A 55,675-nucleotide genomic window follows, 5' to 3' on the forward strand; every position below is an offset into this window, starting at 1 on the left:
TTTCTTTTTTCCAACCAAACAACTGCTTACGAGTCCTGGCTTAGTCTGTTGTGGGCGGAGATGTTGATAACGGTAGGTCGTAGTGCCGAGCCATGCTCGGCAGAGGCTTGCCCGGTAATGCCCCAGCCGAGCATGGCTCGGCTCTACAGGTCAGGAACCCGCATCAAGCCGCGAAGAGCGAACCCCTCCCCAGCCCTCCCCTTGGCTGCACCAAAGGGAGGGGGCAGTGGCTGCTGCGACTTTTTGACGCACTGCGACATCCGGTCACATCCGTTCTTAACCAATACAGGACCAGAATCGCCCCAATTAATGAGAGCGGAGAAGCGGCCGTGGAAGCGCTGCTGTTGTCGCGGATCCAGTTCGGATTCGTCGTGAGTTTTCATGTGCTGTTCCCGGCCTTCACCATCGGCACGGCCAGCTGGTTGGCCTTCGTCGAATGGCGTTGGCTGCGCACCCGTGATCCGGTCTGGCGTGAGCTGTTCTTCTTCTGGCAGAAGATCTTCGCGGTGTCCTTCGGCATGGGCGTGGTCAGCGGCATCGTGATGGCCTTCCAGTTCGGTACCAACTGGCCGCGCCTGAGCGAAGTGGCCGGGACGGTGATCGGGCCCTTGCTGACCTACGAGGTGTTGACCGCGTTCTTCCTGGAAGCCAGCTTCCTCGGCGTGATGTTGTTTGGCTGGGAAAAGGTTTCGCCGCGCCTGCACTTCTTTTCCACCTGCATGGTGGCGCTGGGCACCTTGTTTTCCACCTTCTGGATCCTGTCTTCCAACAGCTGGCTGCACACGCCGGCCGGCTACTCGCTGGTCGATGGCATCGTGCATCCGCAGGACTGGTGGCAGATAGTCTTCAACCCGTCATTCCCGTACCGGTTGGCGCATATGGCGCTGGGTTCGTTCATCACCACCTGCTTCGTCATTGGTGGTGTGGGCGCCTGGTATCTGCGCCGCGGCGTGCATGTGGAAGCCGGCCGCAAGATGCTGGTTGCCGCCGTTGCATTCGCGGCGTTGACGGTGCCGGTGCAGATCTTCGTTGGCGACATGCACGGCTTGAACACACTCGAACATCAGCCGATGAAGATCGCCGCGATGGAAGCGCACTGGCATGAGACCGCGCCGGGCGAAGGCGTGCCGTTGGTGGTGTTCGCGGTGCCCAACGAGAAGGAAGAACGCAACGATTACGAGATCGCCATTCCCAAGCTGGGCAGCGTGATTCTGACCCACAGCCTGGACGGCACGTTCGCGCCACTGACCTCCGTGCCGGCGAGCGAACGGCCACCGGTGGTGCCGGTGTTTTACGCGTTCCGCATCATGGTCGGGCTGGGCTCGTTGATGCTGGTGCTGGCGTGGATCTCGGCATTCCAGCTGTGGCGTGGACGTCTGCTGCAGTCGAAGTGGCTGCTGCGTGGCTGGAACTGGATGCTGCCCAGCGGCTTCATCGCGCTGGTGTCGGGTTGGTTCGTCACCGAGATGGGTCGGCAACCGTGGGTGGTCTATGGCTTGCTGCGCACCGCCGATGCGGTGGGCACGCAGAGCGTGTGGATGACCGTGTTGTCGTTGACGGTGTACGTGATCGGTTACCTGTTCGTGTTTGGCTGGGGCATCTGGTACTTGGTCAAGATCATGCGCAGTGGCCCTGCGCAGCATGATCAACCGCCGCGCGACGATGGCATGCATACCCCGGCGCGGCCGCTGTCCGGCGTCAATGAACCGCTGGAGGAGCGCTGACATGGAAATGACAACCTGGCTGCCGGTGGCGTGGTTCGCGGTGATTGGCTTCGGCGTGCTGATGTACGTGGTGCTGGACGGTTTCGTGCTCGGCATCGGCATCCTGGCGCCGTTTGCCGAGGACGAGCAGCAGCTCGATGTGATGATGAATACCGCCGCGCCGATCTGGGACGGCAACGAGACCTGGCTGGTGCTGGGCGGCGCAGGGCTGATGACGGCCTTTCCCAAGGCCTATGCGGTGCTGCTGTCAGGGCTGTACCTGCCGGTATTGCTGCTGGTGATGGCCCTGGTGTTCCGCGGCGTGGCCTTTGAGTTCCGTTTCAAGGCGCATCGTTCGCGGGCGATCTGGAGCGTGGCCTTTGCCTTGGGCTCGCTGCTGGCCGCGTTCGCGCAAGGTGTGATCCTGGGCGCGCTGGTGCAGGGCCTGCCGATGCAGGACGGGCATTACAGTGGTGGTGCGTTTGGCTGGTTCAGCCCGTTCTCGATGCTGACCGGGGTGGCGGTGGTCACCGGTTATGCGCTGCTCGGCAGCACCTGGTTGATCCTCAAGACCGAGGGCCGCGAGCAGGCGCTGGCGCGCTCGCTGACCCGGCCGTTGATGGTGGCGGTGATCGTGTTCATGGGCCTGGTCAGCACCTGGCTGCCATTCCTGCAGTCACGGGTGATGGAGCGCTGGTTCAGCGACGGCAACTTCTGGTGGCTGTCGCCGGTGCCGCTGCTGACCCTGGCCGTGGCGGTGGCGTTGTGGCGCAGCGCGATGCATCCGCGCCGCGATCTGCCGCCCTTCCTGCTGACCCTGGCCTTGTTCGTGCTGGGCTTCATCGGCCTGGTACTGGGCATGTGGCCTTACCTGCTGCCGCCCACGTTGACCCTGTGGCAGGCGGCCGCGCCGGTCTCGTCGCTGGCATTCAGCCTGGTCGGGCTGGCCGTGCTGCTGCCGGTGATACTTGGCTATACGGTGTGGTCCTACAGGGTTTTCCGCGGCAAGGTGACGGCTGATACCGGCTATCACTGATCCCGCTCCTGCTTAACCACAATGCCCGGCCCGGCTTGCCAGCCGGGCCGGGCAGGGCCAAGCTGGCCGCCCTGTCGTGGCTGCGGCCGCGACGGACACTCCTTCAAACGAGGTCCTCGCAGTCGCATGTCGGTTGTTTCTGAGCATTTGCCCTCCACCTCGCGCCATCCGCTGGCCCAGGGTCCATTGCACCGGTTGTTGGCCAGTGGCGGTGGCCAGTCGGTCGATCTGCAGACGTTCTTTGAACATGTGCGGGGGCTGGCGGCGGTGCTGCCGCCCGCACAGCACGCGGTCAATCTGTGCGACGACCGTTATCGCTTCCTGGTGGCGTTCTGCGCCATCGCGCTGCGCGGGCAGGTGAACCTGCTGCCGTCTTCACGCGCACATGCGGTGGTGGCCGACGTGCAGCAGCGTTACCCGCAGACCTATTGCCTGGGCGACGATGCGCAACAGCCGTTGCCGCCGGGTGGGTTCCTGTTGCCGGCGGTATTGCCGCGCCTGGCCGGCGAAACGCCGACGCTGGGTGAGGATCAGCTGGTGGCGATCGGTTTCACCTCGGGCAGTACCGGCACGCCCTGCGCCAACAGCAAGACCTGGGGCTCGTTCCTGGCCAGCACCGCGCAGAATCTGCAGGCCCTGCGCAGCCTGTGGGGCGATGCCCAGCCGGCACTGGTGGCAACGGTGCCTTCGCAGCATATGTACGGCATGGAGATGGCCGTGCTGCTGCCCTTGCTGGCACCGGCTACCTTGCAGGCCGGGCGGCCGTTCTTTCCGCAGGATGTGGCGCTGGCATTGGCTGAAGTGAGCGCGCCACGGGTGCTGATCACCACCCCGGTCCACCTCAAGGCATTGGTTGAATCCGGCGTGCAGCTGCCGCCGCTGGCCGGCATCGTCACCGCCACCGCGCCGTTGACTCAGGAACTGGCGGCGGCTGCCGAGCAGGCCTTCGCCACCGAGGTGCGGGAGATGTTCGGTTCCACCGAAACCTGCATCTTCGCCCGTCGCCGCACCGCCCTGGAGACGGCCTGGACGCTGCTGCCCGGGGTGCGGCTGGAGCCGCAGCCGGACGGCACGCGGGTGCATGCAGCCCACCTGGCCGCGCCGGTGGTGCTGGCCGATCTGGTGGAGTTGTTGCCCGATGATCGCTTCGTGCTGCGTGGCCGTCGCGCCGATCTGCTGGAAATCGCCGGCAAGCGCGCCTCGCTGGGGGACCTGACCCGCAAGCTGCAGGCCGTGCCCGGGGTGGTGGACGCAGTGGTGGTGCAGCTGGCGCCCGAACCCGGCCATGCGGTCGGACGCATCGCCGCGCTGGTGGTGGCACCGGCGCGCGAGGAGGCCGAAATCCTGCGTGACCTGCGCGAACTGATGGACCCGGTGTTCCTGCCGCGGCCATTGCGCAAGGTGGCGGTATTGCCGCGCAACGACACCGGCAAGCTGCCGCGTGATGCGGTGTTGGCGCTGTTGCGGCACTGAACCTGCGGAGTGCCGGCGAGTGCAGCGCCGGCGCCTGCTCAGGCGTCGTGGACGCCGTCTATCTCAACCCGCAGATCGCGCCGGCACACGGCCGCATGCAGCACGATGTAGGGCACCTGCGGCGGCAGATGTGCGGCCAGCATCGCGCGCACGCTGGCGACTTCGTCGGCATCGCGCACATACACCTTGAGCCGGCTGCCTGCGCCGAAATGCGCAGGCAGGCTTGGCCGCTGCGCACGTGCCGCACCGATCAAGGCGTCGAAATTGGCAAAGGTTTCCTGCAGCTGGCGCTGCGTGCAGTCGCCATGCAGGGTGGCGTGGCCGACCACGCTGGCGGTGCCGGACAACAGCAGCGGCAGGCGGCTGCCGGTGGCGGCAAGCATGGCCCGGGCAAAGCTGGGTGACTGCCGGCCGTACTGGCGCGGGTAGCGGTAGGCGCTGACCTGGCGCGGGTTTTCCAATGGCGTGCCGGCGCTGCGCGCAGCCAGCCAATACACCTGCAGCACCCGCACGCCATCGAGCCGGCCGATCGCGGTGGCCGCAGGCAGGGTGGTGGTGTCGATGTCACCGATGCCACGCGCACGGCCGACGCAGAATTCGCGGTAGCGCTCGTTGTCGCCTTCGCCATCGGTGATGGCGTCCAGGTAGTTCCAGATCCGCAGCAGGTGTGGGTATGCGTGCGCCGGCAAGGTCTGCAGCAGCTGCGCGTAGGCCTGCTCGGCGGCACCGGTGATGCCGCCATGCGCGTTTTCGTCGACCTGCAGCGCGCCGAACATCAGTGCGCCATCGCTGGCCCAGGCCACGCCGTTGGCGTCGCGGCCGCAACTGACCGGCTTGTCGCTGCGCCACACTTCCAACTGCGCCATGCCGTCGGCCTGCAGGCCTACCTGCAGGTAGCGCGGGTCATCGCTGGCCGGCGCTGCGCTGCCGGCGTGGAAACCGAAGACGGCCAGCACCTGCGGGTCGGCCAGCAAGGCCGGCAACAGCGCCGGGTCGGCATAGTCGATCTGCAGCGAGGCGGCCGCCGCCGGCGAGGTCTGGGCGTTCATATCAGCCTCCCGTGACATTGGCAGGCAAGCAGGCGGAGCACGGCTGGATGAGGCAGCTGGAATGGAGCGGGAACGTCATTGCACGGCGTATCGGGCATCGCAGAGACGGCAATGATACCCCGCGTTCTGTACCCGTAATGCTTGCGCAACAGTCGACGATGCCGGATCGTTGCGGCTCTATTTGCCGTAGGTATGGAAATGTCGCAACAAAATGAAGCCGAGCGCGAGCTGGCCGGGTTGCTGGTCGAAAGCCTGAACCTGGAAGAGGTGGACCCGGCCCAGATCGACCCCGAGGCTGCGTTGTTCAATGAAGGCCTGGGCCTGGATTCGATTGATGCGCTGGAGCTGGCCCTGGCCATCAGCAAGCGCTATGGCTTCCAGCTGCGCTCGGACAACGAGGACAACCGCCGCATCTTCGGCTCGCTGCGCGCCCTGTCGGCGCACGTCCAAGCCAACAAGACGATTTGAACGCGGTGAGCGCTGACCGCCCTGAACCCGGCCAGGGGCCGGTGGCGTTGGCGCTGCGGGTGCTACTGCTGCTGGCCTACCCGGTGCTGTCGCACGTGGCGAGCCTGCGCAACGAGGGCATGTGGGCGGCGGCGGCCCTGGCCGGGCTGGTGTTGCTGTGCCTGCTTGAACCGTTGGCGCGGCTGCGGCCCTGGGCCTGGACCGTATTGCTGGCATCGTGTGCGTTGTTGTGGTGGCTGGGCGGCTCGGTATGGGCCTGGATGCTGCTGCTGGCCCCGCCGGTGGTGTTCCCGCTGCTGGTGGCCTGGGGTTTCGCGCGTTCGCTGCTGCCTGGGCAGATTCCCTTGATCACCCGCATCGTGTGCGCGCTGTATGCGCGTGCTGGCATGCCGGTGACGGTGCCGCTGGAGCGTTATACCCGGCGCCTGAGCTGTGCCTGGGCGGTGGTATTGCTGATGCTGGCGCTGATCAACCTGGTGCTGGCGATGAGCGCCGTACCCGACGGACTGCTGGCTGCCTTCGGTATCCAGCCGTGGTGGCCGGTGACCCATGAGCAATGGTCGTGGTGCGCCAACATCGCCGATTGGGGGCTGATTGGTGGCTTCTTCGCGCTGGAATATGCGGTGCGCTCGCAGTTGTTTCCGCAGCGGCCGTACCGCAATGCCTGGGATTTCATGCGCCAGATGGGCCAGCTGGGCCCTGCCTTCTGGCGTGACCTGCTGCGCTGAACGCCAAGGCTGCCGGTATCCTGTCGTCAAAAATAGCGGGTACAGCACGCCATGCGTTTCAGCATTCCTTCCGATCACCCCTGTTTGCCCGGGCATTTCCCGGGCCGGCCATTGGTGCCCGGGGTGGTGTTGCTGGAGCAGGTAATGCTGGCGGTCGCCGCCGATAGCGGTCATGCCATTGGCGCCCTGCGCCTGCCGCAGGTGAAATTCATGGCGCCGCTGCTGCCTGATGAAGAGGCCAGGGTGGAACTGGAAGGGCAGTCGCCACGCTGGAAATTCCGGGTCCTGCGTGACGACCGGCTGCTGGTGCGCGGCGAACTGGTATTGGCCGGGGCCGGCCTGCCGGCATGAACGAGACCGACTGGAAGCATCGTCCCGAAGGGGGCGGACGTGCAGCGATCCGTTTGATCGGCGGCATCGCCCGCCATGGTGGGCGCGGCATCGCCCGCGCCTGCCTGTATCCGATCACCCTGTACTTCTACTGCGTGCGTGGCGCCGAGCGGCGTGCCTCGCGCGACTACCTGCAGCGCCTGCGTGGCCACCGCGTGGGCGCCTGGCAGATCGCCCGCCACATCCATACCTTCGCCGCCACCATTCTTGACCGGGTCTTCCTGCTGGCCGGCCGTACCGCGCTGTTCGATATCCGCACCAGCGGTACCGAGCCGCTGCTGCAGCTGCTGGGCGAAGGACGTGGCGTGCTGGTGTTCGGCTCCCATCTGGGCAGCTTTGATGCCCTGCGGGTGCTGGCCAGGATGCGCCCGGACCTGAAGCTGCGGGTGCTGATGGATCGCGCGCACAACGCGGCCATCACCGAGTTGCTGGCCGAACTCGATCCCAGGCTCGCGGACTGCATCATCGATGCCGGGCAGGACGGCACCGCGATCGTGCTGGCCATCCAGCAGGCGCTGCAGGATGGCGCGATGGTGGCCTTGCTGGTGGACCGTGCGCGGCCGGGCGAGCCCAGCGTCGCCGCGCCGCTGCTGGGCAGCGATGCCGCATTTCCGGCAGCGCCGTGGTTGATCGCCAGTGCGCTGAAGGCCCCGGTGATGCTGGCCTTCGGCCTGTACCGCGGCGGCAACCGCTATGACCTGCGCTTCGAATCGTTTGCCGAGGTCGTGGATATCCCGCGCCCGCGTCGCAACGAGCTGTTGTCCGCGCTTATCCACCGTTATGCCGGCAGGCTGGAGCATCACCTGCGGCAAGCTCCCTACAACTGGTTCAACTTCTATGATTTCTGGCATACCAACGACCCTGCGACATCGGCTCGCCTGCCTGCTGAGCGGCCTGCTGCTCAGCAGCCCGGCCCTGGCCAGCGGCATTGATGCGGCCTGGATCCTGCGCCAGCTGGCGCAGCCGGCGCCAAGCCAGACCAACTTCGTCGAGCTGCGGGGCTCGGCACTGCTGAAGGAACCGCTGCGGGTTGAAGGCCAATACCGGCGCCCCGATGCCGGCACCCTGGTGCGCGAGGTGCGCGCGCCGTATGCCGAAACCACCACCATTGGCAATGGACAGGTCAGCATTGCCCGTGCCGGCAAGCCGCCGCGTGTATTCGCACTGCAGCGGGTGCCCGAGCTTGCCGATCTGCAGGCCAGCTTTGGCGCCATGCTGGCCGGTGACCTGGCCGCGCTTGAACAGAGCTACCGGCTGCAGGCTTCGGGCAGCGCGCAGCACTGGCAGCTGCAACTCACGCCCAAGGCCGATGCCTTGGCCCGGCGCGTGCGTGCGGTGACCCTGCACGGGCAGAACGCGGAACTGCGCTGCATTGAAACCCAGCCGGCCAAGGGCGATGTGCAACGCACCCTGCTGGGCGGCGCTGCCGCGGCTGCGGCCAACGTGACGCAGGCGGCTGCATTGAGCGGCCTGTGCGCTGCCGGTGCCACGCCTTGAAGCTGACGTCCAGCCGGCGCATCGGCCTGGCCATTGTCTGGTTGCTGCTGCTTGGCGTGCTGGGCATGTGGGTCAGCAGCCGCATCCAGGTCAGTGGTGATCTGCGCAAGTTCATGCCCGATGCGCGCACGCCGGCGCAGAAGCTGCTGCTCGACGAGCTGGGAGAGGGCCCCGGCGCGCGCCTGCTGCTGGTTGCGCTGTCCGGTGCCGCACCCGAGCAGCTGGCGCAGCAATCGCGGGCACTGCGCGAGGCGCTGGCCAGCGACGCCCAGTTCGAGCTGGTTGCCAATGGCGAACAGGCCGGGCTTGAGGCGTTTCCGGAGCAGCTGCTGCCGTATCGCTACCTGATCGATGCATTGCCGGCGGACGCGTTCTCCAGCGCCAACCTGGGCGAGGAACTGCAGGCCCGCCTGCAGGACCTGGGTTCACCTGCCGGTGGCCTGATCGAGCCGCTGCTGCCCTCCGATCCCACCTTGCAGGTGCTGCGTGTGGCCGAAGCGCTGCAGCCGGCCAACGCGCCGCAGCGTATCGACGATGTGTGGTTCGACCGCGCCGGCAAGCAGGCCCTGCTGCTGGTGCAGACCCATGCCGCAGGCTTTGATCCCGGCGCACAGCAGTTGGCGGTGGACACCATCAACAGCAGTTTCGCCGCCATTGCTGGCGACAGTAGCAGCCGCATCGAGCTCAGTGGCCCGGGCGCGTTCTCGGTGAAGATCGGCAACCGCACCGCCAGCGAAGCCGGCATGATCGGTACGCTGGACACCATCGGCATGATCCTGCTGCTGTGGTTTGCCTACCGCAGCTGGAAGATGCCGATCCTCGGCTTCCTGCCGCTGGCCAGCGCCGGCCTTGCCGGCCTGTGCGCGGTGGCGCTGGGCTTTGATGGCGTGCACGGCATCACCATCGCCTTCGGCTTCACCCTGATCGGCGTGGTCCAGGATTACCCCATCCATTTCTTCAGCCACCAGCGGCCGGGCCGCTCGGCATGGGACAACGTGCGCGCGCTGTGGCCGACCTTGGGCACCGGCGTGATCGCGACCTGCATCGCCTACCTGACCTTCCTGTTCTCCGGTGTGGATGGCTTGAAGCAGCTTTCGGTGTTCACCATCACCGCGCTGGCCACGGCGGCCTTGGCCACGCGTTACCTGCTGCCGGCGCTGATCGATCCGGCCACGCGTGATTTCGCCGATTCCGTGTGGTTGGCGCGTCTATGGCAGCACACCCAACGCCTGCCACGGCCGCGCTGGTCATTGGCCGTGCTCGCCGGTTTGGCGGTCGCGGTGGTGGCGCTGGCGCCCGGTGCGTTCTGGCAGAACGATCTGGGCCGGCTGACGCCGGTGGATCCGCAGGACCTGGCGCGTGATGCGCAGCTGCGCAGTGAGTTGGGTGCGCCGGACGTGCGTTACCTGATCACCGTGCGCGGCAACGACGCGCAGTCCGCGCTTGCTGCCAGCGAGCAGCTGCGGCCTGCACTGGACGCGCTGGTCGCCAATGGCGAGCTGGAGCGCTATGACATGGCAGCGCGCTACCTGCCCAGCGCCGCGACCCAGCGCCAACGCCAGCAGCAATTGCCCGACGAGGCGACATTGCGTGCGGCACTGGCCAGCGCGGTGGCAGGCACGCCCTTCATCGATGACGCTTTTGCACCGTTCGTCGCCGACGTGATGCACGCACGCGCCGCGCCCCCGCTGCAGCCGGCGGATCTGCATGGCACGCCGCTGGCGACTGCGGTCGATGGCCTGCTGCTGCAGGGCGAGGGCCATGCCATTGCACTGGTATCGCTCAGCGGCCTGCATGATGTGGCAGCCGTGGCCAGTACCGCACGCTTGCACGGCGCGCAGCTGCTGGACATGAAGCAGGCCTCCGAATCGCTGGTGGCCGACTATCGCAGCCGCGTGTTGCTGGCGCTGGCCGTTGCCGTGCTGTTGCTGGCGCTGACCGTGGGCATTGCATTGCGCTCGCCACGACGGGTGCTGCGGGTGCTGCTGCCGATGCTGCTGACCACCTTGCTGGTGCTGGCGGTACTGCGCGGATTGGGCGTGGAGTTGAACCTGTTCCATCTGATTGGCCTGATCCTGGCTGCCGGGCTGGGCCTGGACTACGGCCTGTTCTTTGAACATGCCGGCGACAGCCACGCCGACCAGCTGCGCACCCTGCACGGCCTGCTGGTGTGCAGCGTGATGACGCTGCTGGTGTTCAGCCTGCTCGGCCTGTCGTCGATCCCGGTGCTGCGCGCGATCGGCAGCACGGTGGCGCTGGGCGTGGTGTGCAATTTCGTATTGGCCTTGTTGATATCGCGGCATCCGCTGCAGGAGGCTGGCAATGCTGGGGCGTGATGAAATCCTGCAGCTGGTTCCGCACCAGGGCGGCATGTGCCTGTGGGACGAAGTAGTGGAGTGGTCGCCACAGGCGATCACGCTGCGTGCCTTCAATCACCGTGATGTGCAGCACCCGCTGCGCCGTGGCGATCAACTGGCGGCTATCCACCTGTGCGAATACGGCGCGCAGGCGATGGCCGTGCACGGTGGCCTGCGCGGTCGCGAACATGGCGGCGCGGTGCGGCTAGGTGTGCTGGTGGCGCTGCGCGATGTGCAGCTGCATGTGGCGCGTATCGATGATCTGGCCGGTGCGCTGGAGGCCTGCGCGCAGGTGCTGGTGGAAGCAGAGGGCAGCCAGCAATATGCATTCCGCATCCATCACCAGGGCCAGCTGCTGGCGGAAGGGCGTGCCGCGGTGATGCTGCAGTTGCCGTGACAATCAATCAGACACAGCGGAGCAATCCCATCATGAGCAAGCAACGACGCGCGCTGGTAACCGGCGGCAGTGGCGACCTGGGCGGAGCGATCTGCCAGAAGCTGGCTGCGGACGGCGCGCATGTGATCGTGCATGCCAACGCAAACCTGGCACGTGCCGAGGCGGTGGTGGCACAGATCCTTGCCGATGGCGGCAGCGCGCAGGCGGTGGCCTTCGATGTCGCCGATGGCGAGGCGGTCAGCGCTGCGCTGGAAGCGCTGCTGGCCGATGGGCCGATCCAGATCGTGGTCAACAACGCCGGCATCCACGACGACGCACCGATGGCCGGCATGGACGCGCAGCGCTGGCGGCGGGTGATCGACGTCAGCCTCAATGGCTTTTTCAACGTCACCCAGCCGTTGCTGCTGCCGATGGCGCGTACCCGCTGGGGCCGCATCGTCAGCGTCTCGTCGGTGGCGGCGGTGCTGGGCAATCGCGGCCAGACCAACTACGCCGCCGCCAAGGCAGGCCTGCACGGCGCCAGCAAGTCACTGGCGCGGGAAATGGCCAGTCGCGGCATCAGCGTCAATGTGGTCGCACCCGGGGTGATCGAAGGGCAGATGGCGGCCGATGCCTTTCCGCCGGAGCTGATCAAGCAGACCGTGCCGGCCGCACGCGCCGGCAAGCCGGAGGAAGTGGCTGCACTGGTTGCCTTCCTGTGCAGCGATGCGGCCGGTTACATCAACGGCCAGGTGATTGGCATCAACGGCGGCATGGGCTGAGTGCGCTGACTCAGCTGCCGGCGTCGGTGCTGTCGATGACCGGCGGATTGCGGCGGATGCTGCGGTAGACGCGCCAGACATGGCCGTGACGCAAGGCCAGCAGCACGATGTGGCTGGTGATGCGATACAGGTCCTGCAGTGGCCGGAAGTGGCTGGGGCGGAACTGCTCGTCGGTGTCAGCGCAGCGGTAACGCGATTCGATCGGCACCGACACGCAGCGCGTGCCCAGCTGCCGCGCCGCCGAGATCACCACCTGTGCCTCGAACACGAAACCCTCGGCCGATATGTCGCGCAGGGCGATCACCTCGGCCGGGTAAAAGCGCTGCCCGCTCTGGCTGTCGGCCACCTGGTAGTGCGTGCCCCAGGCGATGCCCCAATCGCCGAATTCGTTGGCCAGGCGCCGGTACAGCGGCTGCGAGGCGCGCTTGCGCAGGCGCGCACCGATGATGATGCAGCCGGGGTGGCGATTGGCGCTGGCAAGTAGGCGCGGCAGGTCTGCGGCAACGTGCTGACCATCGCCATCCAGGGTCAGCACACCTTGCAGGCCACGGCGGCTGGCTTCGGCAAAGCCGCTGCGCAGCGCGTGGCCCTTGCCCATGCGCTGCGGGTGCCGCAGCACGCTGACCGGCAGGTCGGCGATGCAGTCGGCGGTGCGGTCGGTGGAGCCGTCATCGACGACGATCACATGCGGGAAGTACCGCAGCGCGTCTTCGACGACCTGGCGAATGCGCAGTTCTTCGTTCAATGCCGGAATGACCACGGCGACGTTGTCAGCCGAAAGCGGGCGCGGCTCACTCATGGCGGATACCGAGTTCCAGCCACTGATCGACGCCGGCGCGGAGCCATACGCTCTCCCGGTCCATTGCCAAGGCTTCCAGAAACGGCAGTGCCGGGTGCATCGCGTTGTTGCCGAACAACTGCAGCAGCGGACCTTCATCACTGCACTGCACTGGCGCCGCAGGCATCTGGGTGTGCAGGGTGAGTTGCAATGTGGGCAACCCCGCACACGCCTCGCGGGAGAGCACAAACGCCGCACCGAGCAGGCCGGTGCTGGGCGATACCTCGGCCGCTGGTCCGCTGGCGTTGCCGTCATAGGCCACCAGCAGCACCGCTTCCTCACCGGCATTCAGCTGCACCATCGCTTCCAGCAGGCCCTGCGCAAAACTGTAGTTGCCGGCGCTGATGGCGGTGGCCGCTACATGCGCACCGGCGCCGATGGTCCAGTAACCGGCTGCAGCGTTGTGCACCGAATTGTGGAATTTGGTCGGCGAGATGGCGCGCGGATCATCCGCCAGCGTGGCGCACATGTAATCGGTGATGGTCAGCTCGCCGTGGGTGGAGGTGAACACCGCCGGCAGTGCGGCCGGTGCACGATCGGCCGCTTCACAGGCGGCCAGCGCAGCCTCCAATGCCACCGCCACGGTACCGGGTGCGCGGCGCCGCTCATTGGCAGCCAGCAGCTGCGGCGAGGGCCGCGCCGGCGGATCGAGCGGGCGTTCGCCCTTGCGCATCCAGGCGCAGGCGCTGTCCCAGTCGGGCAGGCCGGTGCCCCAGAAACCGATACCTTCCACGTTTGCTTGCAACATCTGCTTCATCCTGCCTTGCCGAATACCAGCGAGCAGTTGTTGCCGCCGAAGCCGAAGGAATTGTTCATTGCGTAGTTGATCTGCGCATGGGCGTTGTCAAAGCGGATCTGCGGGCCGCAGGCGGGGTCGGCAATCTCGCTGTTGAGCGTACCCGGCAACAGGCCGTCCTCCAGTGCCAGCAAGGCGAACACCGATTCGACGATGCCGGCCGCGCCCAGGGTGTGGCCGGTCCAGCCCTTGGTCGAGCTTGCATGCAGGGTGGCCGGGAACAGCGCGGCTACTGCCGTGGCTTCGATGCTGTCATTGGCCGGCGTCGAGGTGCCATGCAGGTTCAGGTAACCCACCGCGTCGGCGCCGATACCGGCGCGTTGCAGCGCGGCCTGCATGGCCAGCCGTGCCCCCAGCCCTTGCGGGTGCGGGGCCGACATATGGTGGGCATCGCTGGATTCGCCATAGCCGGACAGCTGCAGCGGGGTGGCCGGGCTTGCGTCGGCGCGTTCAAGTACCGCGTAACCGCCGGCTTCGCCCAGCGACAGGCCGACCCGGCGTGCGTCGAAGGGCTGACATGGTGTTGGCGCCACCAGCTGCAAGGCGTTGAAACCGAACAGCACGCTGCCGCACAAGGTGTCCACACCGCCGACCAGGGCCGCATCTGCCAGGCCGGCATTGATCAGGCGTGCGGCCTGGGCAAAGACCTTGGCGCTGGATGAGCAGGCGGTGGCGACGGTGACGCAGGGGCCACCCAGGCCGGTTGCGGCCTGCACGAAATCCCCCAGCGAATGCGGGGTATGAATGCGCGGACGTTGCAGCGACGGCGGGAAATGCAGGCTGCCATCAGCCGCTGTTTCCAGCTGGCTGTAGGCCTGTTCGGTGGCGCCGATACTGGACGTGGAGGTGCCCATGACCACCGCCACGCGGCCGGCGCCATGGCGGGTGCGGACCTGATCCAAGGCCGCCAGGACGCCATCCTGCTGCAAGGCGTGCCAGGCCAAGAGGTTGTTTCTGCAGGAGAATTCCGCAAGGTCCGGCGGCAGTTGCTGCTCCTCCAGCGCGTCCACCCGGCCAATCCAGCACGCCAGGAGCGCATCGCCGAAGTCATTCGGTCGCAGCCCACTGCGTTTTTCATGCAGGGCTTGCCGTTGCGCGTCCAGGCCGGCTCCCAACGCGGTTGTGGCGGTATAGGCAAGGATGTTCAGCGGCGCCAGACGCGGCGGTGATGCAGACGTCACGTGAGCTTCCATGGGTTCGACGGGGCGCGAGTATATAGACAGGGCACGGCCAAGCCATCCGGCAGGCGGCCCGCATGGCCGCGTCTAGACAAAATCTTGATGTAAATGAATGTATAAGAGCCTTGCGAATTCATTTGCTTGTTGACGCTCCGCCTTTCAACAGCGCCGGATTTCCGACACAATCTCCGACTCCCGATGCAGGGCCAAGCCCGCTGGCATGCAAGCTTACGTCTATAAAAGCCAACGCAAGCAGGACACCTACGTGTACCTCGCCAAGCGTGATGATTTCGATGTTATCCCGGCTTCGCTGGGCAACACTTTGGCGCCGTATACCTTCGTATTGGAGGTGGCCCTGACCCCTGAACGTCGCCTGGCCCAGGCCGATGTCGCGCTGGTGCGCGCCAATCTGGCCGAGCGCGGTTTCCACCTGCAGGCGCCGCCGTTGCCACTGGCACCGGTGAAGATCGCCCGCATCGACGGTCGCGATGACTGAAGCATTACGTAGCCGCGTAGTTGCCGCCGCGCTGGGCCTGGGGGTGTTGTTGACCCTGGCCACGGCGTTCGGTGGCGTGGTCGCGGCTGTGTGCGGTGTGCTGGCCCAGCCGGCGTTCGCACTGGCAGTGTCGTGGTGGCGGCGCAGCCGCACGGTGACGCCGTCGCTGGCAGTCTTCAAACGCGAGCTTCCCGGCCTGTTGGGGCTGTGGGCTGGCGGTGCGGCAGTGGTGGCGGTATTGGTGTCCTGGCCGCTGGCGGCGCTGCATGACAGCGGCAGCCTGGCGGCGGTGCTGGCATTGAGCATCGCGGTCAGCGTGGCGCTGCTCGCCTTGTGGCGTACCTGGCCGCTGTGGCACGCGATGGAGCGTGAAGACAGCTCGCTGCGCATGCAATGGCAGGCCTTGAGTGGCCGCAGCCTGGATTCCTGGCATGGGCTGGGCGCAGCCGCCCTGGTCCTGCTGCTGTGCGCGGCCATCGTTGCACCGGCCTGGCCGGGCCTGGTCGCTGCTGGCCTGCGCTGGCCGCTGGCCATTGCCACCGCCTTGGTCGCCCCGTTGCTGCATCAGCTGCTGCAGTCGATGCGCAGCGCGCCGGTAGCCGGGGCAGGCAAGAGCAGCAGCGTGCAGCAGCCGGCGTTTGATCCGTTCGCCGAGGCGCTGGCCGAGCCGGCGCCGCTGGAACCCATCGCCCAGCACGAGCTGGTGCCGCAGCTGTATGACGCCGCCCGCGGCGGCCGCATTGATCGTGCCCTGCAGCTGCTGGACGCCGGTGCCGATCCACATGCACCGGCGCCGGCCGACTCGCGCGACCAGCGCAGCCTGGCGGTGCTGGCGGCGGTATTGCCGGACCTGCGTCTGCTGCGTGCCCTGATCAGCCGTGGCGTCGACGTCAACCAGGCCCATCGCGGCATGACCCCGTTGCTGGCGGCCACCCGCGACAGCTGGCACGGTCGCCCCGAGGCGGTGATGACCCTGCTGGCCAACGGTGCCGATCCGCGTACCCCTGATGCCGATGGCAATACGCCGCTGCATCACGCCGCACGCAGTTCCGATCCGGGCGTTGCCGCCTTGCTGCGCGACGCCGCTGCCGAGATTGATGCGCTCAACAACGATGGCCACAGCCCGTTGGCGGTGGCCTGCCAGGCCGGCAACTGGCGGCTGGGCAAATTCCTGCTGGAACGCGGTGCCAAGGTCGAGCCGGCCGATGGCGTGCCGGTACTGGTACAGGCCGCGGCCACCGATGACGATGACCCGGCCGGTGTGCAGCTGCTGCTCAAGCACAAGGCGCGCTTGGATGCGCGCGACCGTCAGCGCCGCAGTGCGCTGCACGAGGCCGCGTTGGCCGGCCATGTGGATATCGTCGAAACCCTGCTCAACGCCGGCGCCAATGTGGAGCCGCGCGATGCCGCCGGCCGCACGCCGTGGCTGGACGCGGCTTCGCAAGGCCATGCCGCCGTGCTGGAACGCCTGCTGGCGCACAAGCCCGATGTGCACGCCGTTGATGGTGAAGGCAGCAATGCGGTGTTGCTGGCCAGCCGCGCCGAACATGTATCGGCCGCGCTGATCCGGCGCCTGCTGGATCTGGGCATTGCCGCCGATGGCGTGGGCAGTGATGGCCGCCGCGCCATCGAGCATGCCGCCGCGGCGGGCCGTTGGAGCATCGTCTCGCTGCTTGACCCGAGCTATCCGTTGCCGGTTGCCGTCAGTGACGCGGCCAGCAATGTCGATGGCGCGGAAGGTGATGCCGTGCCGGTGCTCAATGATCGCGCGCCGTTGGCCTTGCTGCGCGAGGCGCTGGTATTCGGCAACGTTGATGGCATGGCGCCGTTGGCCAAGCTGTGTGCGGCCGATGAACTGGGCGGCCTGCTGCACGATCCGGAGTTGGCGCTGCAGCCGCGCGTGGTGGAATGGCTGCTGGGCCAGGGCGCTGCGCCGGAAGTACTCGATGCCTGTGGTGATACCCCCATGTTTGCCCTGCTGTCGCGTGGCGTCGATGCGATTCCCACCCTGCAGGTATTGCTGCAGCAGGGCGTGTCGCCGGCCGGTCGCGGTGGCCTGACCCGCTTCCTGGCGGCCTGCGCGCAGCACGACCACGGCGCACGCAGCACCGAGCAGTTCGCGCTGGAATTGCTGGAGCGTGGTGCCGATCCGTTTGCCGCCTCGCCGGCTGGTGATCCGGCCTTGTCGCTGGCCGTGCGCCTGGGCTGGTTGAAGCTGCAGCAGACGCTGTTGCTCAACGGGGTTGATCGCGAAGCCCGCGACAGCCACGGCATGACCGCCTTGCATCTGGCTACCGCACTGGCCCGCGAGTCCGCACTCAAGCAGCTGGTGCTGCAGGGTGCATCGCCCGATGCACGCGCCGCCGATGGGCAGACGCCGCTGGGTGTTGCGTTGTCCAGCGGCCGTCGTGATCTGGCCGATCTGCTGGACTGGCGCGGCTGGCAGCTGCCGTTGCGCGCGCTGCGGGATGCCGACGTCGCTGCGGCGGCGATGGCCGGCGATGCCGATGCGGTGCGTCGCCTGCTCAATCTTGGTTTCGCCGTCGATGCGGTCGACGCGCAGGGCTGCACCGGCCTGCTGCGTGCAGCTGGCGGCGGTCATGGCGCGGTGGTGGACCTGCTGCTGTCGCGCAGCGCCGATCCGCAGCATGCCGCGGCCAGTGGTGCCACGCCGTTGTCGGCGGCGGTGAGCATGCGCCAGACCACGATCGTCGCAGCGCTGCTCAATGCTGGCGCCAAACTCGAACACCGCCTGCCCGGTGGCGTCACCGTCTTGATGCTGGCTGCCGCGCTGGGCCTGCCGGACATCGTCGCGCGCCTGCTCACCGCCGGTGCCGATGTGCACGCCGGCGATGACCAACAGCTGGCGCCGCTGCATTGCGCCGCGCTTTATGGCTTCACGTCGCGTGATCGCTCACGCCTGCTGGCCTTGCTCGACACCTTGCTGCTTGCAGGCGCCGAACCGGACCAGGCTTCGGCCGGCACGGTAACGCCGTTGCTGTTGCTGCTGGGCGCACGCGCCGAGCCGGGCACGGCCTGCGACGAGAGCGTGGTGCTGGCTGCGGTGGAACGCCTGCTCGACGAAGACGTGTCGCTGGACGTACGCGACCCGCGCGGCTTCGGCCCGCTGCACCTGGCCGCACTGCATGGCCTGCCGCAACTGGTGCAGCGCCTGCTGCGTGCCGGTGCCGATCCGGAAATGCGCGATGCGATCAACCGCACCCCGCGCGACATCGCCATCATGCGTGGCTTCATCGATGTCGCCGGCGAGTTCGAGCCGGCAGTGCCGGGCGTGTCGTCGATGGCGCGCTTCCTGCGCGATCACAGCTGATCGCATTGCCTGGGCTGGTTGCAGTCGCGAGTGACGCGGTTCCTGCAGCGTGCAATGTCAGCAAGCAACGGCACTTCGAATGCAGTTGAAAACAAGGGCGCCAATCGGCGCCCTTGTTGTGTCAGCTCACGCGCAGGACTTACTTGCCTGCGCCCGGTGGTACCCAGATCGCCACGCCGGCGGCGCGCTTCTGCTGGGTGGGGATGCCGACGCTGAGGCCACCGGCGGTATGGCGGCCAAAACTGCCCGCACCCACCGACATGCCAACCGGCGAGCCACCGGCGCCCACGCCCATCAGGATCACGCCGTTGGCGCCGAGTGCAGCGGCCTCGCGCTTGAGCCGGGCAATGGCGGCATCGGTCTGGCCCTGGGTGCCAAAGCCGACTGCGCTGGAGGATTCAAGCTGGGCGATCTCCACCGAACCGGCCGGTGGGGTGGAATAGATCTGTACGCTGGCCGGGTCCACCGGCGCGCGCGCCTGGCCCAGCATGACCTTGGAGGTGCTGGCGCAACCGCCCACGGCCAAGCTGGCGCCAAGGGCGAGAGCAGCAATAGCGAGTGCAGGTTTCATGGTTTCACTCCCCGGTGATCGTTAATTGCGGATGATCCATGGCGACGGCTGAATCAGTCGAGAACTTCCGGCCAGCGCGAGGGCCTTTTGCTTCGCACCTGTTCCCGGCTATCTTGCAGTCTGTATTTGGTGGAGGAAAGCACATGGGGCTGATCAGCCTGATTTGGGGAATTATTGCCCTGTTGTGGATGATTCTGGCTTTTATTCCGCTATTGGGCTGGGGCAACTGGGTTCTGATCCCGTTCGCGGCGGTGGGCGCGATCATCGCCGCCATCGGCCTGCTGTTCACCCATGCCAGCAAGCGCGGCCGGGCCAAGACCGGCCTGCTGCTCAACGCGATTGTCATTGTTGTGGGCGTGATCCGCCTGAGCATAGGCGGTGGCATCATCTGATACGGGGCGGGGCAGGGGCCGGCGTGGTACAGCCGGGGGGCGTAAAATAACGGGGCTGGCCGGAGGCCCTCCGGCGCCCTTTGCCTGTTGCAGGCAGCTTCCGCTTCCCGATGATCATCCGCCCCCGTCCTACTGGCTGGCAGCTGCTGTACATCCTGCGCGGCTCCATCGTGCCGGCCATCGCCCCCAAGGTGCTGGCCATTGGCGTGCTGGCGGTGCTGGTGGCGGCGTTCAGCCGCAGCTGGCACCCCCTGGGAGGCAGCGGCCTGTCGGTGGTGCCGTTCACCCTGCTGGGCCTAGTGCTGTCGATCTTCCTGAGTTTCCGCAACAACGCCTGCCACGACCGCTGGTGGGAAGGCCGCAAGCTGTGGGGCCAGTTGCTGATTGAATCGCGCAGCTTTGCCCGTGAGTCCGCCGCGCTGCTGGCTGCCGAGCCGCAGCTGCGCCAGCGCAGCACCCGGCTGGTGATCGGCTTTGCCAGTGCCCTGGCGGCGCGCCTGCGTGGCCGCGATGAGCTTGCTGCCTGCGCGCCGTGGCTGCAGCCGGACCAGGGCGCGGTACTGGCGCGGCGCAATATTCCTGATGGCGTGTTGAACCAGCTGGCCAGTGAACTGGCTGTGCCGCTGCGCGAAGGCCGCTTGGATCCGTATCTCTACGCCCAGTTCGAAGCGCGCCTGCATGGCATGGCCAGCGTGCAGGCCGGCTGTGAGCGCATTGCCGGCACGCCGCTGCCGTTTGCCTACACCTTGCTGCTGCACCGTTGTGCCTGGCTGTTCTGCGTGCTGTTGCCGTTCGGCCTGGCTGGCGCGCTGGGCTGGGCCACGCCGGTGGTATCGATGCTGCTGGCCTATGCCTTCTTCGGCCTGGACCAGCTCGGCGAAGAGATGGAAGAGCCGTTCGGCCTCGAACCCAACGACCTGCCGCTGGACGCCATGGTGCGTACCATCGAAATCGATCTGCTTGACGCGCTGGGCCACAGCCCGCTGCCTGAGCCATTGCAGCCGCAAGGCTACCGGCTGCAATAACCCTGTTTCCAGAATCAAGGAGTACCGCGATGATCCATCCTCAGTACCGCCCGCGCCGCATGCGTCACGATGAATTCTCGCGCCGGCTGATGCGCGAAAACACGCTGACCAGCAACGATCTGATCTGGCCGGTATTCGTGCATGAGCTGGATGGCCGCACGCCGGTAGCGTCGATGCCGGGCGTGGACCGCATGTCCATCGATGAGCTGCTGCGTGAAGCCGAGCAGGCGCTGGAACTGGGCGTGCCGGTGATCGACCTGTTCCCGGTGATCGACCCGTCGCGCAAGTCGTTGGACGCGGCCGAAGCCTGGAACCCGGATGGGTTGGCGCAGCGCGCCGTGCGCGCACTCAAGCAGCGCTTCCCCGAGCTGGGGGTGATGACCGACGTGGCACTTGACCCCTACACCACACACGGCCAGGACGGCATCATCGACGACACCGGCTATGTGCTCAACGACATCACCGTCGATGCGCTGGTCAAGCAATCGGTGTCGCATGCCGAAGCGGGCGTGGACATCATTTCGCCATCGGACATGATGGACGGCCGCATCGGTGCGATCCGTACCGCGTTGGACGATGCACGGCATATCAACGCGCGCATCATGGCTTATTCGGCCAAGTACGCCTCGGCCTTCTACGGCCCGTTCCGCGATGCGGTGGGTAGCTCCGGCAACCTGGGCAAGGCTGACAAGAAGACCTACCAGATGGACCCGGCCAACAGCGACGAAGCCATGCGCGAGATCGCGCTGGATCTGGACGAGGGCGCCGACATGGTGATGGTCAAGCCGGGCATGCCTTACCTGGATATCGTGCGCCGGGTGAAGACCGAGTTCGGCGTGCCGACCTTTGCGTACCACGTCAGTGGCGAGTACGCGATGTTGAAGGCGGCTGCGGCCAACGGTTGGCTGGACGAGCGCAAGTGCGTGCTGGAGACGATGATCGGCTTCAAACGTGCCGGTGCCGATGGCGTGCTGACTTATTACGCACCGCAGATCGCGCGTTGGTTGAAGGAGGCCTGAGATGAATGTTCCCGGTCTTGAGGGCTACAACTGGGCGGTGTGGCTGATTGGCGTGCTGGTGTTCGCCGTGGTGATCGGCGTGTTCATTGCCGCCATCGTGCGCGCCGGCAAGCGTCCACCGCAGCTGCATTCCGCCGCCGAGCGGCTGCAGCGCGAGGCAGGGCAGGGTACGGATGTGCAGGCCAAGCTGCGCGAGCTGGATCTGCGCAGGCAGGGCGGGCAGATCAGTGAGACCGATTACGAGGCGATGCGCGCTGCGGTGTTGGCGGGGAAGTAGGTTTTGCACGTTCTGCCGCGTTGGCGCGACGGCGTTTGCAGGTTTGCTGGTGCTGGAAGCTTTGGAGCAGGAGCACCCCTCCCCAACCCTCCCCTTGGCCTGCGGCCAAAGGGAGGGGGCTGATCGCTTGTCTCCCTCCCTTTCGCGTAGCGAAGGGGAGGGCCGGGGAGGGGTGAGCTTTTGCTGCAGCCCGCCGCCTCAACGGCAGGAATCATCCCCATCAACCACCGGCGCTTTCATCCGGTACAGGTCCATGCCGCCCGCCCGTGGCGCCCGTGCCTTGCCGCTGAGCACCAGCTCTCCGGGCTTGTTGGCATCGATCAGCGCGCCACGCGTATCGCTGTCGGCAGTGTTGAACGATAGATCCAGCAAGTACGGCTGGGCCCACTGACCCTGCCGGCACTGTGACAGCCACAGCTGGGTTCCGCCCTGCGCATTGCTGCGGGCGACGACCACGCCGCGCCCGCCGCCCAGCCAGCTTGCGTCCACTTCGTCGGCAGGCGTGTTGATCCCGGCCAGGGCGGCCACGGCGGTAAAGCCTTCACCACCGGCCCGCGCCTGCCACAGATCCCAACCGCCGCTGCCGCCGCCGCGATTGCTGGCAAACAACAGCCGGCCATCGTCGGCCAGCGCCGGCGAGCGCTCGTCCTGCCGGGTATTGATGGCCGGGCCCAGATTCTGCGGCGCGCCCAGGCTGCCATCGGCGGCTACCGCCGCCCGATACAGATCCAGGCCGCCATGCCCGCCCTTGCGGTTGGAGGCGAAGTACAGCCAGTGCCCGTCGTTGCTGAGGAAAGGGTCCAGCTCGTCGGCGCTGCTGTTCAAGGCCAGCGGCTGCGGGTCGGTCCAGCGCTTGTCCTGCAGCCGCGCCTGCCACAGGTCCCAGCCACCGGCACCGCCGGGGCGGGTGCTGGCCCAGATGATGCGTTGGCCGTCGCCCGACAGCGTGGCCCGGATTTCATCGGCACCGGTGGAGACTATCCCCATGCCTTCGATGCCGAACTCGGAAAGCGCCGAGGCGATCGGGGTAAAGGGTAAACTCAGGCTCAGCGCGAGCAGCAAACGTCGGGTCCGCATAAGGGTCCAGTCAGCAAAGTCGCGTCCAGTCTAGGTCATGCAGAGGATCCCAATGAGCGCACCACGCTACGCAGTTTTCGGCCAGCCCATCGCCCATTCGCAGTCGCCGCGCATCCAGTCCGCGTTCGGCAAGGCCCATGGCATCGAGGTGGACTACCGCGCCATCGAGGCCTCGCCGGAAGAGTTCGCTGCGGCGCTGGAAGCCTTTGCCGCTGACGGTGGCGTTGGCGCCAATGTGACGCTGCCGCACAAGGAAGCCGCCTTCGCTCTGTGTGCCACCACCACCTCGCGCGCGCACCGCGCCGGTGCGGTCAACACCTTGCTGCGCAAGGGCGAGCGCTGGCACGGCGACAATACCGACGGCATCGGTCTGGTGCGTGATCTCACCGGCCGCCACGGCCTGGACCTGCGCGGCCGCCGGGTGCTGCTGCTCGGTGCCGGTGGCGCTGCACGCGGTGTGGCGCCGGCGTTGCTGGATGCCGGCATCCTCGAGCTGATCGTGGTCAACCGCTCGCCTGAGCGTGCCGACGCACTGGTCGATGCGATGAGCGAACCCGGCCGCGTCATTTCCGCGTACTGGGATGCGCTGCGCGAACAGGGCGATTTCGAATTGATCATCAATGCCACCTCGGCCGCACGCGGCGAGGGCAACGGTTTCAACCTGCCGCTGTCGCTGGTCAACAGCATGACCACGGCGGTGGACCTGAACTACGGCGAGGCATCGATCCCGTTCCTGGCCTGGGCGCGCGCGGCCGGCTGCCGCAACAGCTTCGATGGCCTGGGCATGCTGGTGGAACAGGCGGCCGAGAGCTTCCAGCAATGGCATGGCATGCGCCCGGAAACCGATGCGATCTATACCGAGCTGCGTGGCCGCGACGCGCTGCTGGTCACCGCGGACTGAGGCCGGCCCATGCAACCCACGGAATTGTTGACCACCTTGCTGGTTTCCATCGGCTACCGCCTGCCGATCCTGATTGCCCTCGGCGTGGCGTTGGTGATGCTGCTCGATACCCCGCGCGGCAAGGTGCGCAGCGTGGCCATGTCGGCGCTGGCCTTGCTGCTGGTGGTCACCATGATTGGCGGCGTGCTGAGCGCCTTGCCCTTGCTGCTCGTCGCAGCTGGCAAGTACAGCAGTGCGGGCTCGATGAATACGCTGCTGATGGTTGGCTATATCGCGTTGTCGCTGATGGAAGCAGTGGGCTACATCATGCTGGCCTGGGCGCTCGTGCAGGCTCTGCGGCGGCCGCAGGCCCCCGGCAAAGCCTGAGCCGGCAACGCATTCGGTGAATGCGGGCGGGTATGGGAAAATACCCGCCTTGATTGAGCTGCGGGCAGGTTGGCGTGACGGAAAAAGTAGAAGCACCACGGGCGCTGACCGAGGACATCAAAACCGGCATCCGTGACGCTTACAGCAAGCTGCAGGCGAACACGCCCGGCTTCAGCACGCGCCGTTCGCAGAGCCAGATGATCGGTGTGGTGTCGCGCGCGCTGGGGACCGGCGGTGTTGGCGTGGTGGAAGCGCCCACCGGCGTCGGCAAGAGCCTGGGCTATCTGACCGCAGGTGTGCCGATCGCATTGGCCAGCAAGAAGAAGCTGGTGATCAGCACCGGTACCGTGGCCTTGCAGTCGCAGCTGGTCGAACGCGACATCCCCAACTTCCTCAAGTCCACTGGCCTGCAGGCGACGGTGGCGCTGGCCAAGGGCCGCACCCGTTACCTATGCACGCGCAACGCCGCCGAAGCGCAGGGCGAAGGCGTGCAGGAGGGCATGTTCGGCGATGACGTGCAGCTCTACGACCGGCCGTTGGCACCCATTGAAATGGACGTTGCCGAGAAGCTGACCAAGGCCTTCATCGAAGGGCGTTGGAACGGTGACCTGGACAACGCCCCGGAAAACGTCACCCCCACGCTGCGCATGCGCATCACCACGCCGGCCTCGGCCTGCGCCGGCCGTCGCTGCGCCTATTCGTCGCAATGCCCGGTGCTGCGCGCGCGCACCGAAGTACGTGATGCACAGATCATCGTCACCAACCATGCGCTGCTGTTGTCGGCCCTGTCATTGGGCGACAGCGACAGCGGCCAGCCGCTGATTGCAGCGCCTGGCGAAATGCTGCTGGTGCTGGACGAAGGCCACCATATCGGCAACGTCGCCATCGACCAGGGTGCGGCCAACCTGCCGCTGGACGACATGGCCAAACGCACCAGCCGCCTGCAGATCCTGATCGCCGGCGCCTATCGCGCGGTGGACAAGGACAAGCTCGGCAACCTGTTGCCCAACGAAGCTATCGATGTGGCATCGCGGGTCAGCAAGCTGCTCAAGGCCTTCCGCGATGACATCGGCAACGTGTGGATTCCGCAGCCCGATGACCGCGAGCCGATGTGGCGCGCTGCCAACGGCCGCCTGCCCGAGTCCTGGCGCCAGCCGATCGAAGTACTGGCCGATGAAACCCGCACTCTGCTCAACTGGGCCACCGCAGCTGCTTCGGCGGTGGCCAAGGGCAAGCAGGACGACCCTGCGGTCGAGCGCCTGCAACGCAACCTGGGCATGGCCCAGGAGATGATCGAGCAGCAGTACAACCTGTGGGCAGGTTGGCGCCGCGAGGACAAGGAAGGCCAGCCACCGATCGCGCGCTGGGTGACGATGTCGCGCGACGGCGACTACATCCTGCATTGCTCGCCGGTGTCGGCGGCGATGGTGCTGCGCAAGCTGCTGTGGGACGAAGTGGACTCAGTGGTGATGACCTCGGCCACGCTTACCGGCGGCGGTGATTTCCAGTCGCTGGCGATCGACAACGGCATTCCGGAAGAAGCGGAGATGGTGTCGCTCGCTTCGCCGTTCGACCTGCCAAACCAGGCCGAGTTGATCGTGCCGCAGTTCCCGGTGACGCCGGATGACCGCGAGCGTCATCCCAAGGAAGTAGCCAAGTACCTGGCCGCCGAACTGGATTGGGACAAGGGCAGCATGGTGTTGTTCACCTCGCGCTGGAAGATGGAAAAAGTGGCCGAGCTGATGCCGGCAACACTGCGCAAGAAGGTGCTGGTGCAGGGCGATGGCGCCAAGCAGAAGATGATCGACGAGCACATCCGGCGCACCTCGGCGGGTGAGGGTTCGGTGTTGTTCGGTTTGAACTCGTTTGGTGAGGGCTTGGACCTGCCGGGCGAGGCCTGCACCACGGTGGTGATCACCCAGGTGCCGTTCGCGGTACCGACCGACCCGCAGACTTCGACCTTGAGCGAGTGGTTCGAGAGCCGCGGCTTGAACTCGTTCAACCTGATCGCGATCCCGCATGCGCTGCGCACCTTGACCCAGTTTTCGGGGCGCTTGATCCGTACCTCGACCGATACCGGGCGGGTGATCATTCTGGATTCGCGCTTGCTCACGCGCCGGTATGGCAAGCGCATCATTGATTCGTTGCCGCCGTTCAAGCGGGTTATTGGTTGAGGCAGGAGGCTGCGCCTCCGTCCCCTCTCCCCAACCCCTCTCCCTTTACGGGAGAGGGGTTGGGGAGAGGGGGAATCTTCCAGCTGGCGCAACCCTCCGCCAACCCGTAAAGTTCGCCGCCTTTCCTTGGATCCCGACCCCCAATGGCCACTCCCCACGCCGCCTTTCTCTGGACAGCACAGCTACAGCGCCTGCAGCAGCGGGATAGTGCACTGCCCATGTTCGCTGCCGAAGACAAAGCGCTGACCGCTGCGGGGCAGGCACTGGAGCTGCTGTTGCTGGCCGGCGAGCATTTGCTCAAGGCAGACACAGACGTTGGTCTGGTCGCCGACGAGTTGCGCCGCTTCCAGAAGTTCGCGCCACCGGGACGTCCGTCGGTACAGATCGTGCAGTTGCGTCGGCAGCAGTCGACGGTGCAACAAGCGCAGCGAGTGGCCAGGCAGGCATTCATTCGCAACGCCGATAGCTTTGCGCGCGCGATTGCGCTGGAGGTGCCGCAGAAGTTGGGTGTAGTGGAAACGGTGATGCGCTGGCTGCGCGCAAACCTCGCGTAGAGCAGTTCTTCAGCTCCCTCCCTTGCGCAAAGCGCAGGGGAGGGGTGCCTTGGCCGTGGTTCCAGCTTTGGCAGTTGCAGTTGCCCTGGACTTTGACTCACCGGGCCCCTTCTGTAGCGACGGAGCCGGCAGACAAGACCCCGAACGGGGCGACGTGCAGGACGCACGTCGTTTTTCGACGATACAGGGATGTATCGTCGAAAAATCCTGACGGCGGAGTGGACCCGCGTCGCGTCGCGTAGCGGCGTGGGCGCGGAGGCAGGGTGTGCTTGACCAGCCATTCGGCTGTTGAAAAGCGCCTCTTTTGGTTATCTTTTCTTTGCACAAGCAAAGAAAAGTGACTCGCTCCCCGAAGGGGAGAGAAAGCCTTGGCATTGGCTTCAGTTGTTGCTGTTGCTGTTGCCAAAGCCAAAGCAAAGCCAAAGCAAAGCAAAGCAAAGTGCAGACCTTTCGCCCGCCTTCGGCGCGCGAGCACACCTTTCTTTGCTTGTGCAAAGAAAGGTGGCCCAAAGAGGTGCTTTTCAACAGCCGAATGGCTGGTCAAGCACACCCTGCCTACGCGCCCTCCGCGCTACGCGCTCCAGGTTCACTCCGCTGCCGGGATTTTTCGACGATACATCCATGTATCGTCGAAAAACGACGTGCGTCCTGCACGTCGCCCCATGCGGGGTCTTGTCCGTCAGCTCCGTCGCTGCGGAAGGGGACCCGGTAGATCAAAGGCCGGAGCCAAAGCTGAAGCCGAAGCTACCCCTCCCCAGCCCTCCCCTTGCCTGCGGCAAAGGGAGGGGGCTAGAGCAACAGCAACAGCAGGGATCTTCGTTATTGCTTCGGTGCCTTAATGCCTTAGTGCCACAAGCCCAGGATCAAGCCGAACAGCACGAACTGTGCGGTGTGGTAGCCACCATCGATTGCCCACAACTTTCCGCTGCGCTGCGCGAATTGATAGTTGATGCCGAAGCTCGCCGCGACCATGCCAAAGCCTGCGATCAATCCGCACAGCAAAGCCTTGCGCAGTTCCGGTGCCGGACCGATGAACCAGGCGAACGCGAACGCCGCAACCAGCGAAAACACGAACGCCACGCCAAATACCTTGCCCGGGTGCCCCTGCGGCACTTCGCCACCGTTTTCACGGTTCCATGCACGGCCAAACAGCAGCGGTGAATACCACAGCCCGCCCAGCAGAAAGCTCGATACAGCGGCCAGCACCACGGCATAGACGTTCATGCGTTTCCCCAGAGCAGTGAGCGATGCCGCATCCTAGCGCCGCCGGAGCTGCTTGCGTAGCAGCGACGCAAAAAAGAAGACCGGCGGGTTTCCCCGCCGGCCTCCTACCTCTCACACGTTTGCGGCGATGCCGCTCAGGCTTCCAGTGCTGCTGCCGGGCCGAAGAACTCATAGTGGCTTTGGGTTTCCGGCACGCCGACATCGCGTAGCAGCTTCTTCACCTGTGCCATGAACGGCTTCGGCCCGAGGAAGTAGGCCTCGACGTCGCGCTCGGCCGGCAGCCATTGCTCCAGCAGCTCGCGGCTCAGCAAGCCATCGGCATCGGCCTTGTCGCCCGGCAGCGCATCGCTGTAGCAGGTGTAGCTGCGCAGCTGCGGGTGCTGCTTCTGTTTGTCGGCGATGAAGTCGCGGAATGCATGCACCTGGCCGTTGCGTGCGCAATGGATGAAGTGCACCTGGCGGCCGCTGGCCAGGGCGTGTTCCAGCATCGGCAGGGTCGGGGTGATGCCGACGCCGCCGCTGATCAAGGCAATCGGGCGCTCGCCCGCAACCAGGGTGAAATCACCAGCCGGGGCGAACAGCTCCAGTGTGTCGCCGACCTGCACCTTGTCATGCAGGTGGTTGGAAACCTTGCCCATGTCTTCGCGCTTGACGCTGATGCGGTAGCCGCGGCCATCGGCGGCGCGCGACAGCGAATAATTGCGTCGTACCTCCTGGCCATCGAGCTGCAGCTTCAAGCCGATGTACTGGCCTGGCTGGAAGTCGACCACTGTGGCGCCATCCACCGGCAGTAGATGGAACGAGGTGATCTCGGCGCTCTCGCGGACCTTGTCGGCCACACGGAAGCTGCGTGCACCACGCCAGCCGCCCGGTGCGCTTTCGTTGGCGGCATAGGCCGATTCCTCGGCGCCGATCAGCAGGTCGGCCAGCATCTGGTAGGCCGTGCCCCAGGCATCGATGATTTCGTCGGTGGCAACCTCCGGCCCCAGCACTTCGCGGATGGCGCGCAGCAGGTAGTGGCCGACGATGGGGTAGTGCTCGGGCAGCACCTGCAGGGCGACGTGCTTGGCCACGATCTGCCCAACCAGGGGACCCAGCGCTTCCAGTCGGTCGATGTTCTTGGCGTACATCAGCACCGCATTGGCCAGCGCACGCGGTTGGTCGCCGCTGAGCTGGTGGACGGGGTTGAACAGCGGACGCGCCGCATCGCTCTCGGTCAGCATCAGCCCGTAGAAATGCTTGGTCAGCGCTTCGCCGCCGGTCTCCAGCAGGGGGATGGTCGCCTTGATGAGGTCACGTTGGGTGGAGCTGAGCATGGTGAGAGGTTCCTGCTGCGGGGGTGACCACATGTTCCCCTTCACCTGCAGCGTTCTCGATGATTTAAGTCAAGAGCAGCCCGATTGATGGGTTGAAACCAGGTGGCGCAAGCGCTGTCAGCGTGACGGGGCAGTCGGAATGCCTGCATGCCTTTCATGGGCAGCCATGGAACGAGCCGACCTGAACCGCCCGATCAGCGCCGGAGCCCAAAAGAATGACGTAGTGCCGAGCCATGCTCGGCAGGGGCTTTACCGATAAGGCCCAGCCGAGCATGGCTCGGCTCTACAACAGCGCGGGTTGTAGGAGCGGCGTAAGCCGCGGAGCGAGCATTGCATCGACCCGGAAAAGCTACCCCTCCCCAACCCTCCCCTTCGCTACGCGAAAGGGAGGGCGCAACGTAGTGCCGAGCCATGCTCGGCAGGGGCTTTCCCGGTAAGGCTCCAGCCGAGCATGGCTCGGCTCTACAACAGCGGGGCGCTGCGGTTGCACCAATCCCCGCGAAAGCTCAGTCCGCTTCAGGGCGGTTCAATGCCGAGGTCATCGCTGCTGCATCCTCGCGGTTGAGGAACAGGTACTCCAGTTCGGCATTGCCGAACTTGTCTTCCAGTTCCTGCTTGCGCACCGGATGGTTGCCGAAGCGGAAATGGGTGCTGCCGTCATCGACATTCTCGATGGCATACACGCCGAAGGACGGCGGATTTGTCAGGGTGCCTTCCAGCTTCACGGATGCCGGGTCGATGGCGCGCTGGATGAGGTCTTCTAGATCGATCATGGCGTAGCAATAGGACTTATGGGGGTGTTTGGGGGAAGTGGAATCGCTGGCGCGGCCCACGTCAATGCGTTTGATGCTTCCAGTTGCGTCGCTTGCCATCGGATAACCACTCGATGGCCAAGGCAATACGCTGCTGGCGGGTACTGTCACGTTTGGCCTCGCCTATCCATTCCAGATAGTCGCGCTGGTAGCCGGGTGTGAAACCGTCAAAGTGGGCCTTGGCTGCCGGTACAGTTGCCAAGGCCTCGGCAAACGCCGGCGGCATCGGCAGGGCGGGGCGCGGGGCGGCTTTGGGCCGGCTTGCACCGGTATCGATCCGCTGCATGGCGGCGCTCAGCTGGTTGCTGAACTCGCGTTTGCCGGGCAGGTCGCGCAACGACTGCAGGCGGCCGTACTGGCCCATGGCCGAGTCGTCGCCCTTGCCAGCCTCGCGTTGCCAGAAACCCAGCGTGGCGTGCGCCTTGAATGCGGCCATGCCGCACACTAGTTTGCCCTTGTAGAGGAAGGCTGGCATGCCCCACTTGATCGCCTCGGTGGCCGTGCCGCAGCCGCTGTGCACACGCTGGCGGATCTCGCGCAGGATGGGCTGGGCGAAAGCGGCGGCATTGGCAATGTAGGCGTCGACGCGGGGATCGGCTGTGGACATGACTGGCCTCGGATGGGCGCAGCCTGCCGTCACTGGCGCACTAAAACAAGCCCATCGTGGCGATGGACTTGAATGCCAGCTGATTTGGCACGGTCAGGCGCGGCGGGCGTGCCTTGCCAGACCGCTGCACAGCGCGATGAAGGCGGTGAAGGCGGCCATCGACAGGAACTGCAGGCGGGTTTCCGGGGTGAGCAGCAGCAGCGCGAAGATCAACGCCAGGATCGCCAGCGCCAGCACCGTCAGGAACGGGAAACCGGCCATCCGGAACGGCAGCGGCGTGCCCAGGCGGTCGGCGCGGCGGCGCAGGATCAGCTGCGAGACCAGGGTGATGGTCCAGACCAGCAGGCAGGTGGAGCCGACCACGTTCAGCAATACCGGCAGCACCTTGTCCGGGTAGATCAGCTCCAGCACGGTGGCGGCAAAACCGAACAGCACGCTGGCCAGCACCGCCACCACCGGTACCTGGCGGGTATTGGTGACGCCCAGCCAGCGCGGCGCCTCGCCACGTTCGGCCAGCGAATAGATCATCCGCGAGGCGCCGTACAGGTTGGCATTGAGCGCCGACAGCAGGGCGATGACCGCGATCAGGGTGATGGCGGTGGCCGCACCGGGGATGTTGGCCACCTGCAGCACCGCGGCAAACGGCGACTTGAGGGTGGGGCTGTTCCACGGCACCACCGCGATGATCACGCCGATCGAACCGATGTAGAACACCAGGATGCGCCAGGCCACGGTGCGGATGGCGCGGGCCAGGCTGCGTTCCGGGTCCTGGGTTTCGGCCGCGGCCACGGCCACGATCTCGGTGCCGCCGAAGGCGAAGATCACCACCAGCAGCGCCGCGCCGATGCCGGCCAGGCCCTTGGGCATGAAGCCGTCATGGCCGGTGATGTTGGCCAGGCCCGGCGAGGGCACATTCGGCAGCAGGCCCAGCAGCAGGGCGATGCCGATCAGGATGAAGGCGATGATGGCGCCGACCTTGAGGATGGCGAACCAGAACTCGAATTCGCCGTAATTGCGCACGCCCATCATGTTGATGACGGTGAACACCACCATGAACGCCAGTGAGGTCAGCGGCACCGAGAGCTGCGGCCATACCGTGGCCAGCAACCCGGCTGCACCGACCGACTCGGCGGCAATCACCACCACCAGCTGGGCCCACCACAGCCAGCCCACGGTGGCGCCGGCAGTGGCGCCCAGGGCATCGGCGGCATATACCGAGAACGCGCCGCTGGCCGGCCGTGCGGCGGCCATCTCGCCCATGGCGTGCATCATGATGATGACCAGGGTGCCCGCCACCAGGTAGGAGATCAGCACCGCCGGACCGGCCGCCTGGATGCCCACCCCCGAGCCCAGGAACAGGCCTGCGCCGATCGCACTGCCCAGCCCCATCATGATCAGCTGGCGTGGCTTGAGTGCACGTTCCAGCTTCTGTGGAGGAGTGCTGGCCGGGGCGGAAGAAGTGCTGGGCATCGGCAGGAGTTTCGGTGTTGAGAAGGGCGACACGATACCGCGTCCGTCCGCTGTCGTGTCCGCCCCGGTGCCTGCGGCGGCCGACAAATCGCTACGATGATGACCTCGGCGCCGTTGTGCGCCTGCAGCAAGTGGTGGTTGCATGCGCGGTCTGGATTTCAGCTCTTGGCAGGGCCTGCTGTCGACCTTGTTCGGCCTGGCGATCATCACACTCATCGGTGTAGGCATTCGCCTGTTGGTGATGCAGGTGGTGCAGCAGAAGCGTGAGGCGGCCAATCGGCAGATCAACGAAAGGCTGAAGACCCTGATCGCCGCCTACAAGACCCTGGGCGGCTCGTTCACCGGCGATCTCAGTGTCGATCCCAGCCATCTGCGCGATCTGCGCCGTCGTGCGGCCGAACTGGCGCAGGGCGATGCGGTGACCACTGCCGAAGGCACGGTGCTGTTGCCAGTGGTGGACCCGGGGGAGGCCGGGGACCGCGCCCGGCGCATCCGCGATGCGGTGGAAGCGGCGCTGTCGGACGTGATCCTGCTGGGCACCGAGGAACAGGTGCGGCTGGCCGCGCGCGCTGCCACCGACATGGTGGAAGGCCGGCCGATCCATACCGCCGAGCTGGTGGTGTCGTTGCGCGATTTCATCCGCAGCGTGCTGGACCTGGAGGTGATCCCGGCCGCGCTTGCCATTCCACGGCAAGGACCGTTGCGCCCGGCCGGCAGCGGTGGCGGCAACAAGGGTGGCGGCAAAGCGGGAGACAAGGAAGGCGGTGCTGGCGGCAAGGGCGGTGCTGGCGCCGGCGGTGGCATGGGCGGGATGGGGGCCGGCATGGGCATGGGCGCCGGGTTGGGTTACGGGGCAGGGCGCAGCGGGGACGATGACCCCGAGCGCGGGCCCTGAGCATCCACCGTGGCCGCTACAGCAGGCCGGGGATCAGCATCCGGGTGCGTGCCGCATAGTCGACATAGGCCGGGCCGAAATGCGCAGCCAGGAAGCGTTCTTCCTGGCGCAGCTTGGCCCAGAACGAGGCCAGCACGATCAGCACGGCGATCACGCCGCGCCAGTCGCCGACCATCAGTGCGTTGCCGCTGAACATCAGCAGCAGGCCGCTGTAGATGGGGTGGCGCACGCGTGCATAGGGGCCGCTGGTGATCAGCTCATGGGCCTGTTTGATCTGCACATTGCCGCTCCAGTTGCGGCCCAGCCGCCAGCGCGCCCAGATCGCCAGGACCACACCGCAGATGCACAGCAACAGACCGATCGTGTAGACCGGCAGCGAATGCGGCACAAACTGTTCACGCAGCCAGCCATGCCCGAACCATGGCCCCGGGCCGAGCAGCAGCACCGCCACCAGCAACGGCAGCCAGTACACCAGCAGCTGCTTCCAGCGTGATTCGGTGCGCGTCACCGGTTTGGCCTGCAAGGCGCTCACGCCCCAGTAGGCCAGCAGTACCAGCCAGCACAGTTTCAAGCCCAGATCGAAGGCCAATGGCATTGCTGCACCGTGCGTTGTGTGGGGCGAGCGGCAACCTTATACCGCTGCCGCGCCGCGCTTGTCAGCGGCGGATGAACGCCGCGCGCTGCCTGCCCACAGCGCTGCACTCAGGCAATGCGTTCAACCCGGCACTGCCGGCATAGCGGGTAGCTTTCCAGCAGCGGCAGGATCGCCGCATGCATGCGCTCGAAACTGTCGCCATACATGTACAGCGCGGTTTCGGTGGGGCCCTGCCAGTGGCTGTTGACCATGCCCAGGCCTTCCAGGCGGCGCTCGCATTCGTCATGCACGTGGTTTGAATCGCATACCTCGTAGATTTCCTCCGGCAGCGCGGTGCCGTTGAGGTAGAGGCCCAGGCCCTCATGCCGACCCAGCGCGATGCGCTTGCCGTCGGCGCCGGCGATCATGTACGAGCCCTTCGGTGCCAGCATCGCTTCGAACAGGCGCCCGACCATGGCCACCCTGTCGGGGCTGAGGTCATCCACACGCACTTCGATGTCGCAGGCGGCCACTTCGCCGTTGTCGGCGAGCAGGGTGCCGCCGCCCACCACTTCAGCACCCAGGTCATGCGCATTGCAGGCATCGCTGAATGCGTCTTCCAGTTCGGCACGGTGCATCGGTTGCAGGCGCGCGTTGAGCGTGACGATGACTACGCCCGCGGTTTTCTTCTTGAACATTCCCAGCATTGCTGACTCCGGCGACAAGGAACGGGCGTTCCCAGCCGTAGCCGGTCAACATTCCCCCTGCGCGCAGTATCGGCAGCCGGGTGTGCAGGCCAGGTGCAGATTCTGTGAGAGCCATCACGATTGCACCGGGTCGGCTGTTCAGCGTCGGCCCGCAAGCGCCGCCCTTACAAGCGGCACAACGGGCATCGGGCAGACCGGCCCGATGCCCGCGTTCCTTGCGACGCTGCTTACTTCCAGCGGGACTTGCCGCGGATGTAGCGGGCGGCGTCTTCCAGCGAGGTGGGCAGGTACTCCGACCACAGGTTCGGCGGATAGGCGTTCTGGTAGGTGTCGTAGACGTCGCGGAACAGATCCATGTGCACCACCGGCTGGCGCTTGCGTGCACGCAGCTCGGCGATCGGGACGCGGCCGAGCACCAGGGTTTCTTCCTTGCTCTGTGCCTCGGCGATGGCCTTGCCGCTGGGGTCGTACAGGGCGGTGCCGCCTGAACCCGGGTCATCGAAGTAGGGGCCATTGTCCGGCGAGATCGAGTTGTTGACGATGGACGAGTAGACGCCGTTGTACATCGCGCAGGCGGCGACATCCATCTCCGAGAAGCCACCCGATGCAGTGCGCAGGAACACCTCGGCACCCTTGAACGCCATCGCCCGGAACAGCTCCGGCTCGCGCTGGGTGGAGCTGGTGCAGATGTTGCCGAGCGGGGTGCGGGTGACCGGGACGACCGCGTCGCGGCCGTACATTTCCACGTAGCGGTCGAGTACGTCGTAAGTGGTGGTGGTGAACAGCTCGAAATCCGGGAAGGCGCCCTTGAGGTTGCGCGGCTTCCAGTGCTTGTCCACGATCTCGCCCTTGTCGTTCATGATCGTGGTGATCGACAGCACGTGGCCCGGCCAATCCGGATCGGTGGCGTAGGCGCCAAACACGATCCAGGTACCGTACTGGCGTGCCTTCTTGGCGATGGCCTCGGTTTCCTCGCCGGGAATGTTGATGGCGAACTTGAGGATTTCCTCGCGCGTCCATTTGCGCCAGCCGGTCAGCGGGAATTCGTGGAACTGCAGCAGGTCGGGCTTGGCGTGGTAATGCGCCTTGTCGATCAGGTCCAGCATGTGCGCCAGGTTGGCCTTGGTGGCCGACTTCCATTCGCGGGCATCGAAGCTGTGCACGCGCGACTGCACCAGGCCCAGGGTCCAGGCCGGCTTGGCCAGTTCCACGGTGTCATAGGTGCCATCGGTGCGTTCATTGAGCGCGTCCGGGCCTTTGCCCATTGCCGCCTGCGCCGGTGCCGAGGCACCCAGCAGGGACGGGCCAACCGCGCCCAATGCGGCCAGGCCGGCGGCACTGCCCAGGAAATGTCTGCGGGTGTTGCTCATTGCGTACCTCGGTGGTTGATAGCCTGGATCATGTTGGTTGCGGTTGCGGTTGCGGTTGCGGTTGCGGTTGCGGTTGCGGTTGCGGTTGCGGTTGCTTGTGCTTTTGGCTTTTGGCTTTTGCAATTGTTTCTGCTTCTGCAGCTTCCCTTCTCCCGCTTGCGGGAGAAGGTGCCCCGAAGGGGTGGATGAGGGGAGCTTTAGAGCTTTAAAGCTTTAAAGCTTTAAGAGCTTCCCCTCACCCCAACCCCTCTCCCGCATGCGGTAGAGGGGCTCAAGCAGCATCTGCAGTGTTCAAACAAACTCGGGGCGCCATCGCGCCCCGAGTAATCATTCCTTTCACCTGATCAGATCGGGTCGCCGTTGAAGCTCTCGCCCTTGATCTTCTGCCAGTCGCGGCTGACGAACTTCTCGTCGATCAGGGTGCGCTGTACCAGCACGCCGTTCTTGTACCAATGCCAGATGCGGTTGCGCATCTGCCCGCAATCGGAGAGCTGGATCATTTCGTACAGCTCCAAACCTTCCTCGCCCTTGCGCTTCCAGTACAGCATCACGGTACGGTGATGGTCGTCCAACGGCACTTCGGCGGCCCAGCCGTAGATCAGCTCGTTGTCGAAGATCACCCGGCCAAATTCATAGCGGGTCGGGAAGTCGCGCACTTCCACCTTGCCGTCGGCCCAGCTGTAATGGTTGGTCTGGTGGTAGGGGACGTTCTCATCGCTGGGGAAGCGGCAGATCAGGCGCGACTTGTGCTCGTCGATCTTGTCGCCGTTGGCATCGTAATAACGGTATACGCCGTCCCAGACGCCTTCGTGGCGGGCCAGCAGTGGCAGGTGCAGTTGCATGTTCGGCATTGCGGTTTCCCTTGTGGTCGTGTTGATGTCATCAGTTGAGGCCGGGCCTCATTCGTTGCGAAGTGCATCCATCACTTCTTCCATCGGCACGTCCATAGCACCGCCTTCCAAGGCCTCGGTTTCCTGCTGCACGATGCGCAGTACCCGGGCGATGTATTCCTTCATCCACAGCGTGCGCTGGGCCTCGGCCTCACGGTCCGGTCGGAACTGGTCCAGTTCCTCGCGGCTGAGCAGGCCTTTGTTTTCGATCAAACGTTCCAGCGCATCCAGCCGCTGGTGGGTCACCGCGTTCTCCATGGCGATGGCCATGGCGATGGACAGCACGCGCTCCACGTCCGGGTCCTTGAAGAAGTACGGACGCTTGCCACGGGCGCGGCTGCCGGCCAGGGCGATCGGGTCGATGCTCATGCTTTCCAGGCTCCAAACATGGTCCACAGCGCAGCACGGCCGTGGTCTTCGCCGCTTTCGCTGGCGACCGGGAAGATGTCCCGATCGACCACGCCGCGGACCTTGGTTTCGAAATAGCGATCGGCCTCGAAGCCGGCCGCAGCCATCATCTGGCGCAGGTCGTACTCATGCATCACGCTCCAGAACGGCTCGTTGTTGTTGTACGCATCCCAGTCGCGGATGAATTGCTCGTAGGGGTCCATGCCGTGGTACTGCGGCTGTTCCAGATGCGCGGTGAGGCCGCCGGCGGCCAGCAGGCGATGGATCTCGCGCAGCTTGCGTGGCATCGCCGTGGCCGAGCTCTCATGCCAGAACATCGAGGTGGTGATCAGGTCGAACGAACCATCTGCATAATCCAGCGCCTCGCCATTGGCCTGGCGGAAACGGATGTTGTTCACCCCAAGCGCGCGGGCACGCGCATGCGCATAGCGAAGCATCGGTGCGGCCACGTCGATGGCGATGACTTCGGCGTCCGGAAAGGCCTGCGCCAGCGGCACGATGTTGTGGCCAACGGTGCAGCCGATATCGAGGATGCGGCGCGGCTTGAACTGCGGGTGTTGTTCCTGCAGCCACTGCGCCAGCGCCTGGCCGCCGCCATCGTTGTAGCGGCCGAGCATGCCGCCGGTGGTGGCGAAGATGCCGCAGTCGTAGTTGGCCGCTGCCGATACGTCATCGGCCAGCAGTTCGGTGTGGTAGCCGCCGGGCATGCAATGGATGTCGACGGCGCTGGAGTAGCGTGGCACCTTCACCGATGCATCCAGCTGCAGGCCATCGTCGCTGGCATTGAGCGCGCGTGCCTTTTCGATCAGCGCATCCACCTGTTTGAGCACCAGGCCGCGGCCGGCCTGCTGGCGCATTTCCATGCTGCTGCGGCGCAGGGCGCTCCAGGTCTGGTAGATGCCATCGGCGGCCATCGCCTTGCGCACTTCGTGGCGGGTTTCCGGGGCGCGGCCTTTTTCCTTCTCGAACGCCGGCTTCACCCGCTGCTCGTAGGCCAGCTTGACCTTGGGGCTGAGCTGGGTGGCCAGGTAGCCGTTGAGGTTGGCGAGGAAATCGAAGCGGGCGGTGTCATCCAGCGCGCTATCGGGGAACACCGCGTGGCGGCCTACGTGCTGCCAACTCGGGGGTAGGGCTTGCTGGCTCATGGCAACTCCTCGAAAGGCTTCAAGTTCTAAAGTTATATCTATATGTCATGCGGATCTGCTCAGGGTCAAGCGGCAATTGGTACCAGTGCCGCGGTTGCCGCTGCGCGGCTCACAAACGCCGCTGATGCCGGCTGCCATCAGGTCGCCCAACACCCCTGAATCCCGAATTTCTCAAATGTCCGGACAAAATGCCAGTGCCGGATTTCACATCGCCGCCAGGGGATTTCTTGTTGCAAAGCAGCATCTTGCGCAATCCCGCCAAGCCCCGCTGCTGCAGCGTTTTCACGCCCCCCAGCACTGCCACGGGATCTGCGACATAGGTTCTACAAATGATTGGACAATCATGTACTAATGATATAGCTATATGACATCTTTGATGGGTCAACAGGCTCGTCTTCTGTGGTCCGGAGCACGCCAGTCACTGGCTTTCTGGCTCCACTTCAACCGGGGGGTTAGACATGATTCGAATGTCATCTGTTTTGCTGGCTGCCGCAATTGCACTTTCGCCACAGGCAAAAGCGCTGGATCTGCAGTCCGAACAGGGCAGCGTTGAGGCAATGGTCAAGCTGCGTTGTTCACTGGACCCGAAGCAGGAAGAGATCCTGTGGTGGGCCGGCACCCTGTTCTCGCAGGAGCCGGGGCAGAAGCCGGCACCGCTGCTGGGCTTCGAGGGCTACAACATCTGCCGTGCCGAGAAGCAGGCCGATGGCGTGTGGCGCCTGTATACCCGCGAGCTGACGTTCTACCGCGACCTGAAGACCGGCAAGATCATCGACAGCTGGGACAACCCGTTCTCCGGCGAACGCAACGAAGTGGTGCAGGTTGCCAACGACCCGGTCAACACCGTGCTCAATGCACCGGGCCGGCCGCTGCACCTGCCGTGGGTGGAAGCAGGCGACCAGGTGATGTTGACGCTCAACATTCCGTTGGCCTATCCCAACCCGCTGCAGCCCAGCGAATTTCCCGCTGAGTCTTCCGGCCCGACCTACATGGGCTCGGAGCACTTCATGTTTTTCGCGCCTCGCGCGGACCTCGAAAACCCGGCGCTGAAGAGCGTGCCGGTCACCTACGGCTGGACCCGTGTCGGGCCGTGGCTCCCCTGGATGAAGCTGGGCACACGCCCGGGCAATCTGCTGTACGTCGCGCAGGGCAACAAGCGCGCCTCGGTCAGTGAACTGCCTGCCGATATCCAGGAACTCGTCCGTACCCGCTACCCGGAGTACGCACGCGCACCTGCAACCTGGGTGCAACCCAACGTCACCAGCTGGAGCTACTACAAGCAGCTCAAGCAGGGTGCGGCGGCGAAACAGCAGGACTGAAGTACGGAAACACTGGACGGAACCCTCCCCCAAGACGGCGCATCCATCCTCCCAATCCATTCCGATCAAACTTTCCAGTCGGGAAATAAATGAAAATCATCAAGCCAGACCTGCTGTGCTCCTCGATCGCCTTTGCACTGATGTTGTGCGCAGGCAACGCCGCGGCCCAGGCCGCCGACGAATCGGCTGCACCGCCGGCCGCCAACAGCGATGCCGTACAGAGCCTTGACCAGATCACCGTAACCGCACGCGGTGTGTCCGAACCGCTGCAGCAGATGCCGCTGCCGATCACCGCCATGTCCGCGCAGACCATCGAGAAGAAGGGCCTGGTCGACGTGCGTGACATCGCCAACCTGTCGCCGAGTTTCTCGTTCAAGTCCGGCTACGGCCGCGGCTTCGACCGCCCGGTTATCCGCGGCATGTCCAACATCCAGGGCGAGTCCAACGCCTCGTTCTTCATCGACGGCATCTATGTCGAAGGTGATATCTCCAGCTACGGCCTGGAGAACATCCAGCGCGTGGAAGTGATCCGTGGCCCGCAGTCGGCGGCGTTCGGTCGCCGCACCTTCTCCGGTGCGGTCAACTTCATCACCAAGCGCCCGGGCAGCGCGCCGGGCGGCAAGGTCACCCTGGGTGCCGGCAACTACGGCCAGGAAAAGATGGGCCTGTTCTATTCCGGCGCGAATGACGATGGTTCGTTCGGTTACGACCTGAGCCTGAACAAGCGCGGCAACGATGGCGTGTTCTACAACAACGCCTCGGGCAAGAAAGACCTCAACGGCACCGAAACCATCAGCGGCATGGCTGCCATCGCCTGGTCGCCGACCGATGCGCTGGATATCACCGCACGCGTGATGCAGCAGAAGAGCCGCGACCAGCACTTTGCCGCCGCGCGCCTGGGTAGCGAAAACCTCAACTGCTACCTGCCTGAGCCCACCGGCGACCTGTATTTCGGTCTGTATCCGATCCTCGAGTCGCGCCGTCGCGGTTACTACTGTGGTGAGCTGAAGGCGCCGTCGGAATATGCGCTCAATACCCAGGAATTCGAAACTGCTGGTTACTTCTCCGGGCGCAAGACCGACCTGCTGCGCACCAGCGTGGTCGTCGACTACCTGTTCGCCAACGGCTGGAACTTGACCTCGACCTCGGCGTACAACAAGAGCGAAACCTATTCGGCCAGCGACCAGGATTACAGCACCATCCGTGGCTACGGCGGCGCATTCGAGAGTTTCAGCAATACCGGCGTCAAGAACTGGTCGCAGGACATCCGCCTGACCACCGACCAGAGCTTGGCCGTGTCGGGCATGCTCGGCGCGTATTACTACAAGCAGCAGGCACAGCCGGGCTGGGGTGGCGACCTGACCGGCTACACCATCGGCGGCAACAAGGTGGTGACCACCATCCCCGCCAATCCCGATGACCAGACCGTCAACAAGGCGCTCTACGGCCTGATCAACTGGCACATCAACGACCAGTGGACCACCTCGCTGGAAGGCCGCTATGCGCGCGATGAGATCAGCAAGGGTGGCACCGACGTCCGTGTACTGGGTGCCGGCACCTATCGCCAGCCGTATGCATTGGCCAAGACCTTCAGCAGCTTCACCCCGCGCTGGACCTTGAGCTACCAGGCGCAGGAAAACGTCAATCTGTACGGCCTGGTGTCCAAGGGCAATAAGCCGGGCGGCTTCAATACCGACGTCTATCGCGCCGACTTCCTTGAAACCGAGCGTGACGCGCTGATCGCGCGTGGCTTGAACACGTACAAGGAAGAAGAGGCTTGGAACTACGAACTGGGCATGAAGAGTGATTGGCTGGACGGCACCCTGCGTGTCAACGCCAACATCTACCAGATCGACTGGACCAACCAGCAGCTGACCGAAACCGGCCCGGTGATCCGCAAGAACGGCTCGTTGTTCTCGACCAGCTACACCACCAATGTCGGTGAGTCGCGCATCCGTGGCTTCGAGCTGGAAAGCCAATGGGCGTTCGCCCAAGGCTGGCTGGCCAGCCTGGCGTATTCGTACACCGATGCCGAGATCCTGAAGTTCATCAGCCAGGACCAGGCCGATCTGTTCTCCAGCAGCAACGCACCGACGCTGGCTGATCCGGCCGCCGATGCTGCCGGCGCCACGCTGCCGCGTGTGCCCAAGCACAAGGCGACGCTGGGCCTGATGTATGACGGTGCACTGTCCAATGGTTGGGAATACACCGCCAACATGGACGTGAACTACGAGGGCAAGCGTTACATCCAGGTCGACAACCTGGCCTATATCGGCGCTTCCACCCGTACCAACTTCCGCTTCAGCATCCGCCCGACCGAGCAGCTGCAGGTTTCGGCCTATGTCAACAACGCGTTCAACGACCGCACCCTGGAAGACGCACAGCGCACGATCAATCCGGACGCTTATGTGGCCGTGCCGGCAGTGCCGCCATTGACCGGCCTGGCCGTGACCAACCTGCGCGACTTCGGTCTTACCCCGTCGTTGCCGCGCATGTACGGCGTGGAAGTCAGCTACAAGTTCTAAGCGCCAGCGCGGGTTGGGAGGGCGCGCTGCGTGCTCCCAACCCGCAAATCGCCCGTTTGGATTTACCGGAAATGATCAGCGTCCTTTCCACCGGTGTGGGAAGGACGGCAATGAAACAACAGCAACCCGCACCTCAGGTCCCCGCAATGCAACGACGCGATTTCATCAAGGGAGTTTCCGCCATGGCCGCACTGTCGTTGCTGCCGGGCATGCTGCACGCCAAAGTACCGAGCAGCGATGTCATCGTGGTCGGTGCCGGGCTGGCCGGCTTGGCTGCCGCGCATGCGCTGGAAGCCGGTGGTGCCCGCGTTACCGTACTGGAGGCCAATCCGCGTGTTGGCGGCCGCCTGCAGACCGTAGTGCGCAATGGCATCCGCTTTGAAATCGGCGGCGTGGAAGTGGGCACTGGCTACGAACGCGTGCATGCCCACGCCAAGCGCGTCGGTGTCGGCATCGAGCCACCGTCGGTCGCCTTGCCGACCGCTGCAGGGCTGGGCCTGGTACTGGGCGACAGGCTGGTGCCTGCGCTGCAATGGGGTGAAAGCCCCCTCAATACACTGCAGGGCCGCGAACACGGTGTGCTGCCGCCGATGCTGCTGGCCTCCGCGATCGGTGAGCTGGGCCTGCCGGCGCTGGACAGCTGGCGCGACCCCAACAATCTCTCGCTGGATATCCCGCTGGCGCAGCTGATTGCCAGCAAGGGCTGGTCGCCGCAGGCGCTGCAATGGATGGATATCGGCAATAGTTTTTCCTCGCTGCAGACCATCAGCGCGCTGGATGCCCTGCGCCGCGATGCGTTGCGGCGGTTTGGTTCGAAGGGCACCGGCTGGGTGCAAGGCGGCAGCCAGGCGCTGCCGGAGGCCATGGCCGCCTCGCTTGCGCAGCCGCCGGTACTCGATGCCCAGGTCACCCGGGTGGAGTCGGTGCGTGGCACGCTGGAAGTGCGCTGCGCCGATGGCCGCCGTTTCCGTGCCGCGCACCTGGTGCTGGCCCTGCCCAGCGGGCCGCTCAGCCGCATCGCCATCGATCCGGCACCGCCGGTGGCGCAGCAGGAAGTGTGGTCGGCACGCAGCTCCAATGCGGTGACCACCGTGCACCTGCATCCCACCCGCAAATTCTGGGAAGACGACGGCCTGCCGCTGTCGCTGTGGGGCGATGGCCCGTTGCAGCGCGTGTTTGCCGTGCCGGGCGCTGATGGCCAGATCAACCGCCTGATCGTCTGGCTCAATGGCGCCATGGCCCGGCAGGCTGACATGTTGGACCGCGAGGCCCGTTTTGCCTGGGTGATCAACGCCATGGAGCGCCTGCGGCCGGCGTCCAAGGGCGCCCTGGTCCCGTTGGAGACCCGCAGCTGGGGCAGCGATCCGCTGGCCGACGGCGCGTTCTCCGAAATCACCCCCGGCCGTTTCCTGGAAACCATGCTGTGGGCCAATACCCCGTTCGGTCGTATCCACTTTGCCGGCGAGCAGACCGAACTGCAGGTTCCGGGCATGGAAGCGGCCGTCAGCTCAGGCGAACGTGCAGCTGCAGCAATTCTTTCGGCCTGATTGAACTACCTTATCCCCTACCTTCCGGGCGCGGATGCGCCTTCCAGAGACAGTAATGAGCCTGAAGACACTGAACCCCTACGATTTGTTCGACGTGCGTTCGCTGCTGAGCGAGGAAGAACGCGCTGTACAGGATTCCGTCGCCCGTTTCACCGATGAGCGCGTGCTGCCGATCATCGGCGATTGCTTCGACCAGGGCCGCTTCCCCACCGAATTGATCGGCGAAATCGCCGACATGGGCCTGCTCGGCAGCTCGTTGCCGGAACAGTACGGCGGCGCCGGTTTGAACAGCGTCAGCTACGGCCTGATCTGCCAGGAACTGGAGCGCGGTGATTCCGGCATCCGCAGCTTCGTCTCGGTGCAGAGCTCGCTGTGCATGTATCCCATCTACGCCTACGGTTCGGAAGAGCAGCGCATGCGCTGGTTGCCGGACATGTCGCGCGGCAAGGTGATCGGCTGCTTCGGCCTGACCGAAGCCCACGGCGGCTCCGACCCGGCCAGCATGAAGACCCGTGCCGTGAAGGACGGCGGTGACTGGGTGATCAATGGTTCCAAGATGTGGATCACCAATGGCTCGGTGGCCGATATCGCCATCGTCTGGGCCAACACCGACGAAGGCGTGCAGGGCTTTGTCATCGAGAAGGGCACCCCGGGCTTCACCGCCCAGGAGATCAAGCACAAGATGAGCCTGCGCGCCTCGGTGACCGGCGCGCTATTCTTCGACAACGTGCGCGTGCCCGATGCCAACCGCCTGCCCAACGTGAAGGGCCTGAAGGGCCCGCTCGGCTGCCTCACCCAGGCCCGCTACGGCATCACCTGGGGCCCGCTGGGTGCGGCCATCGCCTGCCTGGACGAAGTGCTGGCCTATACCAAGGAGCGCATCCTGTTCGGCCGCCCGGTCGCCGCCACCCAGAGCGCGCAGATCAAGATGGCTGACATGGCCCGCCGCATCACCGCCGGCCAGTTGCTGGTACTGCAGCTCGGCCGCCTGAAGGACGCCGGGCAGATGCAGCCGCAGCAGGTGTCGCTGGCCAAGTGGAACAACTGCCGTCTGGCCATCGACATCGCCCGCGAATGCCGCGACCTGCTCGGCGGTGCCGGCATCACCACCGAACACGGTGCGATCCGCCATGCGCTGAACCTGGAGTCGGTGATCACGTACGAAGGCACCGAGACCGTGCACCAGCTGGTGATCGGCCGCGAGCTGACCGGCATCAACGCGTTCTGATCGATGGACGGCTTGCACACGACAATGCAGGCCGTCTGCCTGCGGCAGGTTCCCCAAGGCATGCCGCAGGCGCAGGACTTTGAACTGCGCCAGCTGCCGCTACCGCTGATTGGTGACGGCCAGCTGCGGGTGCAGGTGCAATGGTTGTCGCTGGACCCCTTCCTGCGTGCACAGCTCGGTGGCCGTTATGCGGTGCCGTGTCCGCCGTTGGGCAGCATCGTGCCGGGCTACGGCATCGGCACGGTGGTCGAAGACCGCAGTGGCCGCTTCCAGCCAGGTGACGTGGTTGCCGGCATGACCGGCTGGGCCGAGTTCGCGGCAATGGAAGCAAACGCAGCGTCGTTGATTGATGCGGCGCTGGCGCCGGTCAGCACCGCCGTCGGCGTGCTCGGTGTTCCGGGTCTTACCGCCTGGGCCGGTGTGCGCAGGATCCTGCAGCCCAAGGCTGGCCAGACCATCCTGGTATCCACCGCCGCCGGTGCCGTTGGCAGCGTGGTGGGCCAGCTGTGCAAGGCTGCCGGCTGTCGCGTGGTCGGCATTGCCGGCAGCGCGCAGAAGTGCGCCATCGTCACCGACGAATTCGGCTTCGATGCCTGCGTCAGTTACCGCGATGCGGACTTTGTCGCGTCGCTGCGCGCGGCCTGCCCGGATGGCATCGATGGCTATTTCGACAACGTCGGCGGCGCCGTACTGGAAGCGGCGCTGTCACTGCTGCGCCTGCATGCACGGGTAGTGCTGTGCGGGCTAAGCGATCAATACAACCGTGCCGAACGCCCGGCCGGCCCCAACCTGGGCCCGGTGATCGGCGCGCGCGCACGGCTTGAAGGCCTGGTGGTCTACGACCATCTGGGCGACTTCGCGCAATGCCGCAGCGAACTGGCGCAGATGATTGCCGCCGGCACGCTGCGCTACCGCGAACACATCCACGACGGGCTGGCCTCTGCGCCGGCTGGTTTCATTGGCCTGCTCAATGGCGACAACCTGGGCAAGGCGCTGGTACGGCTCTAAGGAACACGCATGACCCAGATCCAACGGCGCTTCCTGTCCGTCAACGGGCGGCAGGTGCATTACCGCATTGCCGGCAGTGGCCCTGCGCTGGTGCTGATCCACCAGTCACCGCAGAACTCGCGGATGTGGACGGCGATGATGCAGCGCTATGCCGACCGTTACACCGTGATTGCGCCGGACACGCCGGGCTTCGGTTATTCCGATGCCTTGCCCGGCAACCCGATGACGATTGCCGATTTCGGTGCCGCCACGCTGCAGTTCATCGATGCACTGGGCCTGCAGCGCTTCGCCGTATTCGGCATGCATACCGGCGGCCTGATCGCGACCTGGCTGGCCTGGGCCGAGCCGGCGCGGGTTGCTGCGCTGGTGGTCGATGGCTATGCCGCCTTCACCCCGGAAGAAAGCGCGCTGTACGGCGATGCCTATCTGCCGCCGTTCGTGCCGCAGTGGGACGGCTCGCACCTACGCTGGCTGTGGTCGCGCATGCGCGAGCAGAAGTATTACTTCCCCTGGTACGACGGCCGCGCCGAAGCGGCGATGGCGATTGCACCGCAGACCACTGACAGCAGCCGCGAAACGGTGATGGACGTGCTCGACGTGGGCGATACCTACCGCGCCGGTTATGCCGCCGCATTCCGCCACAACGATCATTTCTGGGTGCAGCAGCTGCAGATGCCGTCCTGGCTGGTGTACCGCCATGGCGATCCGCTGTTGGCGCATATGCCACGCTTGCGTGACCTGCCGGCCAACGTGACGGTGGTTGAAGAGCCCAACGGCATTCCCGCCATGCACGACAGCATGGACGGCTGGTTGGCGCAGAGCCTGGCGAACGAGCCGGTCTTTGTCGAAGCTTCCACTTCTGCGGCCGCATCGAACAACTGGCAGCGTCGCATCATCGCCACCGCTGCCGGAGACACGGCGGTGTGGGAGCGCGCAGGGCAGGGTGCATTGCGCCTGTGCCTGCACGCGCCGGGCACGCGCCCGCTGTCGCCGCAGCAGATCGATGCTGGTGACAGCGCGTGGTTGCTGCCGGACCTGCCCGGCCATGGCGCTTCCTGCGAAAGCGAGAGCCCGCTGGACGCGGCGACGCTGGTCGCCGCACTGTGCGATGCCATTCCCACAGACAAGACCTTGCCGCTGGTGATCGAGGCGCATGGCGCGGCCGCTGGCTACGTGCCCGCCTTGGTGGATGCATTGGGCACGCGCGTTGCCGAGGTGGTGCTGCACTCGCCGTGGCTGCTCACCGCCGAGGAACAGGCGCTGCTGCTGCAGAGCCTGCCGACCACGGTCATTGACCGCGCCGGCGGTTATCTCTGCGACGCCTGGCAATGGGAGCGCGAGCGCCACCTGCTGTGGCCGTGGCTGCCGCCCAGCGCTGCTGCACGCCGCCGCGTCGACGCGCCAGCACCGGCGTCGGTACACGCCAACGTGGTCGAGCTGCTGCGTCTGGGCGCGCGCCTGCAGGGCTTGCTACGCGATGTCACCACGCCCGATCTGAGCACACGCCTGCGCGCCTTGCCGGTACCGCTGCGCGTGCTCACCGATACCGAATCCGATTACCAGGGGCGCGCTGCCGCCCTGTCTGCCTGAGCTGAAGGACCCCCATGAGCAACGACACCGCAAACGCCGTCATCGACCGCCTGCAATCCGGCTGGGGCGACAGCATCGTCACCGATGCCAGCGAGCTTGAGTATTTCTCCACCGACGTCTATTCGCAGGGCAAGCCGCTGCTGGCAGTGCTGCGCCCGAACGATACGCAGCAGCTGGCCGATGCGGTCAAGCAGCTCACCGAAGCCGGGGTGGCGGTGATCGCCCGTGGTGGTGGCATGAGCTATACCGGCGGCTATACCGCCGCGCAGAGCCCGGCGGTGCTGGTCGATACCGGCGCGCTGGACAAAATCATCGAGATCAATCTGGAAGACGCCTACGTCGTGGTCGAGGCCGGTGTTACTTGGCGCGCCCTGAAAGAAGCGCTGGATGCCAAGGGCGTGCGCACGCCGTACTTCGGGCCGATGTCCGGCTCGCACGCTACCGTCGGCGGCGGCATGTCGCAGGGCGCGATCTTCCATGGCAGTGCCCGCTATGGCTGCTCGGCCGACGTGGTGCTGGGCCTGCAGGTGGTCACCGCCAATGGCGACATCCTCACCACTGGCTCGGCGGCTGCGGCCAATACCGCGCCGTTCTTCCGCTGGTACGGCCCGGACCTGACCGGCCTGTTCCTTGGCGATTGCGGCCTGCTCGGCATCAAGACCCGCATCGTGCTCAAGCTGATTCCCAGGCACGCGCATATCGACTATCTGTCCTGGCAGTTCCCCACCGCTGAAGGCCTGTTTGCCGCGCTGGGCGTGTTGGCGCGCAATGGCCTGGCCAGTGAAACAGCGGCCTTCGACCCGGCGCTGACGCGTGTGCGCATGCGCCGCGCCGGCCTGTCCAGCGACGTCAAGGCGCTGACCAATGTGATCAAGAAGGGCGGCCTGATCTCCGGCCTGAAGCTGGCGGTGAAGGGCCGCGACATCGTCGACCAGGAACAGTTCTCGCTGCACATCACCCTGGAGGGCGACAGCACCGCCGAAGTGGCCGACCGCGTCGCCCGCGCGCGCAAGCTGGTGGGCGAGTTCGGTGAAAGCGTGGAGCCATCCATCCCCAAGATGATGGCGGCCAATCCCTTCGCCGCATGGAACTCGATGCTGGGCCCGCAGGGCGAGCGCTGGGCGCCGGTGCACGCGCTGGTGCCGCATTCCAGGGCCACCAGCATGTTCAAGGCGCTGCAGGAACTGTTCGCGCGCGAGCAGGAAACCATGGACAAGCACGGCATCTTCATCGGCACGCTGCTGTCCAGCGTGGGCGCGCAGACGGTGGTGATCGAGCCCTGCATCTACTGGCCAGACAGCCACAACGCCTTCCACCAGCGCACCGTCGACGCCGATCACCGCGAGCGCATCGGCTGCCCGGGTGAGCACCTGGAAGCGCGCGCCGCAGCCGATGTCCTCAAGCGCCAGATCGCCGACACCATGCGCGCGCACGGTGCGGCCAACCTGCAGCTGGGCAAGTTCTACGACTACCGCGCCGGCCGCGACCCGGCCGGCCTGGCCCTGCTCGATGCGATCAAGGCTCAGCTCGACCCCAAGGGCCTGATGAACCCGGGCGTGCTCAGCCGCTGAGGCTGGCAAAGCACCCCCTCTCCCGCCCCCGCGTTCGCGGGGACACCCTCTCCCGCAAGGGGAGAGGGGCTGGGATTCTGCGGGTTGAGGCAGCACTCGAAGCCGCAGCCGTGCCGCTTGAGCCCCTCTCCCCTCGCGGGAGAGGGGTTGGGGAGAGGGGGCAGGCGAAGCCTGCTGCACCCCCGGCAACAACCCCAACCCAACGGCCAGGCCCAACGCCTGGCCGTTCGCGTAGATGCCAGTACAACTGACCAGCCTGAACCCTTTTCTGCTTCCATGGCTGGCCGGTTTCCGTACCATCGGCAACAATATGCCCGCCTGATCCCACCCGGACGGCCCACGTTCGATGCAGATCGGACCGCCACCCGCATCCACCGAGACATCGTGAAAACACCCCAACAACTGCAGGTACTGATAGACGACGGCGTCATCGACGAGGTTCTGCGACCGCTGAAAAGCGGCAAGGAAGCGGCGGTTTACGTCGTCCGCAGCGGCGGTGAAGTCCGCTGTGCCAAGGTCTACAAGGACATGGCACAGCGCAGCTTCCAGCAGCGCGTGCAGTACCAGGAAGGCCGCAAGGTGCGCGGCAGCCGTGAGGCCCGCGCCATTGGCAAGGCCAGCAACTACGGCCGCAAACAGCAGGAAGCGGCCTGGAAGAACACCGAGGTGGATGCGCTGTACCAGCTGCGCGACGCCGGCGTGCGTGTCCCTGAGCCGTTCGGTTATTTCCATGGCGTGCTGGTGATGGAGCTGGTGACCGACGCCGAAGGCTTCAGCGCTGCTCGCCTGGGCGAGGTAGAACTGAGCGCCGAGCAGGCGCGGGAGTTCCATACCGTGCTGGTGCAGCAGGTCAAGCTGATGCTGTGCTGCGGCCTGATCCACGGCGATCTGTCGCCGTACAACGTACTGGTTGGGCCGGATGGCCCGGTGGTGATCGATTTCCCGCAGGTGGTCAGTGCCGGTGGCAACAATGCCGCGCGCACCATGCTGCTGCGTGACGTCAACAATCTCACCGCCAACCTCGGCCGCAGCGCGCCCGAGCTGCTGGATACCTGGTACGGCGAAGAGATGTGGGAGTTGTTCGAAGCCGGTGACCTGCTGCCCGATACCGTATTGACCGGCCTGTTCACCCCGGACGAACGCGCCGTGGACCTGGACAGCGTCCGCCACGCCATCAACGACGCCCGCGAAGAAGCCCTGATCCGCCAGCAAGGCCGCGAAGCCGCCGCCGAAGAAGACTACTGAGCGTAGTGCCGAGCCATGCTCGGCAGGGGCTTTCCCAGCCATCCATCAGCTTTGTGGGAGCGCCGTAAGCCGCGAGGCCGATAATTCCTGGACCACCAGAATGTCGGCGACCTGTTCGAGCTTGAGCTTCGCGGCTTACGCCGCTCCTACAAGATCGGGTCCTGTAGTGCCGAGCCATGCTCGGCACTACGGAACGGCGCTGGCCTCACTCATCGCCAAGCGATGATTCCTCACGCGGATCGGCCAGCAGGAAGGAATCATCACCCGCAGCGGAAGTAACCCGCGCGGTGCCGCCGTTGCGCAGTTCCCAGTGCCAACTGTCATAGCGGGTGGTGAGCGTGCCGCGCACATAGCAGGGCCCGTGCAGGAAAAAATCATGTTCCTGGCGCGGGGTGATCAACACGGCATGGCGGAAGAACACACGCAGCTGCTGCGCATCAGGTTTGAATCCATCGCACAGAAGCGCATCGCGCTCGTTGTCGACGCCACTGCCGGTAACCACGATGTTGGACAAAGCGCCCAGCGGGCCGGGGCGGGTTGCGCATGCGCCCAGTAGCAGCACCCCAAGCAACAAAGGGCTGCGGCCGACGAAGCGCGAAGTGCCCGCCGTCAGGGTGAAAGCCCGGGAGATTCCATTCGTCACGGTGATGCACTCCCCTCGGTCTGCAACTGGTAGTGCCCCGGCGCACCCAGCGCCACATTGAACACACGCGGCTCCAGCGAATACGCATGAACCAGATTGAGCTGCAACGCTGCGTCGCTCAGCACGACAGTGCCGCTTCGGTTGGGACACGACCAGAAGCTGTCCGATGCTTCAGCCAATGGCAGCCTTGCAACCGTCGTGAAGGGTTGCCCGGAGGCCGGTGCGCTCAGCCATTCGATCCAGACGCGGCAGGACACGTGCTCGAAGCCCACGTTCTCCAACCGCACCCGGTAAACACCATGCTGTTGCCCTGACTGCCAATGGCCGGCGGTGACGATGGCCAATGTGGCCGCCTCGTCCGGGGTATCGGCCGCAGCAGCCGGCGCAACGGCAAGCAGCAAGCACAGCAGCATGGAATGACTATTCATGTCAGAGATCGTCCTTGGGAATCGAGTGCGTGCGTCACGCAGGCGTGTACCCGCCCGCTGGTCGATGATAGCGAATCACGAACTCGAATCCGGCTGCCAGCAAGTAGTGGCATGGATGAAGCCATGGCAGCGGTAGTTCGGCCCTTCGCAGGATATCTGCGCGGTAACCCGTGTTGCGTCCTTTGCGAAGGTGTAGCAGGCCACGGAGACCTCTCCCTGCACACTCACCACCGGCGCAGCGGATGGCCCGTAGCGAAGCGACAGCGCGCTGTCGAGTTGCTCACAGCAGGGCCAGAAATCCAGCTCCGAGCTGAAAACCAGCTGTTCCAGGATGTTGTTCGGGTCTTCGTTGCAGGCCTGTACCAGCTCGGTTTCGATGTCGAAATCCTGGCCCAGCGTGAAGCCGTTGAGGAGAGGCATATGGACCTGGCAACCGCAGTTCAAGAAGAAGGCTGGCTGAGTGTAATTGGCGTAGCCCAACTGCAAAAGCGGGCCAGACCGCCGCATGTAGTGCCGAGCCATGCTCGGCAAGGGGCATTCCAAGCAATCCACCAGCCTTGTGTATGAGCGGCGTAAGCCGCGAAGCCTGAGAGCTGGAACGTCGTACGCTACAACCGACTGATCATCTTCAATCGCACCTGCGCCGCAGCGACATCATGTCGCTCCGCCGCCATCGCGCAGATATGATCCAACAGCGCCTGTGGCTGCAGCAGCAATGGATCGCCTTCATCCAGACGCAGTGCCAGATGCCCCCACCAGAACGGGTGGCCATCCAGATAGACCTCATAGCCAACGATGTAGCGATGCGCATTCATCTCAGGTGCCTACATGCACGCGGTCGCCGACATCGCTGCAGCACAGGTGTTCAAGTGCCAGTTCCATGGCCAGTACATAGCTTTGCGCACAGTAGCCCTGGGCGATGCCAAGACGATGGCCAAGGCGCTCCGGCAGGCAGGACTGCGGCGCGCCGCTGGTATCCTCGTGAACTTCCACGTAGGCGTTGCGCAGGCGAGGCAGCAGTCGCTGCAGGCGGGCGCTGTGCACACAGGCGGCGGGGGCCAGCAGGATCACGTCGTCCGGGTTGTGGTCGGCCGCGCACAGCGAGTCCAGCAGTTCCTGTTCGGAGCGGCAGTTGCGCTGCGCCACGCTGATACCGACGTCGAGTGCGCGATGCACCAATGCATTCATGACCTTGCTTGGCAGAGGTGGAGCAGCTTGCAGCTGCGCATCAGAAGCCTCGGGCCCACGTACGATGAAGATCGCCATGGCTCAGGCACCTTGTCCGTTGCTGAGCAGACGGGTGGTAATCGCAAGCGACAAGCGCCGCGCTTCGTCGGTGCCGGTACTGCAGACCACCACCGCGGTGGCCGCATGATGGGGATGCAGATGGGTTTCCAGGGTATCGGCATCATTGCTGGCGATTTCGATATACGGCGCCGGTAGGGCGTCCAAGGCGTTGCACACAGTACGGCCATGCAATGCCCATTGCGTATCGTCGGTGGCGCTGTTTTCAATCAGCACCCAGGTCGGTGCCGGGTATCGTGCGTTGTGCAGACACTGGGCCAGTGCCGGCAGTGAGCCGCAGTGCAGGCATTGCAGCGGCTGCCCGGCGAGTTGTGCAGGCAGTAGGGACGCATCCGGCATTGCTGGGTTGCGGGTATGCCGGATCAGTAAAACGCTCATGTAGCACCACGTTCAAGCGCCATGCGGCGCGGTGGTGCCACGGTGCGCCGCTGCGGCATCAAATCGCCATGATGGGTGGGCGCGGCAGCGTAAAGTCTGCGTAGCAAAGTCTGTGGCCTGGGTTTGGCTGCCGCAGGGAACTTCGCTGAGCCCGGAAGGTCAGTTGGCTAACCCCGGAGTTGCTGATCAGCCATGAACCAGACCGCGCCCGTTGCATCACCCCATCCCGTCGTGCAGTGGATTCGCCGCGAAGCCCTGCCGCTGGCGGTGATGTTGCTGCTGCTGTTTGCAGCCCGTGACAGCCTGGCCAATCACTACCAGGTGCCCAGCGGCTCGATGCAACCCACCTTGCAGCCGGGTGACCGGGTGGTAGTGGACATGCGTGCCTACGGCCTGCGTGTTCCATTCACCGATGTGCAGCTGCTGGCCGGGCAGGCGCCGCAGCGCGGCGATGTGGCGGTGTTTGATTCGCCCGCCGACGGCACGCGGCTGATCAAGCGTGTGGTTGCGGTGGGCGGCGACCGCGTGCAGCTGCACGATGGCTATCTGTCCATCAACGGCAAGCCGCTGCGGCAGGAGGTTGCGCACGAGCTGTTCGGCAACAAGCAGGTGCAGTTGGACCTGGACGATGGCGGCGGCCCGGATATCAATGGCATCCGCATTCCCGCCGGCAAGTTGCTGGTGGTAGGCGATCACCGCGGCGACAGTTTCGACGGCCGTTTCTTCGGCTTTGTGGATGCCGATACGGTCTACGGTAAGGCGGTGGCGGTGTACTGGCGGCGCGGTGACGGGCCGGAGTGGCTGCGGCTGTAAACCAACACATCGATGCAAAGAGCCGGCGCGGAAACGTGCCGGTTTTTTTGTTGTGTTGTGGGAGCGGCGTCAGCCGCGAAGCGGGTAATGCCCGCGAACTGCATTGATGCATTGGCAAACAGAGGAGGGCTGTAGTGATGCCGGCTTCGCGGCTTACGCCGCTCCCACAAAGCTGCGCCACATTGGTATTACCAATATCCTTCACTAACCCTATGGTCTAATAGGATCTTCGCGGAAACGGCGATTCAATCGCGTCTCGTTGGTCGGCCTCCATGAATATTGGTAATACCAATACCCGGGGCCGCCTCATCCACCTGCGGGTGGGCCGCCTTCCGCCTTTGACGAGATCCTGCATGCAGCCCTGGGAACAACTGTACGACCCCGCTGGCAACCTCTGGCTGTCCAGCCTGATCGCGCTGTTGCCGATCGCTTTCTTCTTCGTCGCCCTTGCCGTGCTGCGCATGAAGGGCTGGTTGGCCGGCACCATTACCGTCGCCATCGCCTTGGCGGTTGCGCTGCTCTTCTACCGGATGCCGGTGGCGCAGGCCCTGGGCGCAGCCGGGTTCGGCTTCCTGTACGGGCTGTGGCCGATTGCCTGGATCATCATCGGTGCGGTGTTCCTGTACAAGATCGCAGTCAAGACCGGTCAATTCGCCATCATCCGCGCCTCGATCCTGTCGGTGACCGAAGACCAGCGGCTGCAGATGCTGATGGTGGGCTTTGCCTTCGGTGCCTTCCTGGAGGGCGCGGCAGGTTTCGGTGCGCCGGTGGCGATCACTGCTGCGCTGCTGGTCGGGTTGGGTTTCAAGCCGTTGTATGCGGCCGGCCTGTGCCTGATCGTCAACACCGCGCCGGTGGCGTTTGGCGCGATGGGCATCCCGATCATCGTCGCCGGCCAGGTCACCGGCCTGGATGCCTTCGAGATCGGGCAGATGGCCGGGCGTCAGTTGCCGTTCCTGACCATCATCGTGCTGTTCTGGATCATGGCCATCATGGATGGCTGGCGCGGCATCAAGGAAACCTGGCCGGCGGTGCTGATTGCCGGTGGCTCGTTCGCCATCGCGCAATACCTGACTTCCAACTTCATCGGCCCGGAGCTGCCGGACATCACCGCGTCCTTGGCGTCGCTGGTGTGCCTGACGCTGTTCCTGCGCCGTTGGCAGCCCAAGCGCATCTTCCGCTTTGAAACCGAGGCCAGCAGCGAGGCCGCCGCACAGGCGCAGGAAGCACCGCGCTATAGCGCCGCGCAGATCGCCAAGGCGTGGTCGCCGTTCCTGATCCTCACCGCGATGGTGACGCTGTGGAGCATCAAACCGTTCAAGGCCTTGTTTGCCCTCGGTGGCCCGCTCGAACACTGGGTAGTGAAACTGCCGGTGCCGGGCCTGGACCAGCTGGTGCAGAAGATGCCGCCAATCGTGAACGCGCCTACCGCCTACGAGGCGGTGTACAAGTTCGATGCGTTCTCGGCCACCGGCACCGCGATCATGCTGGCGGCGGTAATCGCCATCATCTACCTGCGCATGCCGGTGCGTGCGGCAGTACGTACCTTCGGTGAAACCGTCAACGAACTGAAGATGCCGATCTACTCCATCGGCATGGTGCTGGCATTCGCCTTCATCGCCAACTACTCCGGGCTGTCGGCGACGCTGGCACTGGCGCTTGCCCATACCGGCAAGGCCTTCACCTTCTTCTCGCCGTTCCTGGGCTGGCTGGGGGTGTTCCTGACCGGTTCGGATACCTCGTCCAACGCCTTGTTCTCGGCGTTGCAGGCAACCACCGCGCAGCAGATTGGTGTGTCCGAAG

The 55,675-nt window shown here is 65.3% G+C and carries 56 protein-coding genes (1 of these 56 cut by a window edge); 32 read left to right on the forward strand and 24 right to left on the reverse strand.

From position 1 onward, the window contains the following. Positions 1-329: 329 nt before the first annotated feature. From ABB27_RS03910 to ABB27_RS03920, 3 genes are all read left to right on the forward strand, one after another. Positions 330-1,724, forward strand: a complete 1,395-nt coding sequence (locus tag ABB27_RS03910; protein WP_057626927.1) for a cytochrome ubiquinol oxidase subunit I — start codon at positions 330-332, stop codon at positions 1,722-1,724. Position 1,725: 1 nt separating this feature from the next. Then, positions 1,726-2,739, forward strand: a complete 1,014-nt coding sequence (gene cydB / locus ABB27_RS03915) for a cytochrome d ubiquinol oxidase subunit II (RefSeq protein ID WP_057626928.1) — start codon at positions 1,726-1,728, stop codon at positions 2,737-2,739. Positions 2,740-2,865: 126 nt separating this feature from the next. After that, the gene (locus ABB27_RS03920; protein ID WP_057626929.1) at positions 2,866-4,212 is read left to right on the forward strand and encodes an AMP-binding protein; all 1,347 of its coding nucleotides are present in this window, start codon (positions 2,866-2,868) and stop codon (positions 4,210-4,212) included. 38 nt (positions 4,213-4,250) lie between these two features. On the opposite strand, the gene ABB27_RS03925 is transcribed toward ABB27_RS03920, so the two are convergent. Further along, entirely contained in the window at positions 4,251-5,261 is a 1,011-nt protein-coding gene (locus tag ABB27_RS03925; RefSeq protein ID WP_057626930.1) for a chorismate transformation FkbO/Hyg5 family protein, read from the reverse strand. Between the two features lie 198 nt (positions 5,262-5,459). Here ABB27_RS03925 and ABB27_RS03930 point away from each other — a divergent pair, with 198 nt between their 5' ends. The 8 genes from ABB27_RS03930 to fabG all read left to right on the forward strand — a co-directional run bounded on the left by ABB27_RS03930 (position 5,460) and on the right by fabG (position 11,859). Further along, on the forward strand, positions 5,460-5,729 hold the full coding sequence (locus ABB27_RS03930; RefSeq protein ID WP_057626931.1) for a phosphopantetheine-binding protein: 270 nt from the start codon (positions 5,460-5,462) through the stop codon (positions 5,727-5,729). 5 nt (positions 5,730-5,734) lie between these two features. After that, positions 5,735-6,457: a ketosynthase gene (locus ABB27_RS03935; protein ID WP_244479129.1), complete on the forward strand. Its 723-nt coding sequence runs from the start codon at positions 5,735-5,737 to the stop codon at positions 6,455-6,457. Positions 6,458-6,508: 51 nt separating this feature from the next. After that, a complete protein-coding gene (locus ABB27_RS03940) occupies positions 6,509-6,808 on the forward strand; it encodes an ApeI family dehydratase (RefSeq protein WP_057626932.1) in 300 nt (99 codons plus the stop codon). Beyond that, on the forward strand, positions 6,805-7,779 hold the full coding sequence (locus ABB27_RS03945; protein WP_057626933.1) for a lysophospholipid acyltransferase family protein: 975 nt from the start codon (positions 6,805-6,807) through the stop codon (positions 7,777-7,779). The genes ABB27_RS03940 and ABB27_RS03945 overlap by 4 nt, the downstream gene beginning before the upstream one ends. After that, positions 7,685-8,344 (forward strand): LolA-related protein, encoded by a 660-nt coding sequence (locus tag ABB27_RS03950; RefSeq protein ID WP_244479130.1) that lies wholly within the window; start codon positions 7,685-7,687, stop codon positions 8,342-8,344. The genes ABB27_RS03945 and ABB27_RS03950 overlap by 95 nt, the downstream gene beginning before the upstream one ends. Positions 8,345-8,409: 65 nt before the next feature. After that, positions 8,410-10,680 (forward strand): MMPL family transporter, encoded by a 2,271-nt coding sequence (locus ABB27_RS03955; RefSeq protein WP_152984439.1) that lies wholly within the window; start codon positions 8,410-8,412, stop codon positions 10,678-10,680. After that, positions 10,667-11,098: a hotdog family protein gene (locus tag ABB27_RS03960; RefSeq protein WP_057626935.1), complete on the forward strand. Its 432-nt coding sequence runs from the start codon at positions 10,667-10,669 to the stop codon at positions 11,096-11,098. The genes ABB27_RS03955 and ABB27_RS03960 overlap by 14 nt, the downstream gene beginning before the upstream one ends. 29 nt (positions 11,099-11,127) lie before the next feature. Next, entirely contained in the window at positions 11,128-11,859 is a 732-nt protein-coding gene (gene fabG / locus ABB27_RS03965) for a 3-oxoacyl-ACP reductase FabG (protein ID WP_211263666.1), read from the forward strand. A gap of 10 nt (positions 11,860-11,869) precedes the next feature. On the opposite strand, the gene ABB27_RS03970 is transcribed toward fabG, so the two are convergent. Genes ABB27_RS03970 through ABB27_RS03980 form a run of 3 tightly spaced genes read right to left on the reverse strand, consistent with a single transcriptional unit; the run spans position 11,870 to position 14,650 of the window. Beyond that, positions 11,870-12,658, reverse strand: coding sequence for a glycosyltransferase family 2 protein (locus ABB27_RS03970; protein ID WP_057626937.1), 789 nt, complete (start codon positions 12,656-12,658; stop codon positions 11,870-11,872). After that, a complete protein-coding gene (locus ABB27_RS03975; RefSeq protein ID WP_057627041.1) occupies positions 12,651-13,445 on the reverse strand; it encodes a beta-ketoacyl synthase chain length factor in 795 nt (264 codons plus the stop codon). The genes ABB27_RS03970 and ABB27_RS03975 overlap by 8 nt, the downstream gene beginning before the upstream one ends. A 5-nt stretch (positions 13,446-13,450) precedes the next feature. Further along, entirely contained in the window at positions 13,451-14,650 is a 1,200-nt protein-coding gene (locus tag ABB27_RS03980) for a beta-ketoacyl-[acyl-carrier-protein] synthase family protein (RefSeq protein ID WP_057627042.1), read from the reverse strand. A 241-nt stretch (positions 14,651-14,891) separates the two neighbouring features. On the opposite strand from ABB27_RS03980, the gene ABB27_RS03985 reads away from it, so the two are divergent. Both ABB27_RS03985 and ABB27_RS03990 read left to right on the forward strand, forming a co-directional pair. Then, positions 14,892-15,167, forward strand: coding sequence for a YcgL domain-containing protein (locus ABB27_RS03985; protein WP_057626938.1), 276 nt, complete (start codon positions 14,892-14,894; stop codon positions 15,165-15,167). After that, positions 15,160-18,498: an ankyrin repeat domain-containing protein gene (locus ABB27_RS03990; protein WP_057626939.1), complete on the forward strand. Its 3,339-nt coding sequence runs from the start codon at positions 15,160-15,162 to the stop codon at positions 18,496-18,498. Before ABB27_RS03985 ends, ABB27_RS03990 begins: the two co-directional genes overlap by 8 nt. Before the next feature lie 139 nt (positions 18,499-18,637). On the opposite strand, the gene ABB27_RS03995 is transcribed toward ABB27_RS03990, so the two are convergent. Next, entirely contained in the window at positions 18,638-19,069 is a 432-nt protein-coding gene (locus tag ABB27_RS03995; protein ID WP_057626940.1) for a hypothetical protein, read from the reverse strand. Between the two features lie 143 nt (positions 19,070-19,212). Here ABB27_RS03995 and ABB27_RS04000 point away from each other — a divergent pair, with 143 nt between their 5' ends. The 4 genes from ABB27_RS04000 (at position 19,213) to ABB27_RS04015 (ending at position 21,782) form a co-directional block, all read left to right on the forward strand. After that, positions 19,213-19,461, forward strand: coding sequence for a hypothetical protein (locus tag ABB27_RS04000; protein ID WP_057626941.1), 249 nt, complete (start codon positions 19,213-19,215; stop codon positions 19,459-19,461). A 110-nt stretch (positions 19,462-19,571) separates the two neighbouring features. Next, complete coding sequence (locus tag ABB27_RS04005) at positions 19,572-20,486, forward strand: bestrophin family protein (protein ID WP_057626942.1); 915 nt, start codon at positions 19,572-19,574, stop codon at positions 20,484-20,486. Positions 20,487-20,515: 29 nt separating this feature from the next. After that, positions 20,516-21,505 (forward strand): porphobilinogen synthase, encoded by a 990-nt coding sequence (gene hemB, locus ABB27_RS04010; protein ID WP_057626943.1) that lies wholly within the window; start codon positions 20,516-20,518, stop codon positions 21,503-21,505. A 1-nt stretch (position 21,506) separates the two neighbouring features. Beyond that, positions 21,507-21,782 (forward strand): hypothetical protein, encoded by a 276-nt coding sequence (locus ABB27_RS04015; RefSeq protein ID WP_057626944.1) that lies wholly within the window; start codon positions 21,507-21,509, stop codon positions 21,780-21,782. A 198-nt stretch (positions 21,783-21,980) separates the two neighbouring features. Here ABB27_RS04015 and ABB27_RS04020 read toward each other — a convergent pair whose 3' ends face one another. Next, a complete protein-coding gene (locus ABB27_RS04020) occupies positions 21,981-22,859 on the reverse strand; it encodes a TolB family protein (RefSeq protein WP_057626945.1) in 879 nt (292 codons plus the stop codon). 52 nt (positions 22,860-22,911) lie between these two features. Between ABB27_RS04020 and aroE the strand changes: the two genes are divergently transcribed. From aroE to ABB27_RS04040, 4 genes are all read left to right on the forward strand, one after another. Beyond that, positions 22,912-23,760 (forward strand): shikimate dehydrogenase, encoded by an 849-nt coding sequence (gene aroE, locus ABB27_RS04025; RefSeq protein ID WP_057626946.1) that lies wholly within the window; start codon positions 22,912-22,914, stop codon positions 23,758-23,760. 9 nt (positions 23,761-23,769) lie between these two features. Further along, positions 23,770-24,126 carry a hypothetical protein gene (locus ABB27_RS04030; protein ID WP_152984429.1) on the forward strand — a complete coding sequence of 119 codons (357 nt, stop codon included), beginning with the start codon at positions 23,770-23,772 and terminating at the stop codon, positions 24,124-24,126. Positions 24,127-24,200: 74 nt separating this feature from the next. Continuing rightward, positions 24,201-26,300: an ATP-dependent DNA helicase DinG gene (gene dinG, locus ABB27_RS04035; protein ID WP_057626948.1), complete on the forward strand. Its 2,100-nt coding sequence runs from the start codon at positions 24,201-24,203 to the stop codon at positions 26,298-26,300. A 218-nt stretch (positions 26,301-26,518) separates the two neighbouring features. Beyond that, the gene (locus tag ABB27_RS04040) at positions 26,519-26,854 is read left to right on the forward strand and encodes a hypothetical protein (RefSeq protein ID WP_057626949.1); all 336 of its coding nucleotides are present in this window, start codon (positions 26,519-26,521) and stop codon (positions 26,852-26,854) included. Positions 26,855-26,951: 97 nt separating this feature from the next. Here the strand turns inward: ABB27_RS04040 and ABB27_RS19610 are convergent, their stop codons facing one another. The 6 genes from ABB27_RS19610 to ABB27_RS04065 all read right to left on the reverse strand — a co-directional run bounded on the left by ABB27_RS19610 (position 26,952) and on the right by ABB27_RS04065 (position 32,289). Then, a complete protein-coding gene (locus ABB27_RS19610) occupies positions 26,952-27,398 on the reverse strand; it encodes a hypothetical protein (protein WP_152984430.1) in 447 nt (148 codons plus the stop codon). A 299-nt stretch (positions 27,399-27,697) separates the two neighbouring features. Next, a complete protein-coding gene (locus ABB27_RS04045) occupies positions 27,698-28,078 on the reverse strand; it encodes a DUF1761 domain-containing protein (RefSeq protein ID WP_057626950.1) in 381 nt (126 codons plus the stop codon). A gap of 134 nt (positions 28,079-28,212) precedes the next feature. Continuing rightward, the gene (hmpA, locus tag ABB27_RS04050; protein WP_057626951.1) at positions 28,213-29,394 is read right to left on the reverse strand and encodes an NO-inducible flavohemoprotein; all 1,182 of its coding nucleotides are present in this window, start codon (positions 29,392-29,394) and stop codon (positions 28,213-28,215) included. A gap of 506 nt (positions 29,395-29,900) precedes the next feature. Continuing rightward, a complete protein-coding gene (locus tag ABB27_RS04055; protein ID WP_057626952.1) occupies positions 29,901-30,167 on the reverse strand; it encodes a hypothetical protein in 267 nt (88 codons plus the stop codon). Between the two features lie 61 nt (positions 30,168-30,228). Continuing rightward, positions 30,229-30,813 carry a YdeI/OmpD-associated family protein gene (locus ABB27_RS04060; RefSeq protein ID WP_057626953.1) on the reverse strand — a complete coding sequence of 195 codons (585 nt, stop codon included), beginning with the start codon at positions 30,811-30,813 and terminating at the stop codon, positions 30,229-30,231. A 93-nt stretch (positions 30,814-30,906) separates the two neighbouring features. Continuing rightward, positions 30,907-32,289, reverse strand: coding sequence for an amino acid permease (locus ABB27_RS04065; protein WP_425477483.1), 1,383 nt, complete (start codon positions 32,287-32,289; stop codon positions 30,907-30,909). Between the two features lie 136 nt (positions 32,290-32,425). On the opposite strand from ABB27_RS04065, the gene ABB27_RS04070 reads away from it, so the two are divergent. Further along, positions 32,426-33,178 carry a hypothetical protein gene (locus ABB27_RS04070; protein WP_057626955.1) on the forward strand — a complete coding sequence of 251 codons (753 nt, stop codon included), beginning with the start codon at positions 32,426-32,428 and terminating at the stop codon, positions 33,176-33,178. Between the two features lie 16 nt (positions 33,179-33,194). On the opposite strand, the gene ABB27_RS04075 is transcribed toward ABB27_RS04070, so the two are convergent. The 6 genes from ABB27_RS04075 to ABB27_RS04100 all read right to left on the reverse strand — a co-directional run bounded on the left by ABB27_RS04075 (position 33,195) and on the right by ABB27_RS04100 (position 38,272). Then, positions 33,195-33,773 (reverse strand): methyltransferase family protein, encoded by a 579-nt coding sequence (locus ABB27_RS04075; protein WP_057626956.1) that lies wholly within the window; start codon positions 33,771-33,773, stop codon positions 33,195-33,197. A gap of 107 nt (positions 33,774-33,880) precedes the next feature. Beyond that, on the reverse strand, positions 33,881-34,459 hold the full coding sequence (locus ABB27_RS04080; protein WP_057626957.1) for a hypothetical protein: 579 nt from the start codon (positions 34,457-34,459) through the stop codon (positions 33,881-33,883). A 227-nt stretch (positions 34,460-34,686) separates the two neighbouring features. Further along, on the reverse strand, positions 34,687-35,829 hold the full coding sequence (locus ABB27_RS04085; RefSeq protein ID WP_152984431.1) for a nitrilase-related carbon-nitrogen hydrolase: 1,143 nt from the start codon (positions 35,827-35,829) through the stop codon (positions 34,687-34,689). Between the two features lie 344 nt (positions 35,830-36,173). Next, a complete protein-coding gene (locus ABB27_RS04090) occupies positions 36,174-36,680 on the reverse strand; it encodes a hypothetical protein (protein WP_057626959.1) in 507 nt (168 codons plus the stop codon). Positions 36,681-36,728: 48 nt separating this feature from the next. Beyond that, entirely contained in the window at positions 36,729-37,088 is a 360-nt protein-coding gene (locus ABB27_RS04095; protein WP_057626960.1) for a hypothetical protein, read from the reverse strand. Beyond that, the gene (locus ABB27_RS04100; protein WP_057626961.1) at positions 37,085-38,272 is read right to left on the reverse strand and encodes a class I SAM-dependent methyltransferase; all 1,188 of its coding nucleotides are present in this window, start codon (positions 38,270-38,272) and stop codon (positions 37,085-37,087) included. Before ABB27_RS04100 ends, ABB27_RS04095 begins: the two co-directional genes overlap by 4 nt. Before the next feature lie 467 nt (positions 38,273-38,739). Between ABB27_RS04100 and ABB27_RS04105 the strand changes: the two genes are divergently transcribed. From ABB27_RS04105 to ABB27_RS04140, 8 genes are all read left to right on the forward strand, one after another. Then, positions 38,740-39,591 carry a DUF1838 family protein gene (locus tag ABB27_RS04105; RefSeq protein ID WP_057626962.1) on the forward strand — a complete coding sequence of 284 codons (852 nt, stop codon included), beginning with the start codon at positions 38,740-38,742 and terminating at the stop codon, positions 39,589-39,591. An 89-nt stretch (positions 39,592-39,680) separates the two neighbouring features. Then, entirely contained in the window at positions 39,681-42,116 is a 2,436-nt protein-coding gene (locus ABB27_RS04110; protein WP_057626963.1) for a TonB-dependent receptor, read from the forward strand. A gap of 146 nt (positions 42,117-42,262) precedes the next feature. Beyond that, complete coding sequence (locus ABB27_RS04115) at positions 42,263-43,663, forward strand: flavin monoamine oxidase family protein (protein WP_161809606.1); 1,401 nt, start codon at positions 42,263-42,265, stop codon at positions 43,661-43,663. Between the two features lie 55 nt (positions 43,664-43,718). Beyond that, the gene (locus ABB27_RS04120; protein ID WP_057626965.1) at positions 43,719-44,891 is read left to right on the forward strand and encodes an acyl-CoA dehydrogenase family protein; all 1,173 of its coding nucleotides are present in this window, start codon (positions 43,719-43,721) and stop codon (positions 44,889-44,891) included. 12 nt (positions 44,892-44,903) lie between these two features. Further along, positions 44,904-45,899, forward strand: coding sequence for an NADP-dependent oxidoreductase (locus ABB27_RS04125; protein ID WP_161809607.1), 996 nt, complete (start codon positions 44,904-44,906; stop codon positions 45,897-45,899). Between the two features lie 9 nt (positions 45,900-45,908). Then, positions 45,909-47,489 carry an alpha/beta hydrolase gene (locus ABB27_RS04130; RefSeq protein ID WP_057626967.1) on the forward strand — a complete coding sequence of 527 codons (1,581 nt, stop codon included), beginning with the start codon at positions 45,909-45,911 and terminating at the stop codon, positions 47,487-47,489. Between the two features lie 14 nt (positions 47,490-47,503). Then, positions 47,504-49,060 carry an FAD-binding oxidoreductase gene (locus tag ABB27_RS04135; protein ID WP_057626968.1) on the forward strand — a complete coding sequence of 519 codons (1,557 nt, stop codon included), beginning with the start codon at positions 47,504-47,506 and terminating at the stop codon, positions 49,058-49,060. Between the two features lie 384 nt (positions 49,061-49,444). Beyond that, positions 49,445-50,305, forward strand: coding sequence for a PA4780 family RIO1-like protein kinase (locus ABB27_RS04140; RefSeq protein WP_057626969.1), 861 nt, complete (start codon positions 49,445-49,447; stop codon positions 50,303-50,305). 205 nt (positions 50,306-50,510) lie between these two features. Here ABB27_RS04140 and ABB27_RS04145 read toward each other — a convergent pair whose 3' ends face one another. From ABB27_RS04145 to ABB27_RS04170, 6 genes are all read right to left on the reverse strand, one after another. Then, positions 50,511-50,948 carry a hypothetical protein gene (locus ABB27_RS04145; protein ID WP_057626970.1) on the reverse strand — a complete coding sequence of 146 codons (438 nt, stop codon included), beginning with the start codon at positions 50,946-50,948 and terminating at the stop codon, positions 50,511-50,513. Continuing rightward, positions 50,945-51,376, reverse strand: coding sequence for a hypothetical protein (locus ABB27_RS04150; RefSeq protein ID WP_152984432.1), 432 nt, complete (start codon positions 51,374-51,376; stop codon positions 50,945-50,947). The genes ABB27_RS04145 and ABB27_RS04150 overlap by 4 nt, the downstream gene beginning before the upstream one ends. Positions 51,377-51,451: 75 nt before the next feature. Next, positions 51,452-51,796 (reverse strand): hypothetical protein, encoded by a 345-nt coding sequence (locus ABB27_RS04155; RefSeq protein WP_057626972.1) that lies wholly within the window; start codon positions 51,794-51,796, stop codon positions 51,452-51,454. Positions 51,797-51,984: 188 nt separating this feature from the next. Then, positions 51,985-52,191 carry a hypothetical protein gene (locus ABB27_RS04160; protein WP_057626973.1) on the reverse strand — a complete coding sequence of 69 codons (207 nt, stop codon included), beginning with the start codon at positions 52,189-52,191 and terminating at the stop codon, positions 51,985-51,987. Position 52,192: 1 nt separating this feature from the next. Beyond that, entirely contained in the window at positions 52,193-52,552 is a 360-nt protein-coding gene (locus ABB27_RS04165) for a 3-dehydroquinate dehydratase (protein WP_244479131.1), read from the reverse strand. A 93-nt stretch (positions 52,553-52,645) separates the two neighbouring features. Beyond that, entirely contained in the window at positions 52,646-53,059 is a 414-nt protein-coding gene (locus tag ABB27_RS04170; RefSeq protein ID WP_057626975.1) for a hypothetical protein, read from the reverse strand. A gap of 192 nt (positions 53,060-53,251) precedes the next feature. On the opposite strand from ABB27_RS04170, the gene lepB reads away from it, so the two are divergent. Together lepB and lldP are read left to right on the forward strand one after the other, a co-directional pair. Beyond that, positions 53,252-53,872 carry a signal peptidase I gene (gene lepB / locus ABB27_RS04175; protein ID WP_057626976.1) on the forward strand — a complete coding sequence of 207 codons (621 nt, stop codon included), beginning with the start codon at positions 53,252-53,254 and terminating at the stop codon, positions 53,870-53,872. Between the two features lie 353 nt (positions 53,873-54,225). Further along, positions 54,226-55,675, forward strand: the 5' portion of a protein-coding gene (lldP, locus tag ABB27_RS04180; protein WP_057626977.1) for an L-lactate permease. Its footprint extends 209 nt past the window's final position; 1,450 of the gene's 1,659 nt are visible here — the first part of the coding sequence; the start codon lies at positions 54,226-54,228; the stop codon falls past the right edge of the window.

Origin of the sequence: Stenotrophomonas terrae, from assembly GCF_001431465.1 — a bacterium.
Classification (GTDB): Bacteria; Pseudomonadota; Gammaproteobacteria; order Xanthomonadales; family Xanthomonadaceae; genus Stenotrophomonas; species Stenotrophomonas terrae.

What these genes read in the sequence shown, in the direction of transcription:
- cydB (WP_057626928.1), top strand. Translation starts at nt 1,726, where the DNA reads ATGGAAATGACAACCTGGCTGCCGGTGGCGTGGTTCGCGGTGATTGGC.
- ABB27_RS03920 (WP_057626929.1), top strand. Translation starts at nt 2,866, where the DNA reads ATGTCGGTTGTTTCTGAGCATTTGCCCTCCACCTCGCGCCATCCGCTG.
- ABB27_RS03925 (WP_057626930.1), bottom strand. Translation starts at nt 5,261, where the DNA reads ATGAACGCCCAGACCTCGCCGGCGGCGGCCGCCTCGCTGCAGATCGAC.
- ABB27_RS03930 (WP_057626931.1), top strand. Translation starts at nt 5,460, where the DNA reads ATGTCGCAACAAAATGAAGCCGAGCGCGAGCTGGCCGGGTTGCTGGTC.
- ABB27_RS03940 (WP_057626932.1), top strand. Translation starts at nt 6,509, where the DNA reads ATGCGTTTCAGCATTCCTTCCGATCACCCCTGTTTGCCCGGGCATTTC.
- ABB27_RS03945 (WP_057626933.1), top strand. Translation starts at nt 6,805, where the DNA reads ATGAACGAGACCGACTGGAAGCATCGTCCCGAAGGGGGCGGACGTGCA.
- ABB27_RS03950 (WP_244479130.1), top strand. Translation starts at nt 7,685, where the DNA reads ATGATTTCTGGCATACCAACGACCCTGCGACATCGGCTCGCCTGCCTG.
- ABB27_RS03955 (WP_152984439.1), top strand. Translation starts at nt 8,410, where the DNA reads ATGTGGGTCAGCAGCCGCATCCAGGTCAGTGGTGATCTGCGCAAGTTC.
- ABB27_RS03960 (WP_057626935.1), top strand. Translation starts at nt 10,667, where the DNA reads ATGCTGGGGCGTGATGAAATCCTGCAGCTGGTTCCGCACCAGGGCGGC.
- ABB27_RS03970 (WP_057626937.1), bottom strand. Translation starts at nt 12,658, where the DNA reads ATGAGTGAGCCGCGCCCGCTTTCGGCTGACAACGTCGCCGTGGTCATT.
- ABB27_RS03975 (WP_057627041.1), bottom strand. Translation starts at nt 13,445, where the DNA reads ATGTTGCAAGCAAACGTGGAAGGTATCGGTTTCTGGGGCACCGGCCTG.
- ABB27_RS03985 (WP_057626938.1), top strand. Translation starts at nt 14,892, where the DNA reads ATGCAAGCTTACGTCTATAAAAGCCAACGCAAGCAGGACACCTACGTG.
- ABB27_RS03990 (WP_057626939.1), top strand. Translation starts at nt 15,160, where the DNA reads ATGACTGAAGCATTACGTAGCCGCGTAGTTGCCGCCGCGCTGGGCCTG.
- ABB27_RS03995 (WP_057626940.1), bottom strand. Translation starts at nt 19,069, where the DNA reads ATGAAACCTGCACTCGCTATTGCTGCTCTCGCCCTTGGCGCCAGCTTG.
- ABB27_RS04000 (WP_057626941.1), top strand. Translation starts at nt 19,213, where the DNA reads ATGGGGCTGATCAGCCTGATTTGGGGAATTATTGCCCTGTTGTGGATG.
- ABB27_RS04005 (WP_057626942.1), top strand. Translation starts at nt 19,572, where the DNA reads ATGATCATCCGCCCCCGTCCTACTGGCTGGCAGCTGCTGTACATCCTG.
- hemB (WP_057626943.1), top strand. Translation starts at nt 20,516, where the DNA reads ATGATCCATCCTCAGTACCGCCCGCGCCGCATGCGTCACGATGAATTC.
- ABB27_RS04015 (WP_057626944.1), top strand. Translation starts at nt 21,507, where the DNA reads ATGAATGTTCCCGGTCTTGAGGGCTACAACTGGGCGGTGTGGCTGATT.
- ABB27_RS04020 (WP_057626945.1), bottom strand. Translation starts at nt 22,859, where the DNA reads ATGCGGACCCGACGTTTGCTGCTCGCGCTGAGCCTGAGTTTACCCTTT.
- aroE (WP_057626946.1), top strand. Translation starts at nt 22,912, where the DNA reads ATGAGCGCACCACGCTACGCAGTTTTCGGCCAGCCCATCGCCCATTCG.
- ABB27_RS04030 (WP_152984429.1), top strand. Translation starts at nt 23,770, where the DNA reads ATGCAACCCACGGAATTGTTGACCACCTTGCTGGTTTCCATCGGCTAC.
- ABB27_RS04040 (WP_057626949.1), top strand. Translation starts at nt 26,519, where the DNA reads ATGTTCGCTGCCGAAGACAAAGCGCTGACCGCTGCGGGGCAGGCACTG.
- ABB27_RS04045 (WP_057626950.1), bottom strand. Translation starts at nt 28,078, where the DNA reads ATGAACGTCTATGCCGTGGTGCTGGCCGCTGTATCGAGCTTTCTGCTG.
- hmpA (WP_057626951.1), bottom strand. Translation starts at nt 29,394, where the DNA reads ATGCTCAGCTCCACCCAACGTGACCTCATCAAGGCGACCATCCCCCTG.
- ABB27_RS04055 (WP_057626952.1), bottom strand. Translation starts at nt 30,167, where the DNA reads ATGATCGATCTAGAAGACCTCATCCAGCGCGCCATCGACCCGGCATCC.
- ABB27_RS04060 (WP_057626953.1), bottom strand. Translation starts at nt 30,813, where the DNA reads ATGTCCACAGCCGATCCCCGCGTCGACGCCTACATTGCCAATGCCGCC.
- ABB27_RS04070 (WP_057626955.1), top strand. Translation starts at nt 32,426, where the DNA reads ATGCGCGGTCTGGATTTCAGCTCTTGGCAGGGCCTGCTGTCGACCTTG.
- ABB27_RS04075 (WP_057626956.1), bottom strand. Translation starts at nt 33,773, where the DNA reads ATGCCATTGGCCTTCGATCTGGGCTTGAAACTGTGCTGGCTGGTACTG.
- ABB27_RS04080 (WP_057626957.1), bottom strand. Translation starts at nt 34,459, where the DNA reads ATGCTGGGAATGTTCAAGAAGAAAACCGCGGGCGTAGTCATCGTCACG.
- ABB27_RS04085 (WP_152984431.1), bottom strand. Translation starts at nt 35,829, where the DNA reads ATGAGCAACACCCGCAGACATTTCCTGGGCAGTGCCGCCGGCCTGGCC.
- ABB27_RS04090 (WP_057626959.1), bottom strand. Translation starts at nt 36,680, where the DNA reads ATGCCGAACATGCAACTGCACCTGCCACTGCTGGCCCGCCACGAAGGC.
- ABB27_RS04095 (WP_057626960.1), bottom strand. Translation starts at nt 37,088, where the DNA reads ATGAGCATCGACCCGATCGCCCTGGCCGGCAGCCGCGCCCGTGGCAAG.
- ABB27_RS04100 (WP_057626961.1), bottom strand. Translation starts at nt 38,272, where the DNA reads ATGAGCCAGCAAGCCCTACCCCCGAGTTGGCAGCACGTAGGCCGCCAC.
- ABB27_RS04105 (WP_057626962.1), top strand. Translation starts at nt 38,740, where the DNA reads ATGTCATCTGTTTTGCTGGCTGCCGCAATTGCACTTTCGCCACAGGCA.
- ABB27_RS04110 (WP_057626963.1), top strand. Translation starts at nt 39,681, where the DNA reads ATGAAAATCATCAAGCCAGACCTGCTGTGCTCCTCGATCGCCTTTGCA.
- ABB27_RS04115 (WP_161809606.1), top strand. Translation starts at nt 42,263, where the DNA reads ATGCAACGACGCGATTTCATCAAGGGAGTTTCCGCCATGGCCGCACTG.
- ABB27_RS04120 (WP_057626965.1), top strand. Translation starts at nt 43,719, where the DNA reads ATGAGCCTGAAGACACTGAACCCCTACGATTTGTTCGACGTGCGTTCG.
- ABB27_RS04130 (WP_057626967.1), top strand. Translation starts at nt 45,909, where the DNA reads ATGACCCAGATCCAACGGCGCTTCCTGTCCGTCAACGGGCGGCAGGTG.
- ABB27_RS04135 (WP_057626968.1), top strand. Translation starts at nt 47,504, where the DNA reads ATGAGCAACGACACCGCAAACGCCGTCATCGACCGCCTGCAATCCGGC.
- ABB27_RS04150 (WP_152984432.1), bottom strand. Translation starts at nt 51,376, where the DNA reads ATGAATAGTCATTCCATGCTGCTGTGCTTGCTGCTTGCCGTTGCGCCG.
- ABB27_RS04155 (WP_057626972.1), bottom strand. Translation starts at nt 51,796, where the DNA reads ATGCCTCTCCTCAACGGCTTCACGCTGGGCCAGGATTTCGACATCGAA.
- ABB27_RS04160 (WP_057626973.1), bottom strand. Translation starts at nt 52,191, where the DNA reads ATGAATGCGCATCGCTACATCGTTGGCTATGAGGTCTATCTGGATGGC.
- ABB27_RS04170 (WP_057626975.1), bottom strand. Translation starts at nt 53,059, where the DNA reads ATGAGCGTTTTACTGATCCGGCATACCCGCAACCCAGCAATGCCGGAT.
- lepB (WP_057626976.1), top strand. Translation starts at nt 53,252, where the DNA reads ATGAACCAGACCGCGCCCGTTGCATCACCCCATCCCGTCGTGCAGTGG.